The organism is Roseibium sp. RKSG952 (assembly GCF_009711355.1).
Genome location: NZ_SMMF01000944.1, coordinates 57,073 through 99,795, shown reverse-complemented (window position 1 = coordinate 99,795; position 42,723 = coordinate 57,073). Strand labels below are relative to the sequence as shown.

The following is a 42,723-nucleotide window of genomic DNA, read 5'->3' as shown; positions in this document are numbered from 1 at the left end:
CCGCCCGCGGCGGGTTTTGGGCTGGGTAACGACGAGTGCAATGTGCACCGCTGCGTGAAAATCACGACCGGCAAGTCGCTCAATCTGCAGCGATTTTGACATTCAATCCCTTATGGCGACCCGAACCTGGCCGTTGCCTTGTGGCCCTTCGCGGCTGAATCCACCAAGCTCAAAATATCGGAAATAGTCAGGAAACCCGCAATGCCCGCCCCGGCAAGACAGGCTGTGTCTCCGGGGCGGCTGCAACGGGCTATGGCTGGTCAGAGCGTGCGGTGGCGGGCCTGGGCAGCACGCTCGATGGCGGCAACCGTGAGCTTGTCGAGGTCAAACCGGTCGCGCAGCATCTGGAGAAGGCGCAGCTCTTCCTGGCGCAGGTCCAGATCCGCAGCCGCCACATCGACGGCAAGGGCGTAGGCCGTGTCGTAAAGGCGCTTCGGGATCGTGTTCGCGATCAATTCCAGCAGCGAATCCAGTCCATTGGATTCTTGCAGGATGTCACCGCAGCGCTGGGCGGCCGGAAGCACGTCATTGTCGTTATAGGCCGTGAAAACCGGCAGGGTCTTGACCATCTCGCCGATCGACGACAATTCGGCGTCGGTCATCTTGTTGTCGGCCGCCGACATGATGACCATGACGTAGACCAGTGCTTCCTGAATGCTTAATGCGTCTTTCATAATGACTTTCTGCCTTTTAAACGGCGCTGCGCGTGTGTTCTCCTTGAGGCATAGCCGCTCCTTGGGGAAGCTTCAAGTCAGGCAAGGGCGACATTTTATTGACGCGGGGCCGGCACTTTTCTAGTGTCGCCGCGCTCTGCCGGGGGACCCTTGAAAAACTGTCCGGCACGCATTCCCTTGAATTTTACCCGAAAACAGAACTGTACCACCATCATGACCGATCAATCCCTGCCGACACTGGATCTTTCGCCTGAATGCGTCGCGGCGGCCCAAACCTCCAAAGCCTGGCCGTTCGAGGAAGCGCGAAAACTGGTGAAACGCATCGAGAAGCGGGATCCGTCGCGTCCGGTTCTGTTCGAGACCGGCTACGGCCCGTCCGGCCTGCCGCATCTGGGCACATTCGGCGAGGTGGCCCGCACCACCATGGTGCGCACCGCCTTCCGGCTGTTGACCGAAGACAAGATCCCGACCCGGCTGATCTGCTTTTCCGACGATATGGACGGGATGCGCAAGATCCCGGACAATGTGCCGGACAAGGCTGCGCTGGAACCCTATCTGCAAATGCCGCTGACCGTTGTTCCGAACCCGTTCGGCGGTGAAGAGAAAAGCTTTGCCGGCCACAACAACGCCATGCTGTGCCGCTTCCTCGACACGTTCGGCTTCGAATACGAATTCATCTCGGCAACGGACTTCTACAAGTCCGGCCAGTTCGACGAGGTGCTGCTGCGTGCCGTCGAGCGCTACCAAAAGATCATGGACGTGATGCTGCCGACCCTCGGCGAGGAGCGTCAGGCGACCTATTCGCCATTCCTGCCGATCTCGCCGAGTTCGGGCCGGGTGCTCTACGTGCCGATGAAGGATGTGAACGCCAAGGACGGCACGATCACCTTCGAGGACGAAGACGGCACGGATGTCACCCTGTCTGTGACCGGCGGCAACGTGAAGCTGCAGTGGAAGCCGGATTTCGGTGCCCGCTGGGCCGCCCTTGGCGTCGATTTCGAGATGTTCGGCAAGGATCACGGCCCGAACATGGCCGTCTACGACAAGATCTGCAAGGTTCTGGGCGGGGTTGCGCCGGAGCATTATGTCTATGAGCTGTTCCTGGACGACAAGGGCGAAAAGATCTCCAAGTCCAAGGGCAACGGCCTGTCGATCGACGAGTGGCTGACCTATGCACCGTCCGAAAGCCTGGCGCTCTACATGTTCCAGAAGCCGCGCACGGCAAAGAAGCTGCATTTCGACGTGATCCCGAAGGCGGTGGATGAGTATTACACCTTCACCACCAAGTTCCCGGCAATGCCCGTCGAACAGCAGCTCGGCAATCCGTCCTGGCACATTCACTCCGGTAGCGTGCCGGAGCTCGACATGCCGGTGCCCTTTGCGATGCTGCTCAATCTGGTGTCGGCGTCCAATGCGGAAAACAAGGACGTGCTGTGGGCCTTCATTTCCCGCTATGCGCCGGGGGTGACCGCCGGGACGCATCCGCATCTGGATCAGCTGGTCGGCTTCGCGATCCGTTACTTCGACGATTTCGTCAAGCCGAACAAGTCGTTCAAGACGCCGGACGAGGTCGAGCGGGCCGCTCTTGAGGAGCTGGATGCCAAGCTTGCGGCCCTGCCTGCGGATGCGGACGGCAATGTCATTCAGGACGCGGTTCTGGATGTCGCCCGCGGGATCGAGCGCTATCAGGATCCGAAGAAGAAGGGCCCGGATGGCGGCCCGGGCGTCTCGGTTGCCTGGTTCTCCGCGCTTTACCAGCTGCTGCTTGGCCAGGAGCGCGGGCCGCGGTTCGGGTCCTTCGTGGCGCTTTACGGCATCACCGAAACCCGGGCGCTGATTGCCAAGGCGCTTGCCGGTGAGCTGAACACTCAGTAAAGCGGCGATCCGGTCTGATACCCTCCGGTCTCGGGCAGGGTGTTACCGGGCCTCTGGGCGGCGGCTGTTCCAGCCCCGCTCAGGGGGGCCGTGTTTTCAGGCTCGTTGCCGGTCGCGGCGTTGTCTTCGGCGGGATCGGGAAGATCGAACGGGCTTGAAAACGAGCCGTCGAGCAGGCTCTCGCCGGTCTCTCCCAGAAACTCGGCAATGTCCGGGGGAAGGTCAGCGCCCGGCGGAACCGTCGTCCCGGCCACGGGCTGGTCGAGAAGGCCGATCCACTCCGACTGCCATTGGCCGATCTTGCGTTCTTTCGCCTGCGCCTCCAGTTCGTGATAATGGGCCGGTGCGGTGCCGGATGCCCGCGCCCAGCCGTGCTCGACGAGCCATTCTCCCAAATTGATGCTGCGCCGGGTACACACCGCCGTGATTTCGCGAGGACCCGTTTCCGCCTGCTTTTCGCAAGTGATCGCAAACATCCGTACCAGCCCGCGCAGGGAGGTCCGCGCCCGGGCGCCGCACGGCCAGGTTCCGCCAAGACGGGAGAGGCAGGTCTCATCGGCGGCGAGCGGCTCGATCCCGGCGAGGCGGATGGTCAGGTCGTCTGTTTTCAAAAGCCCCGCATTGATCACCTGCGGGCGCCGGATGTCGAGTGGGCCGTCGGGAACCGGTTCGATGGGCGGATTGAGCAGGTTCTGATAGGTGTCGGAGGGCGCGACCCGCTTCAGGCTGCCCGTCACTGCGGGGGTGCTGACCCCCTCGGGTGAGACATTCCGGATCTGCGACGGCAGGGGTACCTGTCTTGCGGCGGTGGCACCTGCGGTGGGGGAAACCGTGTTTTCCGGTTGGCGTGCGGGCGTTCCCTTGCTGCTAGTGTCGGTCAAGCGAACGTGCCGGCCGGCGGTTTCATCCGGTTTGCTCAAGACCAGCCACCCAACGGCAGCAGCGCTTGCCAGCACAACGAGGACCGGACCGGCCAGAGAGCGTAACGATAATCTTGCCATGATCCATTCCGGGCTATTGGCTGGCCCATATGATACGCGCAATCCATAAGATATCCGAGTGCTGAATGCAGGGGGGCGTGCCGTTACCGGCCAGGCTCTTGAACTCGGTCCGTGAGGCGGTATGGCGATGGAGGATCAGAATCGTCAAGGTGCCATCAGCGGTCTTGACGATCACCCGGTCGCCGCGCCGGATCGCGGAGCCTGGCTGGGCAACCACAACATCACCGTCGCGATAGACGGGAAGAAACCGGTCTCCGGCGACCTCAAGCGCGAACAGGCCGTTGCAGGCCGGATCCGGAAAGGCGATGTTCTGCCAGTCCGACCCTGACGGCACCCCGCTCCGGTCGAAGGCTTCCGGCAGGGCGGCCTTGTCCAGACCGGCAATCGGAACAAGCCGGCTGCCGCGGGAGCGCTCATCAGGGGGCTGGCTGCGGTGTTGAGTGCTGTCCAGGAACTTCATGAACTGGAACGGGGTTTCTCCCGTTGCTTCCAGCACCTTGGCAAGCGACTCTGTCGAGGGCCAGCGCGGGCGGCCGTCACTGGCAAATCGTTTCGACGGGTTGAAGGTGGTCGGGTCAAGGCCTGCGCGGCGGGCAAGGCCGGAGGGTGAAAAGCCATGCCTGACGGCCAGCGCGTCAATGGCTGCCCAGACCTGTTTATGGGATAGCATGACCGGTCTCCAGGAAAACCCTTCGCAGTGAGCAGGAATAAATGCCTGAGACGCATTCTATCGAGGCAGGAATTCCTGTCAAAGGCCGAGAAAGACCCGCTGAAACCGGCTTTTTGAGGGCGCTGCGGCAGGCCGGTGAGCGATGCCGGATCAAGCCTTGAAAGGCGCACCGCCTTCCGATAGGTGGACTTCGGAACACAGACAGGGGCAGCGGAACCGAATGACCATCATTTACAAGATCATGCCGGAAGCGCTCTGGCGGGATGCCGAAGCAGGCGGAACGTTTGACGGTGCGCCGGTGGATGTTGCCGACGGCTTTATCCATTTCTCGACCGCTGACCAGGTGCGTGAAACGGCCGCCAGGCACTTCAAGGGGCAGAGCGACCTCCTGCTGATCGCCTTTGAGGCGGAGGTCTTCGGGGAAGCGCTCAAGTGGGAGCCGTCGCGCGGTGGCGCGCTGTTTCCGCATCTTTATGCCGGCGTGCCGGTGGACCGGGCCTTGTGGGTCCGGGCCCTGCCGCTCGATGCGGATGGAAGCCATCGCTTTCCGGAGCTCGGTCAATGAGCAGATCCCTTCTTGAACGGTTTGCTTTGGCGGGGCTGCATCAACTGGACGCGGAAACAGCCCACAACGTGACACTCAAGACCCTGAAGGCGGGGTTTGGCGGCTGTTTTGCAGGCGACCGGGATCCGCGCCTGAAACGTCAGCTCTGGGACCTTACCTTCCCGAACCCGCTTGGCATGGCAGCCGGCTTTGACAAGAACGGCGATGTGCCCGATGCGGTCCTGCGTCTGGGGTTCGGCTTCACCGAAGTCGGATCGGTCACGCCGAAACCGCAACCGGGCAATCCGAAGCCCCGGGTGTTCCGCTTGCCCGCCGACAAGGGCGTGATCAACCGGTATGGTTTCAACAACGACGGCCATGAGGCCTTGCGGGCGAAGCTGGAGGCCCGCAAGGCCAAGGGCGGCATTGTCGGGGTCAATGTCGGTGCCAACAAGGACGCGAGCGACCGGGTCGCCGACTATGTGACGGGCATCCATGCCTTTGCCGGTCTTGCGTCCTATTTCACGGTCAATGTGTCATCCCCAAACACACCGGGCTTGCGCAATCTTCAGGCGCGCGGTGCTCTTGCCGAATTGCTTCAGGGCGTCATGCAGGCCCGGGATACGGAAACCCTGAAAATTGGGCGCAAGGTTCCGGTCCTGCTCAAGATCGCCCCCGATATCGTTGATGAGGACCTGCGCGATGTGGTCGAGGAGGTGCTCGACAAGGCTGTCGATGGCCTGATCGTCTCCAACACCACGCTTTCGCGCGATGGCCTTGCCGACACAACAACCGCAAAGGAAGCCGGCGGCTTGTCTGGTACGCCGCTGTTCCGGCGGGCGACCATTGTCACCGCGAGGGCGCGCAAGATGGCAGGACCCGATCTGCCGATCGTCGGGGTTGGCGGGATCGACAGTGCGGACACGGCCTGGACCAAGATCACGGCCGGTGCCGACCTGTTGCAGGTCTATTCGGCACTTGTCTATCAGGGGCCCAAGCTGGCGCGCGACATTCTCGAAGGCCTGTCGGCAAGGCTCGACCGGGAAGGTGTCACCGATCTGCGTCAGGTGCGCGATGCGAACCTTGAAGCCTGGGCGTCGGCGGAGCCTTGAATGGCATCCTCGCCATAACCTTCGAATGTGCCTTGCATCTCCCCGGTCATCCCGCAAAAGCCAGCGGCTTCATGCGGGATCTGAGGGCCGGTGCGCCAGCGGGTTCCGTGGATCTCCGATCCCGGCTCTGCGCTTTTCTTGGCCGGGATGACGAAAAGGGGGGCGAAACCAGCCTCTTTGGGCTTGGCAGACCGTGTCAGTTCATGCTGCGCACCGCATCCGGCAGATCGAGCGAGAAGGCGGGAATGGCAACGTCGAAGCGGGTGCCGTCGTCGCGTTCCATTTCGTAGCTGCCTTCCATGAAACCCGAATCGGTCGAAAGCGGGCAGCCGGAAGAATACTCGTACGTGTCACCCGGTGCCAGAACAGGTTGCTCGCCAACCACCCCCGGCCCACGGACTTCCTCGACCCGGCCCAGCCCGTCCATGATCCGCCAGTACCGGTTTTTCAACTGCACCGTCTGGTCGCTGATATTCTTGATCTCGACCATATAGGCCCAGATGTATTCGCTCTTTTCCGGTGCGGACTCGTCGTCCAGATAATATGGCTCGACAGAGACCTCAATTCCGTTTGTCACGGCTCGATACATGATTGCCAGACGCTCCGCTCCCGTGCGGTTTCTCGTTTACCCACACATTCCCAAATTCCGCGCCGCTTATAGGACCGATGACGCATCCGTGAAAGGGGCTGTCTTGCTGATTGCATCCGATTTTCGCATATCTGCCTTCACATTTCGCTTGAACCAGAGAAACACAGCCCCTTCATGTTCGACGCCAAGGTCCGGCCCCTCATCGATCCGCCCCTCAACGCCCTCGGGCGCCTTCTCGCCTCCCGGGGCATTTCGGCAAACGCGGTCACCATCGCAGGTTTTGTGATCGGCCTTGCAGCCGCAGTTGCGGTCGCGTTCGAAGCCACAATCGTGTCGCTGATCCTGATCGGCCTCAATCGGATCGCGGACGGGCTCGACGGTGCCGTTGCCCGGGCATCCGGCAAAAGCGATCTGGGCGGCTATCTCGACATCGTGCTCGATTTCTTCTTTTACGGCTCGATCCCATTCGCCTTCGCCTTGCACAACCCGGAGGCCAATGCGCTGGCAGCTTCAGCCCTGCTGCTCAGTTTCTACGCCAACGGCTCGGCCTTCCTGAGCTTCGCGATCATGGCGGAAAAACGCGGCCTGAGCACCGCGCGGCAGGGCAGCAAGTCGCTCTACTATCTGGGCGGGCTGGCCGAGGGCACCGAGACGATTGCCGTCTTCGTGCTGATGTGCCTCTGGCCCTCCGCCTTTGCAGTGATCGCCTGGATCTTCGCCGCCGTGTGTTTTGTGTCTGCTGGTGCCCGGGTGTTGATCTCCGCGCAGGTCTTGCGGTTTAACGCCGAAACCTCTGAAGACTGAGTTTAAACACGGCAATTCGGCCCATTGTCATTCCCTTCGTGAGGGACAGGTGAATTTAGGCGCGAAGTGCAACGCCGTTCAAGCTGAACAATCTGCAGAGATCTCTGGAATCATCATTGCCCGGGCTGGTCCCTTGGACTCAAAAAAAATCCGCCGCGCGGGAGGCGCGGCGGATCTTGGGTTTCAAGAAGCTTGAAGACGGGGCTTATGCCGCTTCTGCAGCTTCGCTGTCTTCGGCGGTCTCGGCTGCAACCTGTGCCTTCGGCGGGAACTTGCCGTAGTAGGTTTCGCCGGTCTTGGCCATTTCGCGCAGCTGCTTGTTCGGCTTGAAGCGCGGACCCCACTTGCGGGTGAACTTCTTGCAGAGCTCCACGAACTCGGCCGTGCCCATCATGTCGATGTAGCTCAGCGTGCCGCCGGTGTAAGGAGCAAAGCCGAAGCCGAGGATCGAGCCGACATCAGCTTCACGCACGTCGGTCAGGCAGTTTTCTTCAAAGATGCGGGCCGTTTCAAGGGCCTGCATGACCAGAAGACGCTGCTTGAGCTCCTCAACGTCGAAAGTGTCTGCGGACTTCGGCTGGCCGACAACGTCCGGGATCCCCGGCCACAGGCTCTTTTCCTTGCCCTTGTAGTCGTAGAAGCCCTTGCTGTTCTTGCGGCCGAAGCGCTCCTGCTTGATCACCATCTCTTCGAGAATGTTGTCGAGCGGGCCTTCAACATACTTGACGCCAAGGTCCTTCTTGGTTGCGGACACGATCTTCCATGCAAGGTCGAGGGCCACTTCGTCGCCGAGCGACAGCGGTCCGACCGGCATGCCGGCCATGCGGCCTGCATTTTCGATCATCGCAGCCGGTACGCCGTCGGCCAGCATCATCAGGCCTTCGCGGACATAGGTCATCACCACGCGGGAGGTGTAGAAGCCACGGCTGTCGTTGACGACGATCGGGGTCTTCTTGATGGCCTTGATGTAGTCAAGGGCCATGGCAAGCGCGCGGTCAGAGGTCTTCTTGCCCATGATCACTTCGACCAGCATCATCTTGTCGACCGGCGAGAAGAAGTGAATGCCGATGAAGTTCTTCGGACGCTGGGATGCCTCGGCAAGCGAGGAGATCGGCAGGGTCGAGGTGTTGGACGCGTAGATCGCCCGCGACTTCATGACCGCTTCCGCCTTCTCGGTCACGACCTTCTTGATGTCGCGATCCTCGAACACGGCCTCGATCACCAGATCACAATCTGCAAGCTGGTCGTAATCGGTGGTCGCGGTGATGCGGTCGAGAACCTTCTGCTTCTCGTCTTCCGTGGACCGGCCGCGCTGGACAGCCTTGGTCAGGATGCCGTCGGAATGGGCCTTGCCCTTGTCGGCAGCTTCCTGATCGCGGTCGATGAGAACCACGTCGATTCCGGCCTTCGCTGTGACATAGGCAATGCCTGCACCCATGAAGCCTGCACCCAGAACGCCGAGCTTCTTGATCTTGTTCGGACGCTGGTCGACAGGGCGGCGGGCCAGCTTGTTCAGCTCCTGCATGGAGACGAACAGGGACCGGATCATGTTGCCGGCTTCCGGCGACTGAAGCACCTTGGTGAAGTAGCGGCTTTCGATCTGAAGCGCCAGGTCCATCGGCACCTGCAGACCTTCGACAACCGCGTGCAGCATGTAACGGATGCCCGGGTAGTTGTCGAAAGTTTCCTTCCGGTAGATGGCGTTTGCAGCCGGCCAGAACTGGAAGCCCTTCGGTGAATAGACATTGCCGTTCGGCAGCTTGAAGCCCTTCTTGTCCCACGGCTTGACCGGGTCAACACCGGCAGCAAGCATCTTCTTGGCAGCTTCGACAAGCTTCTTCGGAGCTGCAACGTCGTCGACGAGGCCGAGCGACTTTGCCTGCTTTGCCCGCAAGGTCTTGCCCTGCATCAGGAACTGCATGCCCTGCTGGCCGTCGACCATGCGCATGACACGCTGGGTGCCGCCGGCACCCGGGAACAGGCCGACCTTCACTTCCGGCAGGCCGATCTTGAAGCTGTCGTCGTCGGCTGCGATCCGGGCATGACAGGCAAGGGCCAGCTCGGTGCCGCCACCCATGCAGTTGCCGGTGACGGTGGCCACAAACGGCTTGCCGCAGGTTTCCAGCTTCCGGTAGATCAGGTTCAGCTTGCGCGCGCCTTCAAACAGTTTCTCGGCAGCTGCTTCCTCGTTCTCGGCCTTTTCTGCCTGATACTGCTTCAGCAGGCCTTCCAGCATGGTGAGGTCGGCACCGCCGGAAAAGGCGTCCTTGCCCGAGGTGATCACCACGCCCTTGATGGCGTCGTCCTTGACGATGTCGTCGACGAGAACGTCGAGGTCTTCCATGACCGACAGATCGATCACGTTCATGGACTTGCCCGGCATGTCCCAGGTAACGACCGCGAACCCGTCAGAATCGGTTTCGATGGTGAAATTCTTGTAAGCCATTGTTTTTATCTCCTCCGCAAAGGTCTCAGACGCGCTCGATGATCGTTGCAGTGCCCATGCCGGCACCGATGCAAAGGGTTACGAGAGCAGTGTTGAGATCGCGGCGCTCCAGTTCGTCCAGAACGGTTCCGAGAATCATGGCGCCGGTGGCACCAAGCGGGTGACCCATGGCGATCGCGCCGCCATTGACGTTGACAGTTTCCGGATCGAGGTCGAACGCCTGCTGGTAGCGCAGAACAACGGAAGCGAACGCTTCGTTGATTTCGATCAGGTCGATGTCCTTGAGCTCCATCCTGGCGTTCTTCAGGAGCTTTTCGGTCACGTCGACCGGGCCGGTCAGCATCAGGGCCGGTTCGGAACCGATATTGGCGAAAGCCTTGATGCGGGCACGCGGCTTCAGGCCGGCGGACTTGCCTGCGGTGCGCGAACCGATCAGGATCGCGGCAGCACCGTCCACGATACCGGAGGAGTTACCGGCGTGGTGGATGTGGTTGACCTTTTCCAGTTCCGGATGAGCCTGGATGCCGACAGCGTCGAAGCCGCCCATGGAGCCCATGATCTCGAAGGACGGGTTCAGGCTGCCGAGCGACTGCATGTCGGTCTCGGGCCGCATGTGCTCATCCTTGTCGAGGATGGTGATGCCGTTGACGTCCTTGACCGGAACGATGGACTTCTCGAAGCGCCCTTCTTCCCAGGACTTGGCAGCGCGCTGCTGGCTCTGGATCGCATAGGCATCGGCTTCGTCGCGGGTGAAGCCGTATTTGGTTGCAATCAGGTCGGCGGAGACGCCCTGCGGCATGAAGTAGGACGGGATGGCAACCTGCGGCTCGATCGGCCATGCGCCACCGGAAGCACCGAGACCAACGCGGCTCATGCTTTCCACGCCACCTGCAATCACCAGCTTGTGCTGGCCGGACATCACCTGAGCAGAGGCCATGTTGACCGCATCGAGGCCGGAAGCGCAGAAGCGGTTGATCTGCATGCCCGGAACGGCGCGGTCGTAACCGGCTGCAAACACGGCTGCGCGGGCAATGTCGCCACCAGCTTCGCCGACCGGGTCGACACAGCCGAGAACGACGTCGTCCACCTTCTTGGTGTCGAGGCTGTTGCGGTCACGCAGGGCTTCCAGAGCGGTTGCGGCCAGACGAACGGCCGGCACTTCGTGCAAGGAGCCGTCTTTTTTGCCGCGACCGCGCGGCGTGCGCACGTGGTCATAAATGTAAGCTTCAGGCATTCCATCCTCCAGGTTATTTTATGATTTCATGCAGATACGGGCAGGGGATGTCCGGGCATGAGGTCATAAGGCGCTTTCCAGCCGGGCAAGTCTTGAAGCCCGGAGAGCCAGCGGTTGATGTTGGGATACGGTGTAAAATCGATCCCGATTTCGTCCGGCCAGAACAGGTATCCGCACAGCGACAGATCGGCGATTGTCGGACGGTTTCCAACAACGAACGGTTTTCCCTGAAGGTGCTTGTCCAGCACCTCATGGGCATTGACCGCGCGGCCTTCCAGCCATTTGGTCACGTCCGTCTCCCCGTTGCCGGTAAAGCAGCGGAGAAAGCGCAGCGGGCCCAGATACCCCGACAATTTGTGGTTATCGAACAGTATCCAGCGCAGGATTTCCCGGCGCTCGGTATTGTCGTTCCAGCCGAATGTTCCAAGGGTTTCGGTAAGATAGTCGAGGATCACACCCGATTGCGTCAGGCGGGTTGGCCCATGCTTGAGAACGGGAACTTCTCCCATCTCGTTCATGGTCTCCCGAAAATCAACCGTACGTGTCTGGCCTTTAAAGTAATCTGTATAAACCGGTTCCCAGCTCGCGCCGGACAGCTCCAGCATGAGTGCAACCTTGTAAGAATAACCAGACTGCGCAAAGCAGTGCAGTGTGTACTCGGCCATTTTTTAAGATCTCCCTGACAAGCGCGCCGGTGTCTGTTCGGGAGACCGGTGCGGACTTGCGCGGGTCAAGCGGCCGGCCCGGTTGCCCGGGCCGGGTGTGGCTTAAAACGCCTCGGCGTTGACTGCCATCATGGTGTCTGCACCGGTCTGGATCCGGGCCAGATGGGCCGAAGTTTCCGGCATGGTGCGTTCCATGTAGTAGCGGCCGAAGGTCAGCTTGTTCTGCAGCCAGTCTTCCTTGCCGTTGGCGCCCGCAGAGACCTGCTCCTGGGCGACCTTGGCGATCTTGGCCCACATGTAGCCGAGAGCCACCAGACCGAACAGGTGCATGTACTCGTTGGAGCCCGCACCGGCATTGTCCGGCTTTGCCATGGCATTCTGCATGAACCACATGGTGGCCTGCTGCAGGTCATCGAGGCCCTTCTTGAGCGGACCGGTGAACGGTGCCAGACCTTCGTTTTCCTTGTTGTCCTTCAGGAAGTCGCCGACTTCCTTGAAGAAGGCCATGACGGCGCGGCCGCCATTGGCCGGCAGCTTGCGGCCGACCAGGTCAAGCGCCTGAACGCCGTTGGCGCCTTCATAGATCATGGCAATACGGGCGTCGCGGACGTACTGGTCCATACCCCATTCCTTGATGTAGCCGTGACCGCCATACATCTGCTGAGCGTTGACGGCATTGGCAAAGCCGATGTCGGTCAGGACACCCTTCAGGACCGGGGTCATCAGGCCCATCATGTCGTCGGAGAACTGGCGCTCGCCTTCGTCTTCGGAGCGGTGGGAAATGTCACCATGCAGCGCGGTCCAGATGATCAGGGCGCGGGCTGCCTCGTTGAAGGAGCGGATCTGCATCAGCGTGCGGCGGACATCCGGGTGCACGATGATCGGGTCGGCGGCCTTGTCCGGCGACTTCGGACCGGTCAATGCGCGGCCCTGAATGCGGTCCTTGGCGTATTCGACCGCGTTCTGATAAGCGATCTCGGACTGGGCCAGACCCTGAACGGCCACGCCGAGGCGGGCTTCGTTCATCATCACGAACATGGCGCGCAGGCCCTTGTTCTCGGTGCCGACGAGCCAGCCGGTCGCATCGTCATAGTTCATGACGCAGGTCGCGTTGCCGTTGATGCCCATCTTGTGCTCGATCGAGCCGCAGGACACGCCGTTGCGCTCGCCAACGGAGCCGTCTTCATGGATCTCGTTGCGCGGAACGACGAACAGGGAAATGCCCTTGACGCCTTCCGGAGCGCCTTCGATGCGCGCCAGAACCAGATGGACGATGTTTTCGGCCATCCCGTGCTCACCGGCGGAGATGAAGATCTTGGTGCCGGAAATCTTGTAGGAGCCGTCGGCCTGCGGAACCGCCTTGGTGCGGATCATGCCCAGATCCGTACCGCAATGCGGCTCGGTCAGGTTCATGGTGCCGGTCCACTTGCCGGAAATCATGTTCGGCAGGTACTTCTGCTTGATCTCGTCGGTCGCGTGCACCTGAAGCGCTGCCACCGCGCCGGCGGTCAGGCCCGGATACATGGCCAGCGCCATGTTTGCGGAAGACGCGTACTCGTTGAACATCGCGGTAAGCGCGTGCGGCAGACCCTGTCCGCCATATTCCGGATCAGCGGAAAGCGTGCCCCAGCCGCCTTCGCAGAATGTGTCGTAAGCTTCCTTGAAGCCTTTGGGAACGGTGACCGTGCCGTCGTCGTTGCGCACGCAGCCTTCCTGGTCACCGGACTGGTTCACAGGGAACATGACTTCTTCTGCGAGCTTTGCGCCTTCGCGCAGGATCGCTTCGACAACATCCGGCGTGGCATCGCCGAACCCGCGCAGGTTCGACAGGCGCTCGTAGCCCATCACGTCATTCAAAAGAAAGAGGGTATCATCAACAGGTGCGCTGTAGCTCGGCATGGAAATCCTCCCAGATAAGCCGCTCAGTTATATCGCATGACGTTTCCGTAAACGTCACCTTGCAGCAATATATACGGGCGTTCTGAAATTCGGACAAGGGGTGTCCCAACGGAATGGGGCCGATATTTTCGTATAATATACCCGTTTTGGGGCGATTTGGAGTAACGACTTCGCAATGTCGCGGTCGGATTTGGGCAAAATTGCCTGAAATTAAAAATACGCCAATTGAATTGCATACTGCTGCATACCATTTCGCGGTGGTCGGTCGAAGCGCTCCCGATGGCGGGCGGCAATCTGTAGACCGGCCCGAACCGCTGGCAGACCGTTATGACGGAAAGCGCGATACATAGTGTGCGCCAGGCCATAATCAGTATTGGGTTCATTCTGTTAGCCGCAGTCTGTGTGGTCGGCGTGGCTTTCTCCATCCAGCTGATCTTGCGCTATATGGCAGTGCCGGAAGCGATGTTCCTGCGCTTCCTTGCTCCCTTTGCCCTGTTTTCAATCGCAATTCTGGCCGTCCGGCGGGAGGCCATCCTATGGGGCCGCTGGAACTATCACGCCATCCGGGCGCTTTTTGTTTTTCTCGGGCAGATATTCTATTTTCTGGCGCTCCAGCATGGTTCTTTATTGATTGCGACAACGCTCTACGCAACATCGGGCCTTTTCGTGCCTTTCCTGTCGCGTCTTTTTTTTGGAATCAGCCTCTCCGCCATGACCCTGCTGGCGATTGCGATCAGTTTCACGGGTGTGCTTGTGATGCTTGATCCGGCGGCCGGACTAAAGGGCTATGTTGTTTTTGGCTTTTTGGCAGGGTTGCTGAATGGATGTTCGCAAACTGTCCAGCACAAGCAAACCCGGCAGGCGGACGCGCTAGCGATCGGCTTCGTTACATATGCAATCTGCAGCCTGTTGGCCTTGGCAAACCTGTTTCTTGTGGCTGGCCAGAACATGCCCGGGTTTACTTCTGCCGCTCCAGTCAGCGGCCCGGCCGGGGCGGCCGGTGACTTCGAGATCATCGAGATTTTCATGGTTCTTGGTATCGGCACTGTAGGGAATCAGATTTTTCGATCCCTGGCCTACAAGCATGTTCATTCTCCGGCTTTCTTGACCCCTTTTTACTATTCCTACATCGCGTTTTCGGGTTTGCTTGGATGGATTGCTTACAAGGAGAAGCCAGAGTTACATGCGATGCTCGGGTTCGTGATACTTCTTTTGGGTATGGTGGTTGGTTCCTTGCAAAAGCGCTTGTCAGAGGCAATTGCAAGGCTGGACCGCGAAGGCAATCATGCCACGGAAACGCGTTTGGCGACTGTTTGGCATTCGATCCGGGTTCGAAACCGGTTTCACCCGTCCCGTCATCAGCGGGATTATATTGATGGCTTTCTGCATCAAGCGCATCGCCGGGTTGAACCGGAGAATGTCTTGGCCAAGGTCGATCGATTGGTGAATTGGGATGCCGTTTTGGCGATCCTGAGGACTGGCACGAAACACTCAAGCGGCATTCACAAGGACCTTCAGGTCTATGAACCGTTGGTATTGCTCAAATGCCTGCTGTTGGCGCATTGGCATGGGCTTACCGATCAGGAACTGGAGCGCGCCCTGAAAGTCCGGCTGGATTTCATGCTGTTTTGCGGGCTCGACTTCCATGAAGAAGTGCCCGGCGAACACATACATTTCCGGTTTCGCCGGTTATTGGTCTCAGGCGGGATCTACGAAACGCTTCTGGACGAGGTTTGCCGGCAACTGGACATTCACGGCTTGCGGCTCCGTCACGCAGAAGCCGCCATTGTTGACGCCACTTTGGTTGAGAGTGCGCCCGTTCCGTGAGCATATCCTTCCGCACCGCCTTTCGGGGCCGGGACCAACCCGGACACGCCAGGCGCCCCGTCCTCTTGGCAACCTGAAAACCCGTTCAGGCCATGTCGATTGGGCACGGTCGGCCGACGCCTTTGAAACTGGTTCGAAAAAAAACCCGGCCGAGGTCAGCCGGGTTTTCAAAAGATTAAGGACCGGAAGCTGGCCTCAGGCCCCGCTTTCCTCTTCGGCTTCCTTGTGTTTCAGCATGCCGCCGACGATTTCGACCGTCCGGGACAATTCCTCGATCGCCTGTTCGATGTCCTTGCGCTGGTTTTCCAGAACATGGATCTGTTCCTGAAATCTGGACAAGGCAACCCGGAGCTGGGTTACCTGACCGTCGCGCAAGTCATAAAGATCGAGCATGTCGCGGATTTCCGACAGGGAGAAGCCGACGCTCTTGCCCATGAGAACAAGTTTCAGGCGCGCCCGGTCCCGGCGGGTATAGACCCGGTTCATGCCGTCGCGTTTCGGGTTCAGGAGCCCCTTGTCTTCGTAAAAGCGCAGGGTGCGAAGGGTGCATTTGAATTCCTTCGCAAGATCCCCGATCGTGAACTGGGTCTTCTTGGTGCTGTCGTCACGGGCAGCGACAACATCAACAAGCTCGTTGTCACCAATCATGGAAAGTGCTTCGCTCATGGCGTATTACCTTACATCACAGTCCGGTTCTTCGTCCGGCTCTTCTTTGCTGTCCAGTGCGATTAACGTGGGAGGAATGCGCTAATCACCAGCAGCCCCTCAGCTGCCTTTCCGGAAAGCCTTTTTCGCGGTTATGATCATATCTGTTTAGCTTACGTGAGCGTAAACGTCTAGTCGCCTATGTAAATCGGTTTGATTGCCATTTGATTCAAGGCGTGCAGGCGACAGTTGACGCAGGGATTCCGGCAATTTGTAGGCCGGAAACTTGCAATCGGCAAAACGGTTAACGGGCTGTTAACTGTGAGCCGCCAAATATTTAACAAGCGCTGTTGTGCCTCTTGTTTCCTGTATCCGGTACCCAACAGCCCGATCCTCTGATGCGGCCGCCATGCCGCCAGTCTAGGATTAAGAAATGTCGGCTTGGAAAAACCGGAATACAGGAGAATGCAGCCGCGGCCTTTCTGAAGGAGAGGGGCTTGCGGATGCGGGTGGCCAGAAGGCTCCGTCCCCGGCGCCGCATACCATTAAACACGAAAAAGCAGCAGCCCGTCAGGAACGGACATCAGTTCCAGCGGCCTCCGGACCCTCCCGGAGCGATTCCCCGACCCAGCCGGCATCCGGCAAATTCGAACTTGACGCTGTCGCAGCAGAACTGGACCGGCTTCTCAGCGAGCGTGGTGTGAGCTGGCGGCCCCGGGAGAATGGGGGGGCTGGGGAAAAGCCCGCCGTTTGCGAACAGGTGCGGGAACAGGATGAAGGACAATCGGGGAGCGAATCGCGTCGGCAGACTGTAACTGTGTCCGAGGCCGTGCCCGAGACCGTGCTGGACACGCTTGATCGGCTGGACCAGCAGGTCGACACATTGGCGCGGGAAAGTGGCGATGCCGGACAGGTTTCATCGCCGGGAATGTCCGCGTCTTCCTCCCGACCGGTCGCGGTTTCGCGCATGGCAGATCGGGAAAACAGCCGGGCCGCAAAGCCGGTATCCGGCCGGAACCGGGGGCGCGAGGAACTGGATCTGATTTACGAGGAACTGGTCACCCGCTTGTCGGTTCCTCCCGGTCCGGTTCAAACCGGAACCGCTTCCAGACGGGCTTTTGGCGGATCGGAAACGAGCCGCACCGGACAACGGACTGATCAGGCCGTAAAACGGGAACCTGCCGCGCAACCCGTGCCTGCCCGAGGGGCCGGCAAATGGGATGCGGCAACGATGGAGGCCTATCACGAGCTCGGCCTGCGGATTGACGCCATGCGCAAGCCTCAGGAACAGGCCATGGCAAAAATGCGCGGCGAACTTGGGGCCCTGCGTGACGCGGTTGCCGATCTGTCGCACGGCACCGGCAAAAGGTCCGACCAGCAGGATGCAGAATTGCGACGGCTGGGCGGCATGGTCGAGCGGTTGCGGGCAGAGCGCCGGAGCGGCGCATTCGAAGCCGGGATCCGGCAAGAGGTTTCCGACCTGAAGGCGATGGTCGAGCGCACCAATGTGGAAGGCGCGCTGGAAACACTTGAGCACGGCTATTCCCATATCCTTCAGCGTCTGGACGAGCTTTCGCGGGCATCTGCACAACCGAATATACCGGCCGGGTTCGTGGAACGGCTGGACGACATCGAGGATGCCTTTTCCCGGTTGCCGCGCTCCGAACACATGCTGACCCTCGAAGAGCGCGTCGGGGTCCTTGCCGGCAGGGTTGAAGATCTCCTGCATCTTGATCGGCGTCAGGATGTGGAACCCTTGCGGGCCGAATTGCGGGCCGTCCGGCGGTTTGTCGAGGACATCGACACGTCCGGTCTGGTCCAGCGCATCGATGCCGGGATGCGGGGTGTTTCGAGTCGCCTTGATGATCTTGAGCATCTGTTGCGAGATCAAGACGGTCTCGACCTCCGGTTATCCGCCATGGAAGACCGGTTGCCGGAAGCCGACGCAATTTCGCGCCTTGAAGGGCGCCTGGAAGACATTCTGGGCATGATGGCGGAGGACCGCCGTCCGCCGGAAAAAGCGTCTCGGGTTTCGACCGGCCTCAACGCGCATCTTGCCGACATCTCCGCCTGTCTGGAGCGGATTGAATGTGCCGGGGCCGCTCCCGAACCTTCGGCCTTTCACGCGCTGGAACAGCGCCTGACCGCGATCACCGGCAAGATTGACCGAATCGAGACGAATACGGCGCACACTGCGCCTGCAGAAACCGGAAACCGGCAGCATTTGAAGCAAACGTCATCGGTGAAGGTGGCGCGCCCGAACCGGCTGAACGACTTGCAGGACCGGATCGCCCGGTTGACGGACGGTCTTGAGACCGATGGCGTCCGGCCAGACGATGCCGATCTGGCGGTGCTTCGGGCGGACATAGAGGCCATGCGGGCCTCCATGGCTGCTGCCCCGACACCGGCCGAAACACCCGAAGGGCGGATCAATGATCTCGCTCAGACGGTGGCACAGCGCGAAGACGGCCCGGCGCTGGCCCGGATCGAGCAGCTCGGCAACCGGGTCTCTGCCCTTGCCGCGCAGGTTGAAGAGGTATCGCGCCCCTCAAACGACCTTCTCAAGGTGACCACGGCGCTTGAGCGGATCGAGCGGGGCCTTTCGGAAACGCGAAGAGACGTGGCAGGCATCGCGCGCGAGGCAGCGCTTCAAGCTGTTTCCGAACAAACCCGCCCGCAGCCGGACCAGTATGACGCGGCCATTGGCAGTCTGCAAAAGGACCTCAAGCGCCTGCTGGAGGCCACGCAGGGCAATGAAGAACGCACGCGCACGACGTTCGACGGGGTCCAATCGGTGTTGGGGACCCTGGGCAAACGGCTGGATGTCCTGGAGCGTGCGGATGCGCAGGGGCGGCCATCTGACCGATTGACCGGGGCACAAAATGGCTTCCTTCAACCTCTGGCGTCAGAAAATGCCTTCCGTGAGCGGCCAGAGTCCAAATCACCGGGTGAGTTCAGCGCCCGGTATTCCGATGCTCAGCGAGACCGCAAGGCGGACTTCATCGCGGCTGCCCGGCGGGCGGCACAGGCCGCAACTGATGAGGTAGCACAGGTTTCGGCCCACTCCGGCAACAGCCAGCCGGATGTTAACGATGTCCAAACGGATGCGGGAGAGGGAGCGCGGGGTGGATTGTTCGGGTTCCTGTTGAAGCACAACAAGTCCGACGAGGCGTATTTTTCTGCATTCGCACCTTCGTCGCAGGATACAACGGGCGGGACATTTCACGGCACGGACAGCAACGCGGAAGGCAATTCGGGAACAGGCCGCCGCCGGGCTCTCCTGTTCGCGGCGGCGGCCATCATCCTGGCGATCGGAACGCTGCAAATCTACAAGGCGGTTTCGGCGGCAAGTTCCGCTGATCCGGCTGCCACTTCGGAACCGGCCTGGCTTTCCCTCGGGCGCTTGGGCAGTGTCGAACTGCCGGCCGCCGGTGGCGCTGCAGCAGGCGCAACGGCCGCCGCCGCCGAACTGGCCTTTGCGCCGCTGGCAGGTCTCGTTGATACCTTTGCGATCGGGCCGAGCCCAATGGGAGTGGCGCATCCCGCGCGGTTTTTGCCAAGCGGGAGCGGAATAACACCGGCCACTCTTCAGGGCACCAACCTGCCGCCAGACACCGTCGGATCAATGGCGCTGCGCAAGGCGGCAGCTGCCGGACATCCGGCGGCAGCCTTTCATGTTGGTGCCGCCTACACGAATGGCGGCGTGGCGCATGAGGATCCGGCGGAAGCCGCCAGATGGTATCGGATTGCGGCCAATCAGGGGCTTGCCCCTGCCCAGTATCGTCTTGGAAGTCTCTATGAAAAGGGGCGCGGTGTGGAACGTGATCTGGACACTGCACGGGGTCTCTACGAGCGGGCCGCTCTGGCGGGCAATGCCAAGGCCATGCACAACCTGGCCGTTTTGCACGCGGACGGCGTTGCGCGCAGGCCGGATTTCCGGCTGGCAGCCCAATGGTTTGAAAAGGCGGCACTTCACGGCGTCAACGACAGCCTGTTCAATCTCGGGATCCTCTATGCCCGCGGGCTCGGGGTCGAGAAGGATCTCGTGCAAAGCTACAAGTGGTTTGCCATCGCCGCCCGTCGGGGAGACAGTGATGCGGCGGCAAAGCGTGACGAGGTTGCGGCAAAAATGACACCCGGGCAAGTGATCGAGGCCGGGAACATGGCGGACCGGTTTCAGCCGTTGACACCCAACCCCGACGCAAACACGGTGCCTGTCAAACCGGAATGGACCGGAATGGCATGACCCCTTTGCGCCTGGAAAGTGAGGCGCGAACCGGCCGGCAGTAGACAATTTGAACCGGGTTTTTGTGCGGTTTGTACCAGTTAGGTTGACAGTGCTTCGCCTATGCCGCTTAACCGGTTAGTGTGGTTGTGGCGCATAAACGTGTGCGTCGAGAATATCCGGACGTTAGCTGTGCAACTCTACCTGCCCATTGCCGAAATCCCGGTCAACATCTTTGTCATTTTCGGCATGGGGGGAGCTGTCGGTTTCCTCTCCGGACTGTTCGGTATCGGCGGCGGCTTTCTGCTGACACCCCTTCTGATTTTTTCAGGCATCCCGCCCGCGGTCTCGGTCGCAACGGTGACCACACAGGTGGTCGCCTCGTCGTCGTCAGCCGTGGTCAGCTATTGGCGCAGGAATGCGATCGATCTTAAACTGGCGAGCATGCTGCTCGTTGGAGGTGTGATCGGGTCCCTGCTGGGCGTCGTCCTGTTTGATTTGCTCCAGAAGATCGGTCAGCTGGACGTTGTTATTTCGGTTTCCTACGTCACGTTTCTTGGCCTGATCGGCGGATTGATGTTTGTCGAGTCGGTTCAGGCGATCCGGCGGCGCAGGAAGGGGGCGGCCCCGCGCAAACGCCGGCCGGGCCAGCACAACTGGATCCATGGTTTGCCGTTTAAGATGCGGTTCCGGCGGTCCAAGCTCTATGTCAGCGTGATTCCGATCCTGGCGCTCGGCGCGATTATCGGATTTCTAGGCTCCGTGCTGGGCATTGGCGGCGGTTTCATGATGGTACCGGCGCTGATCTATCTGCTGCGCGTGCCCACAAGCATCGTGATCGGGACCTCGCTTTTTCAGATCCTGTTCACCATGGCAGCGGCCACGGTCTTTCATGCAATCGGAACCAAGACCGTCGATATCTTTCTGGCATTGACCCTGATGATCGGCGGCGTGATCGGCGCCCAGTTCGGCGCCCGCATGGGCCAGAATATGCGCGGCGAACAATTGCGGTTCCTGCTGGCACTGCTGGTTCTGAGCGTCGGAGCGCGGTTTGCCTATGAATTGCTGCTGCGGCCGGCGGAACTCTATTCGATTGTCATCACCCGGGGGGCAGGCGCATGATCCGCTGGCCTTTCGTTTTGACCATGGTTTTCGGCATTTTCCTGCTCCTGCCCGAAAGGACAGGGGCACAGGGGCTCGTGACGTCGATCTCCTCGGACATCGTCTCGATCGAATCCAATTTCACCGGCACTGAAATCGTAATTTTCGGCCAGGTGGTGCGCAATGCGCGGACAGTGGACCGGCGCGGTAAGTATGATCTGGCGATCATTGTGGAAGGTCCGAAGCAAAACATCACCACACGCCGCAAGGGCCGGTTTCTAGGGGTCTGGGTGAATCGTGAGCATGAGGTTTTCCAGGATGTCCCGTCTTTCTACGCGATTTCCACGACGCGGCATGTCACGGAGATGGGCGACCGTCCGCTGTTGGTTGAACACGAAATCGGCCTGAACCACCTGCATCTGGCCGTCACGGGCGGCTCACGCCTACCCTTGTCGGAACGGGACGATTTCCGCCATGCCTTCATCCGGCTGCGTGTCGCGCAGGGGCTCTATTCGGAGCGCAGTGACTCGATCGAGTTTCTGACCGACACCATGTTTCGCACGACCGTGCCGCTTCCGGCGGATATTCCGGTTGGAATGTACACGGTAAAAAGCTTCCTTTTGCAGGATGGTGCTTTGTTGTCAAAGACCGAGGAAAAGCTGGCAGTCGCCAAGACGGGCTTTGAACAGTTCACGTTCGATATGGCCCGCAACCACGCGGCAATCTACGGTATTGTCGCCGTCCTGCTGGCCATGTTTACCGGATGGCTGGCCGGCGTTATTTTCCGCAAGGATTGATGGTCAAAGGCGAAGGCAAAAGGGTTCCGGGCCAGAGGCGTGGCGGCTTTCGGGATTTCACAAGAACACCCGGCCTGAGCCAAAGGCATCAATATGCCCTCGGCACCGGAATACGGCCAACGACGGCAAGGTCATTGCCGGTCACCTGAACGACGATGCCTTCGCCAGAGCGGGGAATGATGCCGGTGAGGGCAGTGATATTGACCTGATGGGTCACGACCACCAGAGCGCCGGGTCCCTGCCATGCCGACAGGATTTCAAGCGCCTGCCGCGTCTGGCGCGGTCCGCGCGTGCGGTTGGCATAAAACGAATTGAACACCGGCGCCTCCCGGACGCGGCCGGGGAAGGCAAGCTCGGCGGTTTCCACGCAGCGGCACCATTGGGACGTCAACACCTCGCCGGCACGAATGCCGCGCTGACGGAATTCCTTGCCGATGGCCTGTGCCTCTGCGCGTCCTTGCCCATTCAGGTTGCGTTGCGTGGAACAGTCTCCGAGCCGGAAGTTGCGGGGATCTCCTGTTCCGGGCGCAAGCGCATGGCGGAAAAGGACAATCCCGCCATCTGCCAGGGCTTGCCACGCGCGCTCCGATGCCTGAGCGGCGGACATGGCCGCGCTGCCGATGCTGGCGGCCAGAACGATAAGAAGCGCCAGAATCTTGCCAGTCTTGAGCATGCCCGTTTCCTCCCGCTGGGTTCAATCGGCTATCTAGATCACTTTGTTTATTCGTCACGGCTTGAGGTTGCCCTGCCGTCTGGCAACTAGCCTGTTTACGCGGCCGGAGATTGTTTCTAACCTCGGGTCAGTTGGGATGCGGAAGGCGGGTAAGTCATGGCCAAACAGCACGGCGTTCCTGTAACAGTCAGCGCAACCAGGGATCACGGCATTGACGGAAAGGTGATCGATGTTGCGATCCGGCTCGGCGTCCTGGCGCTGTTTGCCTATATCTCGCTGATGCTGATCGCGCCGTTCGCGGTGTTCATCCTCTGGGCGTTGGTTTTGACCGTTGCGCTCTATCCGGCCTATAGCTGGCTTGCGGCCAAACTCGGCGGCCGCAAGGCGATCTCGGCGGCGATCGTGACCCTGATCGGACTTGCCATCATCATCGGACCGGTTGCCGTATTGGTGGTCAGCATGGTCGATACGTTGCAGGGCTGGTATCAGCGGATTTCGGATGGGTCCATGACCCTGCCACCGGCTCCGCCGGGTCTGGCCGACATTCCGTTTGTCGGACCAAAGGTGGCGGAACTCTGGCAACTGGGCTCCACCAGTCTTGAAAAAGCGGCAACGAAAGCCGCGCCTTTCGTTGTCCCGGCCGGAACCAAGATCCTGGGGACGCTGGCAAGCCTGAGCGGCAGCGTGCTGTTCTTTGCCGTATCGGTATTGATCGCCGGGTTTCTGTTTGTGCCGGGCCCGAAACTGGCGTCGGGCGCCCGGCGGTTTGCCGACCGGATCATTGCTCCGCGCGGCGCGGAATTTGTCGACCTGGCCGGTGCCACGATCCGCAATGTCTCACGCGGCGTGATTGGCGTGGCCGTGATTCAGGGGCTTCTGACCGGGATTGTCATGGTGGCCTTTGCCGTTCCCTTTGCCGGAATTCTTGCGTTCCTCGCGCTGATCCTGTGCATCATCCAGATCGGTCCGGCTCTGGTGATCCTTCCCGTTGTTGTCTGGGCGTGGTCGTCGATGGGAACGGCGGCCGCGCTGGTCTTCACCGTCCTGATGGTCCCGATCATGCTGGTCGACAACGTGTTGAGACCGATCCTGATGGCGCGCGGTCTGGAAGTCCCGATGCTGGTGATCCTGATCGGTGTGCTCGGCGGCACGCTGGCCTACGGGCTGATCGGCCTGTTTCTGGGGCCCGTGGTGCTGGCGGTGTTTTACGAATTGGTGATTGCCTGGGTGAAGATTGGCGAGGCGGAAGTCGCCCCGGAAAGCTCCCCGCAGACTGATTCAATAAGTGATCAGGCCAATCAGGAGGATTCGATTTAGGGTTTCGCCTACACTGCTTTTTTAAGAGCGCCGATAAGATTCGGTCTCCGGATTCATCTTGTGAGTTCTGATCTTTTGTAGTCGGGGGATGCCGCTGCTAAAGTGGTCGCAAGGCAGGATGGGCTATTTTATTGTGCCCTTTGAATGTCATCCCGGACAAGCGTCAGTGCGATCCGGGATCGGCGAGCCCCAAACCCCGGCCTGAAGCGACCGAAGTCAGTGGCTCTCTGATACCGCATAAAACTTTTGTTTTTGCGGGATGACAATCGGGGAAAATGCCGTGCTCCAATTTGGCCGCTGATGCCGCATCGGGGATTTGCATTTCAGGGAAAGGCAACCCGCATTGCCGCGCGAAGCGGCTTTGGAAATCAATCCCCGATCAGACGAGACGCCGTAAACGGATAAAGCCTGTTGTTGCCCAGAAGGAACGCCGAATAGCGTTTGGCCTCGAACAGGGGGCGGAAGGCGTCGTCGGTGACATTCAGGCCGCCGGTCAGGGCGCCGAAGGCCGGCAGCACGAGCCGGATGCCATCGGTCACGAAACAGCTGCGCCGGATCGAGCGGCCATAGCGGCGGACGCGGGCGGCGGGATGGAGATGGCCGGAGACTTCTCCAAGGCAACTGCGCCGGTCATGATTGCCGACCGGTTCGTGCCGGAAGATCAGGCCGCCGATCTTGATCTCTTCGACGGTTTCGCCGCACAGACGGACGGGGGCGACAGGATCATGGTTCCCGGTAACCCAGATCCATTCGCGATTGAGCTGGAGCGTGGTCAGAAGTGCGCGATAGGCGGGCGGAAGGCGGTCGGATCCGTCAGGGTCATGGAAACTGTCGCCAAGTGCAATCACCCGGGCCGGATCGAATGCCTCGATGACCCCGGCCAGTTTTTCGAGCGTTGCCTCCGTGTCATAAGGCGGCAGCATCACGCCGCGCCGGGCATAGGAGGAGCCTTTTTCCAGATGCAGGTCGGCAACCACCAGCGTGGCCTCATCCGGCCACCACAGAACACCGCTGTCGTGCAGGCCGATTGTTTCACCGTTGACTTGAATATCGTGACAGACCGGGGCGGCCGCAAACTGATCCATATGCGATGTCAGCACTCTCATGAAAGGGCCTCGTGGACGAGTTCTTCAGCCGCGTCTTCCAAAATGCTCTCCATGGCTTCGCCGTAGATCGGCTCGCGTCCGATTTCCAGCAACACAGGGACGGCGAGCGGTGAAACACGATTGAGGCAAATATGTGTGATTCGCCCCCTGATTCGCGCAAGAAGTTCGCTCAGGCGCGAGATATCCAGAAGTCCTTCGGCTGCGTCGTTCCATGTCGCTTTTAACAGGATGTGATCGGGCTCGTGTGTCCGCAATACGTCATATATGAGATCGGAAGAGACAGTGACCTGACGGCCGGTCTTTTCCAGGCCCGGATGGCGGCGTTCGATCAGTCCGGCGATGACCGCGCAGTAGCGGAATGTGCGTTTCATCAGGCTGGACTCGGCAAGCCATGCGTCCAGATCATCGCCGAGAATGTCCTGCTCGAACAGGGCATCGAGCGACAGACGCCCGCTTGCTGCCATTGCGCCGATATCTTCAAGACCCCAGACCGAAAGCGCATAGTCGTTGGCGACAAATCCCATGGGCTTTGCACCAGCCCGCTCCAGCCGCTTGGTGAGCAACATGCCCAGCGTCTGATGGGCGAGGCGGCCCTCGAACGGATAACAGACCATGTAATGCTTGTTGCCGCGCGGAAATGTCTCGACCAGAAGACCGTCCCGGCTCGGCAGCACCGATTTGCCCCGTTGCAGGCGCAACCACTCCTGAACCTGGCCGGGCAGGCCGGACCAGCTTGCGGGTGTTGCCAGCATCGCGCGCACACTTGCGGCCAGATAGGTGGACAAGGGGAACTTGCCGCCCTGATAGGACGGGATCATGGGGTTGTCGGTCCGGGCGCGCGACACATAGACCTCGGCTTCCTTCATCCCTTCGAAGCGGAGGATCTCGCCGCCGAATATGAAGGTGTCGCCAAGGGTCAGCTGTTCGCAGAACCATTCCTCGATCTCGCCCAAAATCCGTCCGCCGCGCCCGACCGGCGTGCGCCGTCCGTCCGCCTTTGAGCGGACCAGCCGCACCTTCAGCATGGGCGCCTCGACGATCGTGCCGACATTGAGCCGGTACTGTTGGGCGATCTTGGGATGGGCAATGCGCCACAAACCGTCCTTGCCCTGCTTCAGCTTGGCGTATTGATCGTAGCTCTTGAGCGCATAGCCGCCGGTGGCCACAAAATCGAGGATGCGCTCAAACGTTTCCCAGTCGATGTGCCGGTAGGTTTCCGCACTGCGGATTTCCGCAAAAACCGCCAGCGGATCAAGGGGGGCGGCGCAGGCCAGTCCCATGACGTGCTGGGCCAGCACATCCAGCGCGCCCTTGCGCAAGGGCGGTGTGTCCTGATCTCCCCGTCTGGAAGCGGCAAGGGCTGCCTGGCATTCAAGAACCTCGAACCGGTTGGAGGGGACAAGGACCGCCTTGGACGGTTCATCCATGCGGTGATTGGCCCGGCCGATGCGCTGGGCCAGCCGGCTGGCTCCCTTGGGTGCGCCGATATTGATGACAAGGTCGATGTCGCCCCAGTCGATCCCCATGTCGAGGGAGGAGGTGGCGACAACGGCGCGCAGGGCTCCGGAGGCCATCGCCGCCTCCACCTTGCGGCGCTGGGCAACATCCAGCGATCCGTGGTGAAGCGCGATCGGCAAGGTGTCCTCGTTGATCCGCCACAGGTCCTGAAACACGGCCTCCGCCTGGGAGCGGGTGTTGACGAAGACCAGTGTCACCCGGTGCTGTTTGATCAGCGCATAGATCTCCGGATAGGCATAACGTGCGCCATGGCCTGACCACGGCAGGCGTTCTTGCGATTCCAGAATGTGAATATCGGGTTCCGCACCGCCCTCGACATCGACCAGATCGCTCAAGTGCCGTCTGTTTTCGTCCGGCTGGTGGACGAGATAGGCCCGCAGATCGTCGGGTTCGGCGACCGTGGCCGACAGGCCGATGGTCCGGAGATCCGGCGCAAGCTTGCGCAAGCGGGCAAGCCCCAGTGCCAGCAGATCACCCCGCTTGGAGGTGACCAGCGCATGAAGTTCATCGAGAATGACCGTCCTCAGACCCGCAAACAGGGTTTGCGAGGCAGGGTCGGACAAGAGCAGGGCGATCTGTTCCGGCGTCGTCAGCAGCATGTCCGGCGGTTTGATTTTTTGCCGCTGGCGCTTGTGCGATGGCGTGTCGCCGGTCCGGGTCTCGATCCGGACATCGAGAGCCATCTCGTTCACCGGGCTTTCCAGATTGCGGGCAATGTCCACCGCAAGCGCTTTTAGGGGCGAGATATAAAGCGTGTGCAATCCGGTCTTTCCGGGCGAGCCGGGTGGCAGCCGTGACCGGCCTTCCAGTTCGACGAGGCTTGGTAGAAAACCGGCCAGGGTCTTGCCGGCGCCGGTCGGGGCGATCAGCAAGGTCGAGCGGCCGCGCGCCAGATGATCCAGCAGCGCAATCTGATGCGCCCGGGGGCTCCATCCACGTGTCGAGAACCAGTTCAAAAACCGGTTTGGGAGCAGGTTCAGATCCATGTGAGCGAGTTTTAAGGAGACAGACAGTGAAAGGCGAGAGGGGGGATGCGTTTAACTCTTGCTGGCAATTTGGCGGCTGCGTCCTATTCTCATGGCCATGGCAGAGATTCTCAGGCTGACACCGGAAGGGCTTTATTGTGAAGCCGCAAAGGCGCATGTCGATCCGGTGCGGCCGGTGGAGCGTGCGATCATCACCCATGGCCATGCGGATCATGCCCGTGCCGGACATGGCGCGGTGCTGGCAACGCGCGAAACGCTGGAGATCATGGCGATCCGCTATGGCGAGGCTTTTGCCGGAACGGCACAGGCGGCCGCCTATGGCGAGAGGATCGGTCTGGATGGGGCTGGGGTGACGCTTTATCCGGCGGGCCATGTGCTTGGCTCGGCGCAGGTCCTGCTTGAGGATGCGGCAGGGCGGACGGTGGTCTCCGGAGACTACAAGCGCCAGTTTGACCCGACTTGCGCGCCGTTCGAGCTGGTCCGCTGCGATACGTTCGTGACCGAAGCAACCTTTGGTCTTCCCGTGTTCCGGCACCCGGAAGCCTCCGGGGAAATCAGGAAACTTCTGGCGTCACTTGCGGTCTTTCCGGAGCGGACCCATCTGGTGGGGGCTTATGCGCTCGGCAAGGCGCAGCGGGTGATGGCAGAACTCCGGCGGGCGGGATACGAACGGACCATCTATCTTCATGGCGCGCTGGAACGGCTGACCCGCTACTATTGCGATCAGGGGATTGACCTCGGGCCGGTCGAGCCTGTGGGGCGCCGGGGCAAGGAGCTTGCGGGCGAGATCGTCCTGTGTCCGCCCGGACAGTTGACCGACCGCTGGGCCCGGCGTTTCGGCGATTGCGTCACCGCCATGGCCTCGGGCTGGATGCGGGTGCGCGCAAGGGCGCGACAGCGGGGGGCGGAATTGCCCCTGATCCTGTCCGATCATGCCGATTGGGATGATCTGTGCCGGACGGTTGCCGAAACGGGGGCAGAGCAGATATGGGTGACCCACGGGGCGGAGGAAGCGCTGGTGCACTGGTGTGAAAGCCGGGGCCGGACGGCGCGGCCTCTCAACATGATGGGATATGGCGACGGCGAAGAGGCCGACATTCCGTCAGCGGCCGGAGAGGCCGGTCTGGCGGGCGCTGCATGACCGGGCAGGAGACGCCCGGCGATCTGGACGGAGACCACGACGATGGCTGACGACACGAATTCCGAATACTCGGGCAACGGCCACGCAAACGGGCCCGGTGCCGAACTCGGTTCGCAGGCCGAGGAAGCCCTGGCGCAATTGTTCGAAGACTACCAGTCGGGCTTCAACGACTTTGATGCCGACCGGATTTGCGACTGTTTCGCCATGCCGGCCACGATCTGGCAGCATGAACGCGGCCACGTCTTCACCGATGACGAAGAGCTGATGGAAAACATCGAGGCGCTGCTCAAGGCGCTGGACAAGGAAGGGGTGACCCATTCCGAGTTTCATGTTGCTTCAAGCCATATCAGCGGAAGTGCTGCAATGGTCTCGCTCGACTGGCAGCAACATGACGGCGATGGCGACGTGGTGTTCGAGTTCACCTGTCACTATCATCTGCTGCAGGACGGTCAGGACTGGGCCATCGCCATGATCATCAATGAGTGAGACCAAGCGCTCAATCATTGGCACGTCTGACCGGCGCCCGTTTGCAATGACCGAACCCCGAATACAGGGGGCTCAACAACTCGTGTGACAAATGGCCGGGAAACCTTTCAAGGCGAAAACCACCTTGAAAGACGTTCTGGGAACACGTCGTCTCCATCCCGCACAGCTGACAATGTGCAGAATTGCCGCGTTCAATTGCACGGGCCGGCAATATGCAGAGGTCTCATGAGTGGCGGTCCCTGACCTAGCTGAACTCCCGAGACCGAAAGCGGAGCCTGCCTGATTTCAGGGGATCATCCGCTTTGCTTCGGTTCCTCACGCACGTTGATACAACCAAACAGGTGATGCAACAGGGCGTTTGGTGTGAGGCAGAACAGGGCTTGGAAGGACCACTTTTGCCGTAGGGCAATCACATTCATCAATCCGGGTTTCATGATGTCACCCGGATTGATTGTTTCTGAAGGCAGACCTTACTTCTGCGCGCGCTCTGCTTTGCGCGTGGCGCGGGAGGGCTTGGTCTTTTTCGGCGCCTTTTTGGCTCCGCCTGCAGGCTTGGCGCTTTTGCCGCCCTTCTTGCGGAAGTCGTCGCCGTCCCCGGACCGGTTGTCGCGGGACTTGCCGCGATCGCCCCCGTCCAGTGCTTTCTTGTCGAGCGGCTCATAGGCCGGATGGTTCGGACGGGCCTCGTCGTCGTCGCCGAAGCGGCGGCGCTTCTTGCCTGCAGGGCGGCGGTCGCTGAAATCACCGCGCTTGTGCCCCTGGCTGTCCATCCGGTCTTCGCGGCCGCCTTCATAGGCATCCGACGAACGCGAGCGGTTGGATTTGCGCGGGCGGTCGAAACGGCCACCTTCGGACGGTGGCGGCGGGGCCTTGCCGCCACGGGCGTCCAGCACCGAAATGGTCACATTGTCTTCGCCCGAGCCGTCCCGCTTGATGACGGAGGCATAGCGCTCGGCATGGGTACCTGCAATCTCGAACCGGGTTTCGTTCTGGAAGATCTTGATTGCGCCGACTTCACGCTTGGTGACGTGTCCGGCGCGGCAGATCATCGGCAGCAGCCAGCGGGGATCGGCGCGATGCTTGTGGCCGAGCGACAACCGGAACCAGGTGCCGTCCTCGAACTTGCCCTTGATCTCGGCGCTGCGGCCGCCGCGAGAACCCGCATCACGGCCCCGCATGGTGTCTTCCGTTGCCTCGGAGATTTCCTCCGGTGCCGGCAGGCGGGACTGATAGAGCTTGACGAACGCAGCTGCGATCTGTTCCGCGCCGTGTTCTTTCAGGAGTTCCTGCGCAACGTCGCGCTCTTCGGCTTCGAGCTCGGCGGACAGGACCTTGTCGGCGAACAGCCGCTCCTTGTCCTTGGCGCGGATATCGTCTGCGGTTGGTGCAGGTTTCCACTCGACCTTGATCCCGGCAAAATGCAGGGTGCGTTCTGCAGCGCGCCGGCGCGGGTAGGGCACCATCAGCACACATGTGCCCTTGCGCCCCGCACGGCCCGTGCGGCCGGACCGGTGCAAGAGCGCGGCCTTGCCGGTCGGCAGGTCCGCATGGATCACCAGATCGAGATTGGGCAGATCGATGCCGCGGGCCGCCACATCTGTCGCCACGCAAACCTGGGCCCGGCCGTCCTTCATCGCGGCCAGAGCGGCACTGCGCTGTTCCTGGCTGAGTTCGCCGGAGAGCGACACGATGGAAAAGCCGCGATTGGCCAGACGGCTGGTCAGACGCTTGACCGCTTCACGTGTCGAGCAGAACAGGATCGCCTTTTCCGCCTGATGCAGGCGCAGCACGTTGATGATCGCGTTTTCTCGCTCGTTCGGGGCAACCGGATAGGCGATATACTCGATGTCGCCATGCTGTTCGCGCGAATTGATGGTCGACAGACGCACCGCATCCTTCTGGAACCGCTTGGCGAGTTCCGCGATCGGCTTCGGGACGGTCGCCGAGAACATCAGGGTCCGGCGGCCTTCAGGCGCGGCGTCCAGAATGAATTCCAGATCCTCGCGGAAGCCCATGTCGAGCATTTCGTCGGCCTCGTCGAGAACGACGGCCTTGATTTGCGACAGGTCCAGCGCTCCGCGCTCGATGTGGTCGCGCAAACGGCCCGGTGTGCCGACAACAATATGAGCACCCCGGTCGAGCGCGCGGCGCTCCATGCGGGGGTCCATGCCGCCCACACAAGAGGTCGTTTGCGCGCCGGCCTCGGCATAAAGCCAGGTCAGCTCCTCCTTGACCTGAAGGGCAAGCTCACGGGTTGGCGCAATGGCCAAGGCAATCGGAGCGCCTGCAGGGCCGAGGTGGTCGTCACCTTCCAGCAGCGTCGGGGCAAGTGCCAGCCCGAACGCGACGGTCTTGCCGGAACCGGTCTGGGCCGAGACCAGCAGGTCGGCATGTTCAGGGGCTTCGTTCAGGATGCTTTCCTGAACCGGGGTCAGCGTCTCATAGCCTTTTTTATCCAGCGCTGCTTTCAACGCCGGGGCGAGAGCGGTCAAATCTGTCATAAACGTCTTTCAGTGGAGATTGCGCGCCGCATGGGACCGAACATCATCGCATCGGGGCCTGCGCGTAAAACTTTTGCGCTCTATACGCCTTTAGATGGATCAGGTCCAGAGGATTGCGGGCCACTGAAAGATAAAAACGTCAAGAAGATCTGGCGGAAACGCATCAAGGCGGCAGCTTTTGCTTGGAGTTTGTGCGTGGCGGTTGAATGGGCAAGAGGGCCGTATGCAGCAGTTCGGGAACTTTTCGGCTACCCGAAAGGTAAAGTCATGGGGGACGTGGGCTTGCAGGTGCCGGGTTGATTGCCTTTGGCAAGGTGCCATGTGACCGTTTCTACGGATTGTTTCCTGAGCAAGGATTTGAATTTCAGTCATGCATCAATTCGCCCGCCTTCTGGACCGGCTTTCACTGGAGCCGCGGCGCCTCGCCAAGGAGGCCTTGCTTGTCGACTATCTGAAACGCGTGCCCGATCCGGATCGCGGGTTGGCGGTTGCCGCGCTCACCGGCGATTTGTCGTTTCGAAATGCCAAGCCTGCCTTGTTGAGGGCCTTGATCAGCGAGCGGGCCGATCCTTACCTGTTTGAGCTTTCCTATGATTTTGTCGGTGACCTGTCGGAGACAATCGCTCTGATGTGGCCGGGCGAGGAGGCGGGAAGTCAGTCCAGCCCGCCGAAACTGTCGGAAGTCGTGGAATGTCTGGAAGCGGCCGGGCGTCAGGACATGCCGGGACTGATCGCCGGTTGGCTTGATGTCCTTGATGAAACCGGGCGCTGGGCGCTTTTGAAACTGATCACCGGTGGCTTGCGTGTGGGCGTTTCGGCCCGGCTTGCCAAGACGGCCCTGGCGCGGCTGGGCAATTTGGAGCCGGACGCAATCGAAGAGGTCTGGCACAGCCTGTCGCCGCCCTATGAGGCGTTGTTTGCCTGGGTCGAGGGCCGGGCAGGGCGGCCGGAAGTCACTGATCCGGCTCCGTTTCGCCCGGTCATGCTCGCGCATCCGCTTGACGAGGCAAAGGACACACAACAGCTTGATGCCGCCGATTTCGCGGTGGAATGGAAATGGGACGGGATCAGGGTCCAGGCGGCCGCCGGCAGGTCGCGCGATGGCGAACCGGTTGCCCGCCTGTTCAGCCGGACCGGGGATGATATCTCCGTAGCCTTTCCGGACGTTGTCAAGATGCTTGATTTCGAGGCAGCTCTGGACGGTGAATTGCTCATCGTCTCCAATGGAGTCGTGCGGCCGTTTTCGGATCTGCAGAAACGGCTTAATCGAAAGACCGCCGGGCCGAAACTTCTCAAGGCCTATCCGGCGGCGATCCGTGCCTATGACATTCTGTCCCTGAATGGGGAGGACATGCGCGGGCTCCCTTTTGCCGAGCGGCGCAGGCATCTGGAGCGTTTTCTGGCAGAAAGCGACCGGCCGGGGATCGACCTGTCGCCGCTTGTCCCGGTCAGCAGCTGGGAGGCGGTCGCACAGGCGCGCAAGCAGCCGCATTCGCATCTTGCCCCGGATGATGCCAACGCTGTCGAGGGCCTGATGCTCAAGCGATGGGATGCGTCTTATGTTCCCGGGCGTCCAAGGGGGCTTTGGTTCAAATGGAAAAAGCAACCGCATCTGACCGATGCGGTGCTGATGTATGCGCAACGGGGCCATGGCAAAAGGTCATCGTTTTATTCCGACTACACGTTCGGGGTCTGGCGCGAGACAGGCGACGGGGAGGTTTTGGTTCCGGTCGGCAAGGCCTATTTCGGCTTTACCGACGAGGAATTGCGCGAGATCGACCGGTTTGTGCGCAATCACACAGTCAACCGGTACGGGCCGGTGCGCGAGGTGCGTCACAGCAAGGAGACAGGGTTGGTTCTGGAGGTTGCGTTTGAAGGCCTGAGCAAATCCGGCCGCCACAAGTCCGGTCTGGCCATGCGGTTTCCGCGCATTTCCCGGATCCGCTGGGACAAGACACCCGCTGATGCCGACCGGATCGAGACACTTGAAGTTTTGTTGAACGCCACCCCGGCTTGAACAGTGGCGTCAAAAATCGCAGGCTTCCGTCAAACTGTGGGGAGCGTCTCATCATGACGACTGAAATCGATTATTTTTTTACACATATCTCGCCATGGGCCTATCTCGGCCATGACCTGTTTTGCGAAATGGCGCAAAAGCACGGGGTGACGGTGCGCGTCCGCCCGGTTGACCTCTCCGGTGTGTTTGCCGAGTCAGGAGGCTTGCCGCTTGGAAAGCGCCATCCGGCCCGGCAGGCTTACCGGTTTGTCGAAATGCAACGTTGGCGCGACAAGCGCCAGGTGCCGTTGACGATGAAACCGGCTCATTTTCCGGCCCCGCCGGGTTTGGCTGATTGCTGCGCCATTGCCCTTGCCGGGGAGGGACTTGATCCTCTCAAGTTTTCCGCGCGCGCCTTCAGGGCGATTTGGGCCGAGGACAGGAACATCGCCGAAGAAACGGTTCTGGCGGAGTGCCTGACCGGGTGCGGTCATGACCCGGAGGCGATCCTGACACTGGCAAAGTCGGATGACATCAAGAAAATCTATCAGAAGAACCAGGAGGACGCGGTCGCGCAAGGACTGATCGGCTCGCCGACCTATCTGTTGAACGGAGAGCCGTTCTGGGGGCAGGACCGGTTGGAAATCCTGGAGGATGCACTGGTCTCCGGGCGCGCACCCTATCATCCCTTGTAGGCAGCGGCGCGTTCGCATATCGATTGCAATTGCCGGGCGGACAAAGGCGGGGATTTGCAACCCCTGCCCTGATTTGCACGCTTTGCCATGCGATAGTGAAGCTCACGATTGAAACGGGAAAGGTCACCGGAATGGGCGCACACACACAGGCAATCGTCTTGGCAAGCGGCCTGATTTGCGCAGCCGTGGCCGGTACCGGTACTGCATTTGCGTCAGCTACAGCTGCCGAGCGTGGCATGACCCTTGAGCAACTCGAACAAACGGTCAGTGACCGGTTCCAGCTTGTCCCGGAAGGGGATGGCTATCTGCGTCTCGACAAGCTCGAAGGCACGTTCAGCTACTGCAAGGAATTTGACAGCGGTTGGAGGTGTTTTCCGGCGCCATTGGCTGAAGAGGCCTATGAGGCTGAGATTGCCGCGCTGTCCGGAGAGATCGATGTTCTGACGCGCAAGCTTGAGACTGCGCACAAGGCAAGGGCCAAGACTGTAGATGCCCTGAACAGCGCCGAACGGACCATCGCGGCTTTGCAGGAGGAACTGGCTGCCGCGGAGCGGGCGCTCGGCGAACAGGCGCTCCCCCGGCGTCCCGGGAGTGCCGTCGATCTACCAAATGGTCAAGCCGGGACAGACGATACGCCACATGGCGAGGGTTCCGGCAGCCAGACTTTGCCTGCCGATGAACAGGACGAGCTGGACAGGGTTCTCGACTTTACCGAAGACGCCATGCGCCGGTTTTTCGGTTTGGTCAAGGAACTGCAAGAGGAGTTTGCCGGACAAAACGGAAGCGCACAGTAGGGGCTCTCTCCGTTACGGCAATTTCATCCGCTGGATTTCTTCAACCGCTTCTTTCGGCAGGGCGATCGCCTTCCGGTTCTTCAGATCCATCGCCAGCGCGACAACGTCCAGACAGGCGATTGGCCGGTCAGTGCGTGTCTCGAACATATGGTGGCGGAAGGAAAATGCCTTGCCCGCACATCCGGTCAACCCGCTCATGATGTGATAGGGTTCTCCGGCCTTCAGCGGGCTTTGCCAGCTGAGTTTCATTTCAACGACCACACGGCCCAGATTGTGTTCGCCCAGATAGTGCTGGGTCAGGGGCGTGCGTTCCCAGACATAAGGCGCGGCATTGGTGAAGGCTGCCATGGCAAAGGCGTCATCGGCCCGTCCGTCCGGACCGATGTCACGCGGCAGCACGGTGCCGCGATAGCTGACAAAGGCACCGTGACTGGCGAGTTCGGCACTTGTGACCCGCACGGAGTTCAAAGAGGCCGGAAGCCCTTTCGGAGCGGCGTGCTCGGGCATGTCGACATGAAATTCCGTAAACCTCTGGCGCAATGCCTTGGCCGAGTTTGTGTTCGGTTCGTAGCCGTCAATTGACGTTGCTGCCAGGGCTCCGCTCGTCGGGTCATGCATCTCATGGACAATGGTAAACAGATGCGGACCGTCAAAGGCGATACCGGAGCGCACCTGTGCAAGCTGGGCGTCCATGAGTTCATTGTGAAACCGCACATGGCGCACGCGGCGTGCGCCGACATGGGTTTCGTTCAACCCGGCTATCAATCTCAGTTGCCGGTCGGCTTCCTCAAAACGCAAGAAATAAAACTGAACGTTCAAATGGTCGTTTTCGTCGCACTCCCAACGGTTGACGAAAGAGTAAAGGGTCGAGGTTGCGGTCATTGCCACCACTCTAGAGTTGTTCGCTGTTGTAATTATGTAGAACCGTTCATCCTGTGTCAGATTCATGGACTGAAATCTGAAATAATGAGCACGGATACATGTTCACAGAGTTCAGGCGGAAAATGGATTTTAATTAATGTGTGTGTCAGTTGTTTTGGGTGGGCTCTGGAATAACGCACCTTTTGTCCTCAAGCATGAAAACGGAGTCCTCTGACGAGGCAAGGCTTCTGCGGGGCACAGTGGTCTTGTGCATCCCGTATAGTGCCTTGTATTGATCCTTCGCGGGTGCTGCACCCGATCAGCCGATGCGTTGCTCTTAAGGGTTGCCGATTGATGTGACCCAACTGCACCCTTTTGCCGATACAAAAGAGCGCTGGGGAAGCAGGGATTGTTGCAGGTTTTTGAATTTGGTCTTTTGACTTAGGCATATGAACGGTGCAAACATGATGGAGAAGCGGCAGGGCGATGAAGCGGCCTGCCGGCACGACGGAAACAGCGCGTAAAGCCAAGAGCTGCGGGCTGGCCGGAGTGGCAGGCGCGACAGGGCATGAAGGTTGCGCAGGGATTGTGTCAGTGGCGGATAGGGGCATCTTGCACTCCGGCCGGGCTGGGATGACCCGACGCGCAATCGTGCAAACCGCTGTCAGCGTTGCCTACCGGTATCATGGGAGGAAAAAGCGGGTGTCTGACCTAACCTATCGTTTCATCATTGCCGATGACCATCCATTGTTCCGGGGTGCGCTTCGGCAAGCCCTGGAAACACAATATGCAGACGCTGTTATCGAGGAAGCTGGTGCCCTCGAAGATGTGACACGCCGGCTTGAGGAAGACGGCGACGTCGATCTGATCCTTTTGGATCTTGGCATGCCGGGGATGCGCGGCTTTTCAGGCCTTATGTATATTCGCGCGCAATTCGCATCGGTTCCGGTCGTGATCGTGTCCGCGAACGAAGACCCGCAGTCGATCCGCCGGGCGATGGAGTTCGGCGCCTCCGGGTTCATCCCGAAATCCCACGGGATCGAGATTATCCGGGAGGCCATTCAAAGTGTCATGGATGGCGGCACCTGGACGCCGGATGACATTGACCTAAACGCGCATGATGCGGCAGGTGATCTGGTGCAGAGGCTCGCAACGCTGACCCCGCAGCAGGTACGGGTGCTGATGATGTTGTCGGAGGGCCTGCTGAACAAGCAGATCGCCTACGAACTGTCGGTATCCGAGGCAACGGTCAAGGCGCATGTTTCGGCCATCCTGCAGAAGCTGGGCGTCGAAAGCCGCACCCAGGCCGTGATCGCCGCCTCCAAGATCGAGTCAGGTCAGTGGCACACCGGCGGCGAGGAGCCCAACGCGACTGCCAGTTCCGCATAGGCGAAACCGGCCTTTTGGCTTGATGCAGACACCGTGATCTGGCAGGCCGCCCGGCCGGTCTGCCGGAAAATCAAACGATTGTCCGCTATTGAGCGCAGGGATTATTCTGCCGCGCTGGGCGAGACCTTGCAGCGGCTCAGGTGGGCTCTTAGGGCTGCGGGTTTCAGTGGCTTGTTGAAGATCACGATGTTCTGCTCCGTGGCCGCCATCCGCACCGGCCTGCTGCGGTCGGCGGTGATAAGGGCGGCAGGCGTGTCGGTGCCGAACTTCCAGCGCAAGCGAATGACCGCATCTATGCCGTTGCCATTGTCGAGGTGGTAGTCGACCAGAATGATGTCCGGAAACCGGCCAAGCTCCTTGAGCTTTTGCGAGGCTTGGACATCGTCTGCAGCGGTCACGACATGGCAGTTCCAGCTCTCCAGCAAATGGCGCATGCCATCCAGAATGTCGGGCTCGTTGTCGATCGCAAGGACACACAGACCGTCGAGCCGTGTCACCACAGCGGGTGCTGGCTTGGCGACAGGTTCAAGCGGCACGGCCGCTGCGGCCGGCAGCCAGACGGTGAAGCAGGAGCCTTTGCCGACTTCGGAGCGCAGCTTCACGGGGTGGTCCAGAACGCGGCTGATCCGCTCCACGATCGACAGGCCGAGGCCAAGTCCCTTGGCCGCCCGCATGCCGTCGTCGAGGCGCTGGAATTCGTGAAAAATGACCTTCTGTTCGCTCGGCGGAATGCCCATGCCCGTGTCATGCACCTCGACCGCGATCCGGTTGCCCTGCCGGCGGCATCCGACAAGCACCTTGCCCGAAGGCGTATACTTCAAGGCGTTGGAGACGAGGTTCTGAAGCAGGCGGCGCAGCAGCCGGCGGTCCGAGCGTATCGATGCGGACGTCGGCACAATGGTGAGTTCCAGATCCTTTTCATCTGCGACGGGTTCGAATTCGAGCTGCAGGCCCCGCAAGAGCGTATCCAGCCGGAAAACGGTTGGCTCGGGCTTCATCTGGCCCGAATCAAGCCGGGACATATCAAGAACGGCGCCGATGATATCCTCAACCGAGTCGAGTGCCGCGCCGATATTGCGGGCAAGCGCCCCGGTTTCGCCCTCCGTGATGCGGTCTGACAGAACGGAGGTGTAGAGCCTCGCCGCATTGAGCGGCTGGAGAATGTCGTGTCCGGCAGCCGCGATAAAGCGTGTCTTGCCGATATTGGCCTCTTCTGCGGCATGGGTTGCCTGCACCAGCCGGTTGTTGACGTGGGTCAGCTCCTCCGTGCGCTCCCGGACCCGCCGTTCCAGTGTTTCATTGGCGCGCGCCAGGGCGTCTTCGGCCATGACCCGTTCCGTGATGTCGGTGTAAGTGGTGACGATGCCGCCATCCGGCATGGGACTGACGCGCACTTCCAGAACCTGTCCGGATTTGTGCATGCGTTCCTGAAAGGTGTCCTGCTGTACGACAAGGCGTTCGATCCGGTCGGCAACCGTGACTTCCACCGGGCCGGGGCCGTGTTCTCCGGTTTCGGCATTGTAGCGGATGATCGCATCGAGCGTGGTGCCGACCTGCCCGTATTCCGCGGGAAGGCCCAGCAGGTCGCGAAATTGCCTATTCCAGCAAATCAGCCGCAAATCCCGGTCAAACACGGCAAGCCCTTGCCGCACCTGATTGAGCGCGGTCTGCAGCAGGTCCCGGTTGTGCTGGATCGCCGCAGATGCATCATCAAGCAGCTTGACGGCTCCTTTTGCGGAAGGGTCGTGCCGTTTGAGCATGAGCGACAGCACCAACCGGGACGAGGCAGCGCCGATGGCGCTTGCAAGCAGCTGTTCGGAAAACCGCAAAAGGCTGGCGTCGGCTGTGGCCATGTTTTCCGTATCGGTGCCGCGTTCGCGTGCATAGCGGCGGAACGAGCGTTCGGTGCGTTCCTCGCCAAGGTAGCGCGCAATCGTTGCCTTCAGCTCTTCCGCTGTGACCGAGGTCCGCCACAGGCGCAAATGCGGTGCGTGGGTGAATTCGGCCGGCACGAAGATGTTCGCCTGGATTTTCTCCGCCGGCTCCGGCTTGCGCGACAGGGAGACGAGCACGAACAGGACCGTGTTGGTGACCAGGCTCCAGAAGACGCCGTGCAGGAACGGATCCATGCTGACATCAAACAAGGCTTGCGGGCGCAGCCAGTCGAGCCCCAATGGCCCGGACGACAGGATCTCTCCGGAAAAAATGCCGGAGGCGATAAAGGTCGGAAGCAGGAGTGTGTATGCCCAAACGGCAAAACCGGCGATCATGCCGAAAATCGCGCCGCGTGCAGTCGCCCGCCGCCAGACCAGCGCGCCGATGAAAGCCGGGGCAAACTGTGCAATCGCGGCAAATGACAGCAGGCCGATGGACACCAGCGCGGCGGTGTCTCCGGCTGCACGGTAATAGGCGTAGGCGAGCAGCAGGATGCCGAGGATCGCGCAGCGGCGGATGGTGAGAAGGTCCCCGCTCATGTCGCCGCTGCCGGCAATGATTTCATCCTCGCTGCGCCGGCGCAGGATCATCGGAACCACAAAATCGTTCGAGATCATGATGGCGAGCGCCACTGTGGCGACAATGACCATGGCGGTTGCCGCCGACAGTCCGCCCAGAAACACAAACAGGGCAAGCCAGTTATGGCCTGCATCAATCGGCAGGGCCAAAACGAATGTGTCGGAATTGACGTCCTGCCCGAACCGCAGGAGCCCGGCAGCGGCGATCGGCACGACAAACAGATTGATCAGGATCAGATAGAGCGGAAACAGCCAGACCGCGCGCCGCAGCTCGGCCTCCGAGTTGTTTTCGGTGACCGTGACGTGGAATTGGCGCGGCAGCAACAGGATGGCAAAGGCGGAAAGCAGGGTCATGACGATCCAGTTTCCGGTGTTGAGCGGTTGTGTAAACACCTGAGCGACTTCCGGTGCTTCCGCAATTGCGCGAACCAGCTCGACCGGCCCGTCGTGAAGGCTGTAGGTCACCCACAATCCGACCGCAAGAAAGGCGAGAAGCTTGACCACCGCCTCGGCCGCGATGGCCAGCATCAAGCCTTCCTGATGCTCTGTCGCGTCGATATGCCGGGTGCCGAACAGCCAGGTGAATATCGCCATGATGATGGCGATGAACAAGGTGATGTCGTCCGTCAGGTAGTAGAGCGGATTGGAGGGGGTGATCAGCGGGCCGACCATGACGGTGATCGACTGCGACACCGCCTTGAGCTGCAGGGCGATGTAGGGGATGACGCCGATGACCGCGATCAGCGTTGCGACGGCCGCAACGGTCTGGCTTTTGCCGTAACGCGCTCCGATAAAGTCGGCGATGGAGGTGATGCGTTCCGCCTTGGCGATCCGGATCACGCGCCGCAGGAGCGGATAGCCGAGGGCAAACACGAGCAAGGGGCCGAGATAAATGGTCAGGAACTCGAACCCGGTCCGGCTGGCGCTGCCGACAGAGCCGAAAAAAGTCCAGGACGTGCAATAGACCGACAGGGACAGCGCATAAATGACCGGGCGTCCCACAAGGGATTTCCGGCGCCGTGGCATGCGGTCGCCGAGGCTGGCAATTGCAAACAGCAGCAGGATGTATCCCACTGCAACTGTAAATACGACCCAGCCTTCAAGCATGGTGGCTGCCTTGTTTCCTCCCGGAGCGAGCGGGTCGATCTTCGGTTTGGCACGTGTGCGGGGCCAGAAATAGCCGGATTGACCTTGTTTGCCTGATCGGACCACAGCTGCCGGGTCCTGTCTATTGGTCTTTGCGCTGACTTGTACGGGGTGAAGTGGCCTTGAAAAGGGGAATCCATTTGCATTGCTGATAGCCGCTTCAAATAGTTTCATGCCTCGCGCGCCGGTGGGATGATAGATTGGCACATTGCAGTTTCGTGGCGGAGGATGCGTTGTGGATGTGAAGGTTTCCGAAGGGATCGTGTCTCAGTTGAGCACGGAGTCCCGGCTGGCCCCGGAAAGCGGGATCGTCGAGGTGGTCAACAGCGCGCGGGAACGCGAGGACCTGATTCCGCTTTGGGTCGGAGAGGGGGATTTGCCAACGCCGGATTTCATCTGCCGGGCTGCAAAGCAGTCGCTGGATGCCGGTGAAACCTTCTACACCTATCAACGCGGCATTCCCGAGCTGAGGTCGGCATTGGCGGATTATCATGCAGGGCTTCATGGCCGGTCCTTTTCCGACCAGCGTTTTTTCGTGACCGGGTCCGGCATGCAGGCGATCCAGATCGCGGTGACAAGTGTCGTCAGCCCGGGGGACGAGGTTCTGGTCCCGTCACCCGCCTGGCCGAACCTTGCAGCCGCCGTCGAGATCCGGGGCGGGCGCGCCGTTACCGTTCCGATGATGTTCCGGCCCGGCGGATGGGAACTGGACATGGACCGGCTTATGGCGGCCAGAACAGCGCGAACACGGGCGATCTTCATCAACACACCGTGCAATCCCACCGGTTGGGTTGCATCGTGTGAAGACCTGCGGGGCATTCTGGATTTTGCCCGCAAGCACGGTTTGTGGATCATCGCCGACGAAGTCTATGCGCGATTCTTTTTTGGCGAAGGGGGGCGGGCGCCGTCATTCGCCGATGTTGCGGAAGACGATGACAGGATCCTGTTTGTCAACACGTTTTCAAAGAATTGGTCGATGACCGGCTGGCGGATCGGCTGGTTGAGCGGGCCGTCCGAAATCGGGCAGGTGATCGAGAATCTCATTCAATACGCGACCTCCGGTGTCCCGGTTTTCAGCCAGAGGGCGGCGGCCGCAGCGCTCACGGAAGGCGAGACCTACCTTCAGGACCAGATTTCCCGCGCCAAAACCGGACGCCAGCTCGTGATTGAACAGCTGTCGAGCTCGCCGCGGTTCCGGTTCGCGGTGCCTGAAGGGGCGTTTTATGCGTTTTTCGGGATCGACGGAGTGACGGATGCGCGGCGGCTGGCGCTTGACCTTGTGCGCGACACCGGCGTTGGTCTGGCGCCGGGAACCGCGTTCGGAACGGCAGGAGATGGCTTCCTCAGGTTGTGCTTTGCACGCAGTACCGATTACCTTAGGGAAGGGTTGGGTCGAATTGTTCAATGGATTGAACAGGTTTAGCCGCGCTCTGCTCTTGCCCGAATATGTAATTCCCCTTAAACCTGAGTTAGTTCAGTTGCGCTCGCGCGAT

At 60.6% G+C, this 42,723-nt stretch carries 32 protein-coding genes; 17 read left to right on the top strand and 15 right to left on the bottom strand.

Going from position 1 to position 42,723, the window contains the following annotated elements:
- Positions 1-260: 260 nt before the first annotated feature.
- Positions 261-674: a tellurite resistance TerB family protein gene (locus tag E1297_RS30005; RefSeq protein ID WP_155144658.1), complete on the bottom strand. Its 414-nt coding sequence runs from the start codon at positions 672-674 to the stop codon at positions 261-263.
- A 213-nt stretch (positions 675-887) separates the two neighbouring features.
- On the opposite strand from E1297_RS30005, the gene E1297_RS30000 reads away from it, so the two are divergent.
- On the top strand, positions 888-2,549 hold the full coding sequence (locus E1297_RS30000) for a lysine--tRNA ligase (RefSeq protein ID WP_155144657.1): 1,662 nt from the start codon (positions 888-890) through the stop codon (positions 2,547-2,549).
- On the opposite strand, the gene E1297_RS29995 is transcribed toward E1297_RS30000, so the two are convergent.
- Together E1297_RS29995 and E1297_RS29990 are read right to left on the bottom strand one after the other, a co-directional pair.
- Positions 2,543-3,550 (bottom strand): thermonuclease family protein, encoded by a 1,008-nt coding sequence (locus E1297_RS29995; RefSeq protein WP_155144656.1) that lies wholly within the window; start codon positions 3,548-3,550, stop codon positions 2,543-2,545. The genes E1297_RS30000 and E1297_RS29995 overlap by 7 nt on opposite strands.
- Positions 3,551-3,563: 13 nt before the next feature.
- On the bottom strand, positions 3,564-4,220 hold the full coding sequence (locus E1297_RS29990) for a helix-turn-helix transcriptional regulator (RefSeq protein WP_155144655.1): 657 nt from the start codon (positions 4,218-4,220) through the stop codon (positions 3,564-3,566).
- 220 nt (positions 4,221-4,440) lie between these two features.
- Between E1297_RS29990 and E1297_RS29985 the strand changes: the two genes are divergently transcribed.
- The gene (locus E1297_RS29985) at positions 4,441-4,785 is read left to right on the top strand and encodes a DUF952 domain-containing protein (protein WP_155144654.1); all 345 of its coding nucleotides are present in this window, start codon (positions 4,441-4,443) and stop codon (positions 4,783-4,785) included.
- On the top strand, positions 4,782-5,876 hold the full coding sequence (locus tag E1297_RS29980) for a quinone-dependent dihydroorotate dehydrogenase (protein WP_155144653.1): 1,095 nt from the start codon (positions 4,782-4,784) through the stop codon (positions 5,874-5,876). The genes E1297_RS29985 and E1297_RS29980 overlap by 4 nt, the downstream gene beginning before the upstream one ends.
- 196 nt (positions 5,877-6,072) lie before the next feature.
- On the opposite strand, the gene apaG is transcribed toward E1297_RS29980, so the two are convergent.
- A complete protein-coding gene (gene apaG / locus E1297_RS29975; RefSeq protein WP_155144652.1) occupies positions 6,073-6,465 on the bottom strand; it encodes a Co2+/Mg2+ efflux protein ApaG in 393 nt (130 codons plus the stop codon).
- 174 nt (positions 6,466-6,639) lie between these two features.
- Between apaG and E1297_RS29970 the strand changes: the two genes are divergently transcribed.
- On the top strand, positions 6,640-7,269 hold the full coding sequence (locus tag E1297_RS29970; RefSeq protein WP_155144651.1) for a CDP-alcohol phosphatidyltransferase family protein: 630 nt from the start codon (positions 6,640-6,642) through the stop codon (positions 7,267-7,269).
- A gap of 205 nt (positions 7,270-7,474) precedes the next feature.
- Here E1297_RS29970 and E1297_RS29965 read toward each other — a convergent pair whose 3' ends face one another.
- The 4 genes from E1297_RS29965 to E1297_RS29950 all read right to left on the bottom strand — a co-directional run bounded on the left by E1297_RS29965 (position 7,475) and on the right by E1297_RS29950 (position 13,513).
- On the bottom strand, positions 7,475-9,715 hold the full coding sequence (locus E1297_RS29965) for an FAD-dependent oxidoreductase (RefSeq protein WP_155144650.1): 2,241 nt from the start codon (positions 9,713-9,715) through the stop codon (positions 7,475-7,477).
- Positions 9,716-9,740: 25 nt separating this feature from the next.
- Positions 9,741-10,949 carry an acetyl-CoA C-acetyltransferase gene (locus tag E1297_RS29960; RefSeq protein ID WP_155144649.1) on the bottom strand — a complete coding sequence of 403 codons (1,209 nt, stop codon included), beginning with the start codon at positions 10,947-10,949 and terminating at the stop codon, positions 9,741-9,743.
- A gap of 26 nt (positions 10,950-10,975) precedes the next feature.
- Positions 10,976-11,614: a glutathione S-transferase family protein gene (locus tag E1297_RS29955; protein ID WP_155144648.1), complete on the bottom strand. Its 639-nt coding sequence runs from the start codon at positions 11,612-11,614 to the stop codon at positions 10,976-10,978.
- A 102-nt stretch (positions 11,615-11,716) separates the two neighbouring features.
- The gene (locus E1297_RS29950; protein WP_155144647.1) at positions 11,717-13,513 is read right to left on the bottom strand and encodes an acyl-CoA dehydrogenase C-terminal domain-containing protein; all 1,797 of its coding nucleotides are present in this window, start codon (positions 13,511-13,513) and stop codon (positions 11,717-11,719) included.
- 327 nt (positions 13,514-13,840) lie between these two features.
- On the opposite strand from E1297_RS29950, the gene E1297_RS29945 reads away from it, so the two are divergent.
- A complete protein-coding gene (locus tag E1297_RS29945; protein ID WP_155144646.1) occupies positions 13,841-15,340 on the top strand; it encodes an EamA family transporter in 1,500 nt (499 codons plus the stop codon).
- Positions 15,341-15,535: 195 nt separating this feature from the next.
- On the opposite strand, the gene E1297_RS29940 is transcribed toward E1297_RS29945, so the two are convergent.
- The gene (locus E1297_RS29940) at positions 15,536-16,006 is read right to left on the bottom strand and encodes a MerR family DNA-binding transcriptional regulator (protein ID WP_155144645.1); all 471 of its coding nucleotides are present in this window, start codon (positions 16,004-16,006) and stop codon (positions 15,536-15,538) included.
- A gap of 412 nt (positions 16,007-16,418) precedes the next feature.
- Between E1297_RS29940 and E1297_RS29935 the strand changes: the two genes are divergently transcribed.
- The 3 genes from E1297_RS29935 to E1297_RS29925 all read left to right on the top strand — a co-directional run bounded on the left by E1297_RS29935 (position 16,419) and on the right by E1297_RS29925 (position 22,108).
- Positions 16,419-20,231: an SEL1-like repeat protein gene (locus E1297_RS29935; protein WP_155144644.1), complete on the top strand. Its 3,813-nt coding sequence runs from the start codon at positions 16,419-16,421 to the stop codon at positions 20,229-20,231.
- A gap of 171 nt (positions 20,232-20,402) precedes the next feature.
- Positions 20,403-21,332, top strand: a complete 930-nt coding sequence (locus tag E1297_RS29930) for a sulfite exporter TauE/SafE family protein (RefSeq protein ID WP_368669738.1) — start codon at positions 20,403-20,405, stop codon at positions 21,330-21,332.
- A complete protein-coding gene (locus tag E1297_RS29925) occupies positions 21,329-22,108 on the top strand; it encodes a TIGR02186 family protein (RefSeq protein WP_155144642.1) in 780 nt (259 codons plus the stop codon). The genes E1297_RS29930 and E1297_RS29925 overlap by 4 nt, the downstream gene beginning before the upstream one ends.
- Positions 22,109-22,196: 88 nt before the next feature.
- Here the strand turns inward: E1297_RS29925 and E1297_RS29920 are convergent, their stop codons facing one another.
- Positions 22,197-22,781, bottom strand: coding sequence for a histidine phosphatase family protein (locus tag E1297_RS29920; protein ID WP_155144641.1), 585 nt, complete (start codon positions 22,779-22,781; stop codon positions 22,197-22,199).
- Positions 22,782-22,937: 156 nt separating this feature from the next.
- Here E1297_RS29920 and E1297_RS29915 point away from each other — a divergent pair, with 156 nt between their 5' ends.
- On the top strand, positions 22,938-24,098 hold the full coding sequence (locus E1297_RS29915; protein WP_155144640.1) for an AI-2E family transporter: 1,161 nt from the start codon (positions 22,938-22,940) through the stop codon (positions 24,096-24,098).
- 368 nt (positions 24,099-24,466) lie between these two features.
- On the opposite strand, the gene pdeM is transcribed toward E1297_RS29915, so the two are convergent.
- Positions 24,467-25,204, bottom strand: a complete 738-nt coding sequence (gene pdeM / locus E1297_RS29910) for a ligase-associated DNA damage response endonuclease PdeM (protein ID WP_155144639.1) — start codon at positions 25,202-25,204, stop codon at positions 24,467-24,469.
- Positions 25,201-27,708 carry a ligase-associated DNA damage response DEXH box helicase gene (locus E1297_RS29905; RefSeq protein ID WP_155144638.1) on the bottom strand — a complete coding sequence of 836 codons (2,508 nt, stop codon included), beginning with the start codon at positions 27,706-27,708 and terminating at the stop codon, positions 25,201-25,203. Before E1297_RS29905 ends, pdeM begins: the two co-directional genes overlap by 4 nt.
- A 97-nt stretch (positions 27,709-27,805) precedes the next feature.
- Here E1297_RS29905 and E1297_RS29900 point away from each other — a divergent pair, with 97 nt between their 5' ends.
- Together E1297_RS29900 and E1297_RS29895 are read left to right on the top strand one after the other, a co-directional pair.
- Positions 27,806-28,849, top strand: a complete 1,044-nt coding sequence (locus E1297_RS29900; protein ID WP_155144669.1) for a ligase-associated DNA damage response exonuclease — start codon at positions 27,806-27,808, stop codon at positions 28,847-28,849.
- 42 nt (positions 28,850-28,891) lie between these two features.
- On the top strand, positions 28,892-29,335 hold the full coding sequence (locus tag E1297_RS29895; protein WP_155144637.1) for a DUF4440 domain-containing protein: 444 nt from the start codon (positions 28,892-28,894) through the stop codon (positions 29,333-29,335).
- A gap of 470 nt (positions 29,336-29,805) precedes the next feature.
- On the opposite strand, the gene E1297_RS29890 is transcribed toward E1297_RS29895, so the two are convergent.
- The gene (locus E1297_RS29890) at positions 29,806-31,836 is read right to left on the bottom strand and encodes a DEAD/DEAH box helicase (protein ID WP_155144636.1); all 2,031 of its coding nucleotides are present in this window, start codon (positions 31,834-31,836) and stop codon (positions 29,806-29,808) included.
- A gap of 30 nt (positions 31,837-31,866) precedes the next feature.
- Between E1297_RS29890 and E1297_RS29885 the strand changes: the two genes are divergently transcribed.
- The 4 genes from E1297_RS29885 (at position 31,867) to E1297_RS29870 (ending at position 35,321) form a co-directional block, all read left to right on the top strand.
- Entirely contained in the window at positions 31,867-32,136 is a 270-nt protein-coding gene (locus tag E1297_RS29885) for a hypothetical protein (RefSeq protein ID WP_155144635.1), read from the top strand.
- Positions 32,137-32,206: 70 nt separating this feature from the next.
- The gene (locus tag E1297_RS29880; RefSeq protein WP_155144634.1) at positions 32,207-33,853 is read left to right on the top strand and encodes a cisplatin damage response ATP-dependent DNA ligase; all 1,647 of its coding nucleotides are present in this window, start codon (positions 32,207-32,209) and stop codon (positions 33,851-33,853) included.
- Between the two features lie 53 nt (positions 33,854-33,906).
- Entirely contained in the window at positions 33,907-34,527 is a 621-nt protein-coding gene (locus E1297_RS29875; RefSeq protein ID WP_155144633.1) for a 2-hydroxychromene-2-carboxylate isomerase, read from the top strand.
- A 131-nt stretch (positions 34,528-34,658) separates the two neighbouring features.
- The gene (locus E1297_RS29870; RefSeq protein ID WP_155144632.1) at positions 34,659-35,321 is read left to right on the top strand and encodes a hypothetical protein; all 663 of its coding nucleotides are present in this window, start codon (positions 34,659-34,661) and stop codon (positions 35,319-35,321) included.
- Positions 35,322-35,333: 12 nt separating this feature from the next.
- Here E1297_RS29870 and E1297_RS29865 read toward each other — a convergent pair whose 3' ends face one another.
- Positions 35,334-36,203: a thioesterase family protein gene (locus tag E1297_RS29865; protein WP_155144631.1), complete on the bottom strand. Its 870-nt coding sequence runs from the start codon at positions 36,201-36,203 to the stop codon at positions 35,334-35,336.
- 681 nt (positions 36,204-36,884) lie between these two features.
- On the opposite strand from E1297_RS29865, the gene E1297_RS29860 reads away from it, so the two are divergent.
- Complete coding sequence (locus tag E1297_RS29860) at positions 36,885-37,571, top strand: response regulator (RefSeq protein WP_368669736.1); 687 nt, start codon at positions 36,885-36,887, stop codon at positions 37,569-37,571.
- A gap of 101 nt (positions 37,572-37,672) precedes the next feature.
- Here E1297_RS29860 and E1297_RS29855 read toward each other — a convergent pair whose 3' ends face one another.
- Positions 37,673-41,191 carry a PAS domain-containing hybrid sensor histidine kinase/response regulator gene (locus E1297_RS29855; RefSeq protein ID WP_155144667.1) on the bottom strand — a complete coding sequence of 1,173 codons (3,519 nt, stop codon included), beginning with the start codon at positions 41,189-41,191 and terminating at the stop codon, positions 37,673-37,675.
- 274 nt (positions 41,192-41,465) lie between these two features.
- Here E1297_RS29855 and E1297_RS29850 point away from each other — a divergent pair, with 274 nt between their 5' ends.
- The gene (locus tag E1297_RS29850; RefSeq protein ID WP_368669735.1) at positions 41,466-42,653 is read left to right on the top strand and encodes a pyridoxal phosphate-dependent aminotransferase; all 1,188 of its coding nucleotides are present in this window, start codon (positions 41,466-41,468) and stop codon (positions 42,651-42,653) included.
- Positions 42,654-42,723: the final 70 nt, after the last annotated feature.

Bases quoted from the DNA above. Each gene is read 5' to 3' on its own strand.
- E1297_RS30005 (WP_155144658.1), bottom strand. From the start codon at position 674: ATGAAAGACGCATTAAGCATTCAGGAAGCACTGGTCTACGTCATGGTC.
- E1297_RS30000 (WP_155144657.1), top strand. From the start codon at position 888: ATGACCGATCAATCCCTGCCGACACTGGATCTTTCGCCTGAATGCGTC.
- E1297_RS29995 (WP_155144656.1), bottom strand. From the start codon at position 3,550: ATGGCAAGATTATCGTTACGCTCTCTGGCCGGTCCGGTCCTCGTTGTG.
- E1297_RS29990 (WP_155144655.1), bottom strand. From the start codon at position 4,220: ATGCTATCCCATAAACAGGTCTGGGCAGCCATTGACGCGCTGGCCGTC.
- E1297_RS29985 (WP_155144654.1), top strand. From the start codon at position 4,441: ATGACCATCATTTACAAGATCATGCCGGAAGCGCTCTGGCGGGATGCC.
- E1297_RS29980 (WP_155144653.1), top strand. From the start codon at position 4,782: ATGAGCAGATCCCTTCTTGAACGGTTTGCTTTGGCGGGGCTGCATCAA.
- apaG (WP_155144652.1), bottom strand. From the start codon at position 6,465: ATGTATCGAGCCGTGACAAACGGAATTGAGGTCTCTGTCGAGCCATAT.
- E1297_RS29970 (WP_155144651.1), top strand. From the start codon at position 6,640: ATGTTCGACGCCAAGGTCCGGCCCCTCATCGATCCGCCCCTCAACGCC.
- E1297_RS29965 (WP_155144650.1), bottom strand. From the start codon at position 9,715: ATGGCTTACAAGAATTTCACCATCGAAACCGATTCTGACGGGTTCGCG.
- E1297_RS29960 (WP_155144649.1), bottom strand. From the start codon at position 10,949: ATGCCTGAAGCTTACATTTATGACCACGTGCGCACGCCGCGCGGTCGC.
- E1297_RS29955 (WP_155144648.1), bottom strand. From the start codon at position 11,614: ATGGCCGAGTACACACTGCACTGCTTTGCGCAGTCTGGTTATTCTTAC.
- E1297_RS29950 (WP_155144647.1), bottom strand. From the start codon at position 13,513: ATGCCGAGCTACAGCGCACCTGTTGATGATACCCTCTTTCTTTTGAAT.
- E1297_RS29945 (WP_155144646.1), top strand. From the start codon at position 13,841: ATGACGGAAAGCGCGATACATAGTGTGCGCCAGGCCATAATCAGTATT.
- E1297_RS29940 (WP_155144645.1), bottom strand. From the start codon at position 16,006: ATGAGCGAAGCACTTTCCATGATTGGTGACAACGAGCTTGTTGATGTT.
- E1297_RS29935 (WP_155144644.1), top strand. From the start codon at position 16,419: ATGTCGGCTTGGAAAAACCGGAATACAGGAGAATGCAGCCGCGGCCTT.
- E1297_RS29925 (WP_155144642.1), top strand. From the start codon at position 21,329: ATGATCCGCTGGCCTTTCGTTTTGACCATGGTTTTCGGCATTTTCCTG.
- E1297_RS29920 (WP_155144641.1), bottom strand. From the start codon at position 22,781: ATGCTCAAGACTGGCAAGATTCTGGCGCTTCTTATCGTTCTGGCCGCC.
- E1297_RS29915 (WP_155144640.1), top strand. From the start codon at position 22,938: ATGGCCAAACAGCACGGCGTTCCTGTAACAGTCAGCGCAACCAGGGAT.
- pdeM (WP_155144639.1), bottom strand. From the start codon at position 25,204: ATGAGAGTGCTGACATCGCATATGGATCAGTTTGCGGCCGCCCCGGTC.
- E1297_RS29905 (WP_155144638.1), bottom strand. From the start codon at position 27,708: ATGGATCTGAACCTGCTCCCAAACCGGTTTTTGAACTGGTTCTCGACA.
- E1297_RS29900 (WP_155144669.1), top strand. From the start codon at position 27,806: ATGGCAGAGATTCTCAGGCTGACACCGGAAGGGCTTTATTGTGAAGCC.
- E1297_RS29895 (WP_155144637.1), top strand. From the start codon at position 28,892: ATGGCTGACGACACGAATTCCGAATACTCGGGCAACGGCCACGCAAAC.
- E1297_RS29890 (WP_155144636.1), bottom strand. From the start codon at position 31,836: ATGACAGATTTGACCGCTCTCGCCCCGGCGTTGAAAGCAGCGCTGGAT.
- E1297_RS29885 (WP_155144635.1), top strand. From the start codon at position 31,867: ATGGGACCGAACATCATCGCATCGGGGCCTGCGCGTAAAACTTTTGCG.
- E1297_RS29880 (WP_155144634.1), top strand. From the start codon at position 32,207: ATGCATCAATTCGCCCGCCTTCTGGACCGGCTTTCACTGGAGCCGCGG.
- E1297_RS29875 (WP_155144633.1), top strand. From the start codon at position 33,907: ATGACGACTGAAATCGATTATTTTTTTACACATATCTCGCCATGGGCC.
- E1297_RS29870 (WP_155144632.1), top strand. From the start codon at position 34,659: ATGGGCGCACACACACAGGCAATCGTCTTGGCAAGCGGCCTGATTTGC.
- E1297_RS29865 (WP_155144631.1), bottom strand. From the start codon at position 36,203: ATGACCGCAACCTCGACCCTTTACTCTTTCGTCAACCGTTGGGAGTGC.
- E1297_RS29855 (WP_155144667.1), bottom strand. From the start codon at position 41,191: ATGCTTGAAGGCTGGGTCGTATTTACAGTTGCAGTGGGATACATCCTG.